Source organism: Pseudomonas sp. P4795 (genome assembly GCF_048822895.1).
GTDB lineage: Bacteria > Pseudomonadota > Gammaproteobacteria > Pseudomonadales > Pseudomonadaceae > Aquipseudomonas.
Map to the genome: position 1 here is coordinate 230,687 of NZ_JBMFBT010000005.1, position 57,671 is coordinate 288,357.

The 57,671-nt window shown below is 59.7% G+C and carries 44 protein-coding genes and 1 pseudogene (1 of these 45 cut by a window edge); 13 read left to right on the plus strand and 32 right to left on the minus strand.

Features of this window, described 5'->3' with window-relative positions:
- A protein-coding gene (locus tag ACOI8A_RS16145) for a LysR family transcriptional regulator (protein ID WP_420646979.1) crosses the window boundary here: on the minus strand, window positions 1–613 show its 5' portion. The gene continues 290 nt to the left of window position 1, outside the view; the window shows 613 of its 903 coding nt (coding positions 1–613); the start codon lies at window positions 611–613; the stop codon falls past the left edge of the window.
- 102 nt (window positions 614–715) lie between these two features.
- Between ACOI8A_RS16145 and ACOI8A_RS16150 the strand changes: the two genes are divergently transcribed.
- The 4 genes from ACOI8A_RS16150 (at window position 716) to ACOI8A_RS16165 (ending at window position 4,090) form a co-directional block, all read left to right on the plus strand.
- Window positions 716–1,048, plus strand: coding sequence for a DMT family transporter (locus ACOI8A_RS16150; RefSeq protein ID WP_150602668.1), 333 nt, complete (start codon window positions 716–718; stop codon window positions 1,046–1,048).
- Between the two features lie 72 nt (window positions 1,049–1,120).
- Complete coding sequence (locus tag ACOI8A_RS16155) at window positions 1,121–2,296, plus strand: NAD(P)/FAD-dependent oxidoreductase (RefSeq protein ID WP_420646978.1); 1,176 nt, start codon at window positions 1,121–1,123, stop codon at window positions 2,294–2,296.
- Window positions 2,293–3,105: an aldo/keto reductase gene (locus ACOI8A_RS16160; protein WP_420651285.1), complete on the plus strand. Its 813-nt coding sequence runs from the start codon at window positions 2,293–2,295 to the stop codon at window positions 3,103–3,105. The genes ACOI8A_RS16155 and ACOI8A_RS16160 overlap by 4 nt, the downstream gene beginning before the upstream one ends.
- A 31-nt stretch (window positions 3,106–3,136) precedes the next feature.
- Window positions 3,137–4,090 carry a metal ABC transporter ATPase gene (locus ACOI8A_RS16165; RefSeq protein ID WP_420646976.1) on the plus strand — a complete coding sequence of 318 codons (954 nt, stop codon included), beginning with the start codon at window positions 3,137–3,139 and terminating at the stop codon, window positions 4,088–4,090.
- A gap of 12 nt (window positions 4,091–4,102) precedes the next feature.
- Here the strand turns inward: ACOI8A_RS16165 and ACOI8A_RS16170 are convergent, their stop codons facing one another.
- The 5 genes from ACOI8A_RS16170 to msbA all read right to left on the minus strand — a co-directional run bounded on the left by ACOI8A_RS16170 (window position 4,103) and on the right by msbA (window position 10,173).
- A complete protein-coding gene (locus ACOI8A_RS16170) occupies window positions 4,103–4,909 on the minus strand; it encodes a hypothetical protein (protein ID WP_420651284.1) in 807 nt (268 codons plus the stop codon).
- A gap of 68 nt (window positions 4,910–4,977) precedes the next feature.
- Window positions 4,978–5,682 carry a hypothetical protein gene (locus tag ACOI8A_RS16175; RefSeq protein WP_420646974.1) on the minus strand — a complete coding sequence of 235 codons (705 nt, stop codon included), beginning with the start codon at window positions 5,680–5,682 and terminating at the stop codon, window positions 4,978–4,980.
- A complete protein-coding gene (locus ACOI8A_RS16180) occupies window positions 5,683–6,657 on the minus strand; it encodes a glycosyltransferase family protein (protein ID WP_420646973.1) in 975 nt (324 codons plus the stop codon).
- Between the two features lie 117 nt (window positions 6,658–6,774).
- On the minus strand, window positions 6,775–8,196 hold the full coding sequence (gene hldE / locus ACOI8A_RS16185) for a bifunctional D-glycero-beta-D-manno-heptose-7-phosphate kinase/D-glycero-beta-D-manno-heptose 1-phosphate adenylyltransferase HldE (protein ID WP_420646972.1): 1,422 nt from the start codon (window positions 8,194–8,196) through the stop codon (window positions 6,775–6,777).
- Window positions 8,197–8,370: 174 nt separating this feature from the next.
- Window positions 8,371–10,173 (minus strand): lipid A export permease/ATP-binding protein MsbA, encoded by a 1,803-nt coding sequence (gene msbA, locus ACOI8A_RS16190; protein WP_420646971.1) that lies wholly within the window; start codon window positions 10,171–10,173, stop codon window positions 8,371–8,373.
- A gap of 155 nt (window positions 10,174–10,328) precedes the next feature.
- Here msbA and ACOI8A_RS16195 point away from each other — a divergent pair, with 155 nt between their 5' ends.
- Window positions 10,329–12,191, plus strand: coding sequence for an O-antigen ligase family protein (locus ACOI8A_RS16195; RefSeq protein ID WP_420646970.1), 1,863 nt, complete (start codon window positions 10,329–10,331; stop codon window positions 12,189–12,191).
- Window positions 12,192–12,209: 18 nt separating this feature from the next.
- Here ACOI8A_RS16195 and ACOI8A_RS16200 read toward each other — a convergent pair whose 3' ends face one another.
- The 17 genes from ACOI8A_RS16200 to ACOI8A_RS16280 form a co-directional block, all read right to left on the minus strand.
- Window positions 12,210–13,094, minus strand: coding sequence for a glycosyltransferase (locus tag ACOI8A_RS16200; protein ID WP_420646969.1), 885 nt, complete (start codon window positions 13,092–13,094; stop codon window positions 12,210–12,212).
- Complete coding sequence (locus tag ACOI8A_RS16205) at window positions 13,091–14,245, minus strand: glycosyltransferase family 4 protein (protein WP_420646968.1); 1,155 nt, start codon at window positions 14,243–14,245, stop codon at window positions 13,091–13,093. The genes ACOI8A_RS16200 and ACOI8A_RS16205 overlap by 4 nt, the downstream gene beginning before the upstream one ends.
- Complete coding sequence (locus tag ACOI8A_RS16210) at window positions 14,242–15,132, minus strand: DUF6625 family protein (protein ID WP_420651283.1); 891 nt, start codon at window positions 15,130–15,132, stop codon at window positions 14,242–14,244. Before ACOI8A_RS16210 ends, ACOI8A_RS16205 begins: the two co-directional genes overlap by 4 nt.
- A 52-nt stretch (window positions 15,133–15,184) precedes the next feature.
- Window positions 15,185–16,615, minus strand: a complete 1,431-nt coding sequence (locus ACOI8A_RS16215; protein ID WP_420646966.1) for a PIG-L deacetylase family protein — start codon at window positions 16,613–16,615, stop codon at window positions 15,185–15,187.
- Window positions 16,616–16,623: 8 nt separating this feature from the next.
- The gene (locus ACOI8A_RS16220; RefSeq protein ID WP_420646965.1) at window positions 16,624–17,520 is read right to left on the minus strand and encodes an antimicrobial resistance protein Mig-14; all 897 of its coding nucleotides are present in this window, start codon (window positions 17,518–17,520) and stop codon (window positions 16,624–16,626) included.
- Window positions 17,520–18,650 (minus strand): glycosyltransferase, encoded by a 1,131-nt coding sequence (locus ACOI8A_RS16225; RefSeq protein WP_420646964.1) that lies wholly within the window; start codon window positions 18,648–18,650, stop codon window positions 17,520–17,522. Before ACOI8A_RS16225 ends, ACOI8A_RS16220 begins: the two co-directional genes overlap by 1 nt.
- Entirely contained in the window at window positions 18,634–20,391 is a 1,758-nt protein-coding gene (locus ACOI8A_RS16230) for a carbamoyltransferase (protein ID WP_420646963.1), read from the minus strand. Before ACOI8A_RS16230 ends, ACOI8A_RS16225 begins: the two co-directional genes overlap by 17 nt.
- Before the next feature lie 172 nt (window positions 20,392–20,563).
- Entirely contained in the window at window positions 20,564–20,899 is a 336-nt protein-coding gene (locus ACOI8A_RS16235; RefSeq protein ID WP_420646962.1) for a YceK/YidQ family lipoprotein, read from the minus strand.
- 158 nt (window positions 20,900–21,057) lie between these two features.
- A complete protein-coding gene (locus ACOI8A_RS16240) occupies window positions 21,058–22,509 on the minus strand; it encodes a lipopolysaccharide kinase InaA family protein (protein WP_420646961.1) in 1,452 nt (483 codons plus the stop codon).
- Entirely contained in the window at window positions 22,509–23,261 is a 753-nt protein-coding gene (locus tag ACOI8A_RS16245) for a lipopolysaccharide kinase InaA family protein (RefSeq protein ID WP_420646960.1), read from the minus strand. Before ACOI8A_RS16245 ends, ACOI8A_RS16240 begins: the two co-directional genes overlap by 1 nt.
- A complete protein-coding gene (locus tag ACOI8A_RS16250; RefSeq protein ID WP_420646959.1) occupies window positions 23,258–23,992 on the minus strand; it encodes a lipopolysaccharide kinase InaA family protein in 735 nt (244 codons plus the stop codon). Before ACOI8A_RS16250 ends, ACOI8A_RS16245 begins: the two co-directional genes overlap by 4 nt.
- Window positions 23,992–24,798, minus strand: coding sequence for a lipopolysaccharide core heptose(I) kinase RfaP (gene rfaP, locus ACOI8A_RS16255; protein ID WP_420646958.1), 807 nt, complete (start codon window positions 24,796–24,798; stop codon window positions 23,992–23,994). Before rfaP ends, ACOI8A_RS16250 begins: the two co-directional genes overlap by 1 nt.
- Window positions 24,799–25,920 (minus strand): glycosyltransferase family 4 protein, encoded by a 1,122-nt coding sequence (locus ACOI8A_RS16260; protein ID WP_420646957.1) that lies wholly within the window; start codon window positions 25,918–25,920, stop codon window positions 24,799–24,801.
- Window positions 25,920–26,981: a lipopolysaccharide heptosyltransferase I gene (gene waaC / locus ACOI8A_RS16265; protein WP_420646956.1), complete on the minus strand. Its 1,062-nt coding sequence runs from the start codon at window positions 26,979–26,981 to the stop codon at window positions 25,920–25,922. Before waaC ends, ACOI8A_RS16260 begins: the two co-directional genes overlap by 1 nt.
- Before the next feature lies 1 nt (window position 26,982).
- Window positions 26,983–28,017, minus strand: coding sequence for a lipopolysaccharide heptosyltransferase II (gene waaF, locus ACOI8A_RS16270; protein WP_420646955.1), 1,035 nt, complete (start codon window positions 28,015–28,017; stop codon window positions 26,983–26,985).
- Between the two features lie 50 nt (window positions 28,018–28,067).
- Entirely contained in the window at window positions 28,068–31,007 is a 2,940-nt protein-coding gene (glnE, locus tag ACOI8A_RS16275) for a bifunctional [glutamate--ammonia ligase]-adenylyl-L-tyrosine phosphorylase/[glutamate--ammonia-ligase] adenylyltransferase (protein WP_420646954.1), read from the minus strand.
- Window positions 31,004–31,129: a hypothetical protein gene (locus tag ACOI8A_RS16280; RefSeq protein ID WP_420646953.1), complete on the minus strand. Its 126-nt coding sequence runs from the start codon at window positions 31,127–31,129 to the stop codon at window positions 31,004–31,006. The genes glnE and ACOI8A_RS16280 overlap by 4 nt, the downstream gene beginning before the upstream one ends.
- Before the next feature lie 262 nt (window positions 31,130–31,391).
- Between ACOI8A_RS16280 and aceE the strand changes: the two genes are divergently transcribed.
- The 5 genes from aceE to msrA all read left to right on the plus strand — a co-directional run bounded on the left by aceE (window position 31,392) and on the right by msrA (window position 41,342).
- Entirely contained in the window at window positions 31,392–34,037 is a 2,646-nt protein-coding gene (gene aceE / locus ACOI8A_RS16285) for a pyruvate dehydrogenase (acetyl-transferring), homodimeric type (RefSeq protein ID WP_420646952.1), read from the plus strand.
- Between the two features lie 11 nt (window positions 34,038–34,048).
- A complete protein-coding gene (aceF, locus tag ACOI8A_RS16290) occupies window positions 34,049–36,010 on the plus strand; it encodes a dihydrolipoyllysine-residue acetyltransferase (RefSeq protein WP_420646951.1) in 1,962 nt (653 codons plus the stop codon).
- A gap of 281 nt (window positions 36,011–36,291) precedes the next feature.
- On the plus strand, window positions 36,292–37,665 hold the full coding sequence (locus ACOI8A_RS16295; RefSeq protein WP_420646950.1) for an alkaline phosphatase D family protein: 1,374 nt from the start codon (window positions 36,292–36,294) through the stop codon (window positions 37,663–37,665).
- 219 nt (window positions 37,666–37,884) lie between these two features.
- Entirely contained in the window at window positions 37,885–40,581 is a 2,697-nt protein-coding gene (locus ACOI8A_RS16300; protein WP_420646949.1) for a putative bifunctional diguanylate cyclase/phosphodiesterase, read from the plus strand.
- Between the two features lie 95 nt (window positions 40,582–40,676).
- Window positions 40,677–41,342, plus strand: a complete 666-nt coding sequence (gene msrA, locus ACOI8A_RS16305; RefSeq protein ID WP_420646948.1) for a peptide-methionine (S)-S-oxide reductase MsrA — start codon at window positions 40,677–40,679, stop codon at window positions 41,340–41,342.
- 125 nt (window positions 41,343–41,467) lie between these two features.
- Here msrA and ACOI8A_RS16310 read toward each other — a convergent pair whose 3' ends face one another.
- Entirely contained in the window at window positions 41,468–42,307 is an 840-nt protein-coding gene (locus ACOI8A_RS16310) for a 23S rRNA (adenine(2030)-N(6))-methyltransferase RlmJ (protein ID WP_420646947.1), read from the minus strand.
- A gap of 390 nt (window positions 42,308–42,697) precedes the next feature.
- Between ACOI8A_RS16310 and ACOI8A_RS16315 the strand changes: the two genes are divergently transcribed.
- Entirely contained in the window at window positions 42,698–43,111 is a 414-nt protein-coding gene (locus ACOI8A_RS16315) for a hypothetical protein (RefSeq protein WP_420646946.1), read from the plus strand.
- A gap of 83 nt (window positions 43,112–43,194) precedes the next feature.
- Here the strand turns inward: ACOI8A_RS16315 and ACOI8A_RS16320 are convergent, their stop codons facing one another.
- The 4 genes from ACOI8A_RS16320 to putP all read right to left on the minus strand — a co-directional run bounded on the left by ACOI8A_RS16320 (window position 43,195) and on the right by putP (window position 48,313).
- A complete protein-coding gene (locus ACOI8A_RS16320) occupies window positions 43,195–43,506 on the minus strand; it encodes a hypothetical protein (protein WP_420646945.1) in 312 nt (103 codons plus the stop codon).
- Between the two features lie 331 nt (window positions 43,507–43,837).
- The gene (locus ACOI8A_RS16325) at window positions 43,838–44,545 is read right to left on the minus strand and encodes a DUF4123 domain-containing protein (protein WP_420646944.1); all 708 of its coding nucleotides are present in this window, start codon (window positions 44,543–44,545) and stop codon (window positions 43,838–43,840) included.
- On the minus strand, window positions 44,535–46,550 hold the full coding sequence (locus ACOI8A_RS16330) for a type VI secretion system tip protein VgrG (protein ID WP_420646943.1): 2,016 nt from the start codon (window positions 46,548–46,550) through the stop codon (window positions 44,535–44,537). Before ACOI8A_RS16330 ends, ACOI8A_RS16325 begins: the two co-directional genes overlap by 11 nt.
- 278 nt (window positions 46,551–46,828) lie before the next feature.
- Complete coding sequence (gene putP / locus ACOI8A_RS16335; protein WP_420646942.1) at window positions 46,829–48,313, minus strand: sodium/proline symporter PutP; 1,485 nt, start codon at window positions 48,311–48,313, stop codon at window positions 46,829–46,831.
- Between the two features lie 457 nt (window positions 48,314–48,770).
- On the opposite strand from putP, the gene putA reads away from it, so the two are divergent.
- Together putA and ACOI8A_RS16345 are read left to right on the plus strand one after the other, a co-directional pair.
- Window positions 48,771–52,724 carry a trifunctional transcriptional regulator/proline dehydrogenase/L-glutamate gamma-semialdehyde dehydrogenase gene (putA, locus tag ACOI8A_RS16340; RefSeq protein WP_420646941.1) on the plus strand — a complete coding sequence of 1,318 codons (3,954 nt, stop codon included), beginning with the start codon at window positions 48,771–48,773 and terminating at the stop codon, window positions 52,722–52,724.
- A gap of 176 nt (window positions 52,725–52,900) precedes the next feature.
- Window positions 52,901–54,703, plus strand: a complete 1,803-nt coding sequence (locus ACOI8A_RS16345) for an acyl-CoA dehydrogenase (RefSeq protein ID WP_420646940.1) — start codon at window positions 52,901–52,903, stop codon at window positions 54,701–54,703.
- 91 nt (window positions 54,704–54,794) lie between these two features.
- Here ACOI8A_RS16345 and ACOI8A_RS16350 read toward each other — a convergent pair whose 3' ends face one another.
- The 4 genes and pseudogenes from ACOI8A_RS16350 to ACOI8A_RS16365 form a co-directional block, all read right to left on the minus strand.
- The gene (locus tag ACOI8A_RS16350; protein WP_420657787.1) at window positions 54,795–55,640 is read right to left on the minus strand and encodes a methyl-accepting chemotaxis protein; all 846 of its coding nucleotides are present in this window, start codon (window positions 55,638–55,640) and stop codon (window positions 54,795–54,797) included.
- Window positions 55,641–55,661: 21 nt separating this feature from the next.
- Window positions 55,662–56,732 (minus strand): annotated as a pseudogene (locus ACOI8A_RS16355) (cache domain-containing protein); the annotation flags it as partial.
- A 99-nt stretch (window positions 56,733–56,831) separates the two neighbouring features.
- Entirely contained in the window at window positions 56,832–57,134 is a 303-nt protein-coding gene (locus ACOI8A_RS16360) for a cell division protein ZapA (RefSeq protein ID WP_420646939.1), read from the minus strand.
- Window positions 57,131–57,361 (minus strand): hypothetical protein, encoded by a 231-nt coding sequence (locus ACOI8A_RS16365; RefSeq protein ID WP_420646938.1) that lies wholly within the window; start codon window positions 57,359–57,361, stop codon window positions 57,131–57,133. Before ACOI8A_RS16365 ends, ACOI8A_RS16360 begins: the two co-directional genes overlap by 4 nt.
- Window positions 57,362–57,671 lie beyond the last annotated feature (310 nt).

Genomic DNA, 57,671 nt, shown 5'->3' on the forward strand with positions numbered 1-57,671 from the left:
TGGTCTGGGTCGACATCAACAGTTGCCGATGTTGCGCCAGTTGCTGGCAATTGACCGCCGATTGCTTGGCCAACGGGTGATTGATGCCGCACACCGTGACCATTTCCACGCTACCCAGCACGCGGCGCTCCAGCGCTTCGGGAATTTGGTCGTGATAGAACAGCAGCCCGAGATCGGCGCGACGCTCGACCAGTTTGCGCGCGACTTCACCCTGCGCAGCGCTGGTCAGTTGCACTTCCAGACTGGGAAACTGCTCGGCCAGCGCGCCGAAACTTTCCACCAGCGCCTGATACGGCATGGCCTCGTCCTGCGCGACGCGCAACTGCGCTTCCTGGCCGCGCAGCATCGCCATCGCCCGGCCATTGAGACGCTCGCACTGGCGCAGCACTTCGCGCGCTTCTTCGAGCAACGCTTCGCCCGCTTCGGTAAGGCTAGGCTGACGCCCGCTGCTACGCTCAAACAGGCTGACACCCAGATCGTCCTCGAGCATGGCAATCGCGCTGCTGATCGCCGACTGCGCTTTGCGTTGCTGACGCGCCACGGCAGAAAACGAACGCTGCTCGGCGACGGCGATGAACACGCGTAACTGATCGAGATTCCATTGCATGCTCATGCGACAACCAATCTTTCAAACAGATAGGTAATGACTTTACCGCATCTGAACAATCTCTAGAATGCCGACCTCAGAAAGCCACGCTTCACACGAGGATTGAACATGAACGCTTACGCCTACCTGGCCATCGCCATCTGCGCCGAAGTAATGGCCACCGTTTCGATGAAAGCGGTCAAAGGCTTCAGCACCCCGCTGCCACTGCTGGTAGTTATCGTCGGCTATGCCATCGCGTTCTGGATGCTGATCCTGGTGGTGCGCACGGTGCCGGTGGGTGTCGCTTACGCGGTGTGGGCCGGGATGGGGATTGTGATGGTCAGCGTCGCGGCGCTGTTCATTTACGGGCAGAAGCTGGATGTGCCGGCGATGTTGGGCATGGGGCTGATCGTGCTTGGCGTGGTCGTCATCCAGCTGTTCTCGAAAACCGCCGGCCATTAAAAGCAGCTTCGGGTTGCAGCTTGCAGCTTGAAGCTTGAAACTTGCGACTTCTTCAAATCCCGAGGTCGCTGCATGCCATCCGTTATTTCCACCGACGTGCTGATTGTCGGCGCTGGTGTCGCCGGCCTCTGGCTGAATGCGCGCCTGCGCCGTCAGGGTTTTTCGACCGTGCTGGTGGAAAGCGCCAGCCTCGGCGGCGGGCAGAGCGTGAAGTCCCAGGGGATCATTCACGGCGGCGCCAAGTACGCGCTGCACGGCGCGTTGACCGGCGCCTCCGAAGCCATCGCCGACATGCCACGCCGCTGGCGTGAAGCGCTGGCCGGCGACGGCGAACTCGATCTGAGCGGCGTGCGCTTGTTGTCCGAAGCGCATTACCTGTGGTCGCCGGGCACGCTGGCCGGCAACCTCACCAGTTTCTTCGCCAGTAAAGCCGTGCGCGGGCGGGTTGATCAGGTCAAGGGCGAGCAACTGCCGCCAGCCCTGCAAGACAAGCGTTTCAAAGGCAAGGTCTACCGACTCGCGGAACTGGTGGTCGACGTGCCGAGCCTGATCGAGCGCCTGGCGGATCTGGCCGGTGACGGTTTACTCGCAGGGCAAAATATCGAACCGTTGCTTGATGGCGGTTTGTTGGTCGGCCTCAGAGTCGACGGCCGCGAAATCCGCGCGCAACGTATCGTCCTCAGCGCCGGCGCTGGTACCGCAGCGCTGCTGGAGGCGCTGGGCTTGACGCACCCGGCCATGCAACGCCGACCGCTGCACATGATCATCGCCAAGGGCCCGAGCCTCAAACCGCTGTACGCGCACTGCCTCGGTGGCGGCACCAAACCGCGCATCACCGTGACCACTCACCCGGCCGCCGATGGCCAGTGGGTCTGGTATCTGGGCGGCGACATCGCCGAGTCCGACGGTGTGGCGCGCACGCCTGCCGAACAGATCACCACCGCGCAAAAAGAGCTCGGCCAGTTGCTGCCGTGGATCGACCTGAGCAGCGTGCAATGGGCAACCTTGCGCGTCGACCGTGCCGAACCGCTGCAAACCGGCCTGACCCGCCCGGACAACGCTTTCCTCGCCGAAGAAGGCCGACTGCTGGTCGGCTGGCCAACCAAACTGGCGCTGGCGCCGGACTTCGCTGATCGAGTCTTCGCGTCCTTGCAACGCGACGGTATCCAGCCGAGCCACCCTGCCCCGCTGCCCGAGCTGCCAAAACCACCAATGGGCGTTCCTGCCTGGGATCAATTGCTGCCATGAGCCTGCCAACCCTGCACGAATTGCATCGTCCACTGGGCAGCACCGGTCTGCTGGTTTCGCCGCTGGGTCTGGGCACGGTCAAGCTCGGCCGCGACCAGGGCGTGAAATACCCCAATGGTTTTCAGATACCCGACGACGACACCGCGCGCATGCTGCTCAGACAGGCGCGCGAACTCGGCATCAACCTGATCGACACTGCGCCGGCTTATGGCCGCAGCGAAGAACGCCTCGGCCCGCTGTTGCGCGATCAGCGTCAGGACTGGGTGATCGTCAGCAAGGTCGGCGAAGAATTTACCGATGGGTTGTCCAGCCACGACTTCAGCGCTGCCCATACACGGATGTCGGTGGAGCGCAGCCTGCAACGTCTTGAAACCGATTTTATCGACCTGGTGCTGGTGCACTCCGACGGCAATGATCTGGCGATTCTCAACGACAGCGAGGTCTACGCGACCCTCGCTGCACTGAAGGCCGAAGGCAAGATCCGTGGCTTCGGTTTCTCCGGGAAAACCGTCGAAGGTGGCTTGAAAGCACTGGAGCAGGGCGATTGCGCGATGGTCACCTACAATCTGAACGAACAGAGCGAGAAGGCAGTCATTGACTATGCTGCTGCCCACGGCAAGGCCATTCTGGTGAAGAAAGCCTTGGCCAGCGGTCACGTTTGTCTGAGCCCCGGTGTCGATCCGGTGCGCGCCAGTTTCGAGTTGTTGTTCCAACAGCCCGGCGTAGCCAGTGCTATTGTCGGCACGATCAATCCGCTGCACCTCGCCCACAACGTTGCGACCGTTGCTCAAGTCCTTCGTGGTCACTGACGCCGCTTCGCGGCCCTAAGCTGGAGCCGACATGCCGCGCACGCTCATCAGAAAGAACCCGAGCAACTTCAAGACCCTGCCACTGTTCGTCGAAGCGACCCCGGAAGGCCTGACCTATCAGAGCGTCGGCATGCCGCTGAATTTTTCCCAGACTTTGCAACGCAGGCGTCCGGTCACGGTGCCGGACGCCGAGCGTTTTGCGCTGGAACTGGCCAACCTCGGCGTTTCGGTACGCCTGACCCTGCATTGGCAGAATCGCGATTACTGGGTGCTGGTGCGCCAGCGCCGACAGGATCGCGGCGACGTGGTATTGAAGCTGATTTCCGGTTACGTGCCGGCGCATGAGCTCAATCTGCCGTTGCACACGGCGATCCAGGAGGTCGCGGAGGAATGCCTGCTGGAAACCCCGGAAGGCTGGCTCGGCGGGCGTTTCAAAGATACCTGGCTGCCAGCGCCCTACGCCACCGCCCTGCACTATCGCGAGGCGTTGCCGTTTCGCCTGACGCCGCTGTCCGGCTCGGCGCGTCCGGTGCGCTGTGCCAATTTGCAATTGATCGAGCGGCCGCGTGCCTATGTGCACTTGCCGACCGCGTCATTGCAGTTGATCTACGACTTGCGGCTGGACGTACCCAAGGAAGCCAAGAACCTCAGTCTGTTCCACGTCGATGAGCGACTGGAGGGCGACCAACTGGTCGCACGGCTTGATCGCAAGCGGCCGGATCTGTATCTGATGCCCTTGCAGGACGGTCAACCGCTGGCCGAGCTGTACACCCTCAAGCGCGACAAGCTCACGCCGGCCAGCACCCGTGGGCTGTATCTGGCCGAGAGCTTCGCCGCTCAGCAAGGCTGGGTGGTGCGCGAGGAGCGCATTCGCTGGAAAGACTGGCTGGTGCAACAAGGTTTCGCCGCGCCCAAAGTCACACGCCCGGGACTCAAGCAACTGAGCATCAAGGCGTTGCGAATGGTGGGGCTGGTCAAGAAGTGACGCGGCTTGACGCTAGCCGTTGCGCAGCTTGTCGAGGCCGGTACGTAACCGGGCAAACAAGTGGAAATAGCGATTCTCGCGCTTGCCCATGCCACGTTTGGGCGAGAACGACTCCTCGGCAAACGCGCCAGTAATGCGCACCCGCGAGGCCTGCGTGGCCATGGCGCAGACCTTGGCGTCAGCCTGTTGCAGCGCGTATTTGAGCAAGCGTTCGGAGTGCAGCTTCCTGCCAGTGGCTTTGCAGAATTCGAATATTTTCTCGACGCGCTTGCCATACGCAACGTAGGTGTCGCGACCGCAAATGGCAAAACGGTCGTTGAGCCCGCCCCACCACTGCCAGTCCGGAATGTAGGCATTCAGCCGCCGGGCTTCCGGCTGCTTGAAGACATACGCCGGAAGCGCTGTATGGAAGAAATTGTCCGGCCGTACGAACACGACGAAATCCGGATTGAACGACTCCATCATGGTGGTCACGGCGTGCAAAGAATTGAGTTGGTAGATCAGGTTGCGTAGCGATGCGTAATCATCCGCCCAGGTATCGCCCTGCGCCTTGACCTGTTCAAAGTCCCAACGCTCCAGCACGCCGTCGGTTGAGGTCAGCGTGCCAGTCATCGACTCGAAGACCTGATAGTTGTCAGCGCTCAGCTCGCCGCGCTCATCGGAGCGGGTGTTCTGAATCTGGTCGATTTTGTACAGGTGATAAAAGCATTTGACGTTGCTGTCCGCAGGCAGTGACGCCAACACCTTCTCTTGAATGGAAGGGAAACAGATCTGCGAATTTCTCGGAATCCCGAAAAAAGCCACCGCAATATTCAACACTGCACAGCACCTTGATCACGTCATTCGGCCGGTTTTCGATGCCTTGCCAGGCGCGAACCGGGGATTGTCTATTTGCGGCGAAACAGCTTCTGCCACCAGCGCCGCGGTTGCAGCGGAACAACGATGACGTCGGACTTCTGCAGCCATTCGCGCTCGTAATCCCAGGCATGTCCGCCCCAGAGTTTGCCGGCCTCGTTGGAAAATCCGAGCGTCATCAACTGAAAGCCATAACCGCTGTGGCTGCGCAGCCAGTCGAACAGCACCAACGTATTGAAACCAGTGGAAGGCCCGACGTAGCGTTTGCCACCTGGCCGGTCGACCGGGTAGTTCCACAGCGGCGGCAACGGAATGCGATCCCAGTACATGGCCACTCGCGGCAACGGACACATCGGTGCAGCACAACCGACCAACAGCGTGAAGCAACGCTCGGCCGCCCGCTCGAAGAGCTGCTGCACATCCGGCGCGTAAGGCAGACCAAAAAAATACGCGTCTGGCGCGTTGAAACCATGCACGAACAGATTGACGCTCTGCTCATTGAGCAAAGGTGCCTTGATACAGTTGTTGAAGCTGACCACTACGTCATCAGCACCGATGTCGAGCGCCTGAAAGTCCGCGAGGGTAATTGCAGGATTGTTGGCGATCAGCACCACACGAGCAGCTCGCTGCAAGCATGCCCGCAATTCTTGCGGCAATGCTTCCAACACCGACTGGTGACCGCCGGGCAGTGCATCCAGCGCCATGTGTTCGGCAGCCTGCGGCGATAGCTCCGTCATCTAGACCGGAACCTTCATGCCGTAACGCCACTTCACCCACAACCGCACGAGCGCGGAAGGCGGCTGCCACGGACGCATTTCGCGCTGGATCTCGCGGGCAAGCGTCTGACCGACGCGGGCGAAAGAGTAGCGGCTTTGCGCGAACGCCTGACCATTGGCGGCGATCCGCTGTGCGAGCTCGGGATCGTCCTGGAGCATTTTGATCTTTTCCACAGCCTCGGCTTCGCTGCGATAGAACACCGTGTTGTGCATGTCTTCAAAACCGAGCAGGCGGTCTTCCTCGCCCTGGCTCCAGGCCAACAGCACGCAACCGCAAGCCATCGCTTCGAAGTTCTTGATCATGAACTCGTTCATGCCGATATCGGCACTGACGAAAATCTTGATGCGATTGAGCGTTTCCAGATACTCGGTACCCGACTTGGTGCGGGTCACCAGCATGCCGGTACGCCGGGAAAGCGCCTCCAGCAACGCCTTGCGCTGGGCGTACTCGGTGCTTTTCAGACTGCCAAGGAAACCGATGGGAATGTCGCGCTCGACGCCGGTATTGCGCAGCATCTGCTCGTCGTAGCCCTTGGAAACGAACACCGTGTCGATGCCTTCAGCCTGCATCCGCTGCGCCACGACCGCCCCGGAAACCACGGCTCGGCAGCTCGGCAGGCGCTTGTACAGACGCGAGTAAACACGCCGGTACTTACTCGCTGGCATGTAGTTCTGGTAGGCATCGTGTTCAAGAAAGACCAGACCGGGGATGCACTTGAGCACCCGCAGTTGCGGGGCCAGGCGTTTGACCCGGGAGAAAATCACCACACGATCGAAGGTCTGATAATCAACCGAAGCAAGAAATGGCCCCAGGTTCATCTGCTGCTGTTTGCTCAAACGGAAGATCAAACATTCGTCACAGTTCTGCTGCGCAATTTCGTAGAGCCGATCCAGAATGACACGCTGTTCGTCCATGACCAGAAGCATGACTTTCATAGTTTATTGACCACGCTACAGAGGCAAGCAGGTGCGCCACCGCCGAAATTGCCTACATGGCGATTCCCGAGGCGAATCTGATTCGCACGCTGCGCGCTGTGGTAAAGATCCATGAGATCAACGACTGCGAATTTTTTCGACGATCGCAGTCGTCGAGCTGTTTGCTACAAGCCCGAGCACCGCAACGGTACCACCATAGGCTGTCACGATATCCGCACCCACTACCTGATCGACGCCATAGTCTCCGCCCTTGACCAATACATCGGGTTTTACTTCGCGCAGCAGATTTTCCGGGGTGCCTTCCGGGAAGCTGATGACCCAGTCCACGGCGCCCAGACCTGCCAGAACGGCCATGCGCCGGTCGACGCTGTTGATCGGTCGGCCAGGCCCTTTCAGGCGGCTGACCGAGGCATCGTCGTTGACCGCGACAATCAATCGATCGCCTTGGGCCCGAGCCTGCTCGAGGTAGGTCACATGACCGGCATGGAGGATGTCGAAACAACCGTTGGTGAACACGATGCGCTCGTTGTGCGCACGGGCATCGGCCACTGCCTGCAGCAGTTGCTCCAGACCCAGCACGCCACGCTCGGAACCTTCTTCGCGCTGAATCGCACGGCGCAGTTCCGGAGCGCTGATCGCCGCCGTACCGAGCTTGCCGACCACGATGCCCGCCGCGAGATTGGCCAAGGCCACCGCATGCGGCAGTTCTTCGCCAGCGGCAATCGCTGCGGCCAGAGTGGAAATCACTGTATCGCCAGCACCGGTCACGTCGAATACTTCACGCGCACGTGCCGGCAAGTGCAGAGCGGGATGATCCGGACGCAGCAAAGTCATGCCGTGTTCGCCACGCGTAACCAGCAGCGCGCCGAGGTCGAGATCGTGCATCAGCGTTGCGCCCTTGCTCACCAGTTCGTGTTCATCGGCGCAACCGCCGACGATCGCCTCGAACTCGCTGAGATTAGGGGTGATCAGGCTGGCACCACGGTAGATCGAGAAGTCCTTGCCCTTCGGATCGGCCAGCACCGGAATGCCTTTGGCGCGGGCAACCTGAATCAGCGCCTGATGGTTTTTCAGCGCGCCTTTACCGTAATCGGACAACACCAACACTTTGATGCCTTCGAGCAGTTCGTCAACCTGTGCACCAAGCGCCAGCGCGTCAGTGGCGAACGGTTCTTCAAAGTCGATACGCAGCAATTGCTGGTGCCGGCTCATGACCCGCAGCTTGACGATGGTCGGCTGGTGCGCAATGCGCTGGAACAACGCGCGCACGCCCGCGCCCTTGAGACTGTTGCTCAGGCTGTCGGCGGCTTCGTCATCGCCGGTCACACCGACCAGCGAGGCCGGCGCACCCAGCGCGGCAATGTTCAAGGCAACGTTGGCGGCACCGCCTGGACGATCTTCGATTTGCTCGACTTTAACGACCGGAACCGGCGCCTCAGGGGAAATCCGTGAGGTTCCACCATGCCAGTAACGGTCGAGCATGACATCGCCGACCACCAAGACAGGGGCTTGATCGAATCGCGGCATGGACAACTTCATGGAGCAACCCACATACAAAATGAACAGGGGCGCGATATTAACACAGGGTGGGCGCAGGCTTGCGTGCTGGCTGCAACAGGATGAAACAGGTGGTTTTTTTGTGCACTTTTTGAGCACGGAGCGTCTTGGAAAGAATCGCCGGGCGCATTGCACGCCCGGTGATTTCGGGTCGGATCAGGCGATATCTGCGGCAGGAGCGTCGAGGCCCATGGCATTTAGCCGCGCGTAATAGCCGTTTTGTGCCAGCAGCTCATCATGCGTACCGCGTTCGACGATCCGGCCCTGATCCATGACCAGAATCAGATCGGCCTTTTCGATGGTCGACAGACGGTGGGCAATCACCAGCGTGGTGCGGCCCTTCATCACTTGATCGAGGGCTGCCTGAATGTGCCGCTCGGATTCAGTGTCGAGGGCCGAGGTGGCCTCGTCGAGAATCAGCAGCGGGGCATTCTTGAGCAGCGCGCGGGCAATCGCCAGACGCTGACGCTGACCACCGGAGAGCAATACACCGTTCTCGCCGACCTGAGTATCCAGGCCTTCCGGTAGTTGCGCGATGAAATCCATGGCGTAGGCATCACGCGCGGCTTTTTCGATGTCTTCGCGCGGTGCACCGGCCAGATCGCCATAGGCGATGTTGTTGGCCACGGTGTCGCTGAACAGCGTGACGTGCTGGGTCACTTGCGAGATGTGGCGGCGCAGGTTGAGCAGCTTGTATTGCTCGACTTCCACACCGTCGATCAGGATCTCGCCCTTGTCGTGGTGGTAGAAACGCGGAATCAGGTTGGCCAGGGTCGATTTACCGCTGCCCGAACGTCCGACCAGCGCGACCATCTGCCCCGGTTCGACCGAGAAGCTGATGTCGTCGAGCACCTGCCGCTCGGTGTCCGGATAGGTGAAGCACAGATTGCGCACCTCGAGACGACCGGTTACCGCATCGCGCTCGACCGTACCGGTGTCGACTTCTGGGGCCACGTCCAGTTGCTCGAAAATGCTTTCCGCCCCGGCCACGCCTTTCTGGATGGTCGAACTGACTTCGGACAACTGGCGGATCGGTTTCGGCAACAGGCCGGCCAATGTGATGTAGGCAACCATGTCACCCGCCGAAGCGTCGCCACGCAGATACAGCACGAGGAACATCAGCACCGCCATGGCGCTGTAGATCACCAGTTGCAGCAGCGGCGTATAGATCGCCCCGGTGCGGGTCATGCGCAGCTGTTTATCGGTGTTGCCCTGGCTGGCGTCGAAGAAGCGCTTCTCTTCATAGACTTCGCCGCCGAAGCTGCGCACCACGCGATACCCCTGAATGGTTTCCGACGCGACGTGGGTCACATCGCCCATGGCCGCCTGGATTTTCTTGCTCTGTTTGCGGAATTTCTTGCTCGCGGTGCGCACCATTATCGCAATCAGCGGCAGGATCGCGACCATCACCAGCGTCAGCTTCCAGTTCATGAACAGCAACGAGGCGAACAGGAAGATCACCGTCATGCCTTCACGAATCACGACCTTGATCGCATCCGTTGCCGCCCCCGTGACCATTGTCACGTTGAAGGTGATACGGGAAATCAGATGACCGGAGTTATGCTTGTCGAAGTAGCGGTTCGGCAGCACCAGCAGGTTGTTGAACAGCTGTACCCGCAAGTCGTGCACCAGACCGAGAGAAACCTTGGCGAGGAAATAGTTGCCCAGATAAGATCCCAGCCCCTGCCACGCGGCGATCAGGATGATCAGCAGCGGAACGGCCTGCAACAGCTGCAGATCACGCAGGTACGGCACGCTCGGGAACAGCACCGCTTCGGGATTGGACAGGCCATCGACAAAGTACTTGAGGATGTAGCCGAGCATCGGCTGCGTCGAAGCGAAAATCAGGAAACCGACGATGCTGATCAGGAACAGACTGATGTACGGCCGGACATAGCCGAGCAGGCGGAAGTAGATTTTCAAGCTCGAAGGGCTTGCAGCGGGACTGGAGTCGGTCATATCACGCGAAAGGTCGAGAAAAAGGACGGTGACTTTAGCACAGCTTCTTCGGGGTTCTGGCAATCGGGCAAAGGCTGTTATTGTTAGACGTCTTTTTCAGCATCAAATAGCCATCATCGAAATGGCCGATCAACTTCAGGATTGAATCTCACAGCATGCAATCTCGCGGCTTCAGCAATACGTCCAATCGAGTTTTCGATTTCATCAGCCTGTGGATTCTGCCCATCGGTTATTTCTTGCTCTTGTGCGCGCTGTTCTTTCTGCCGGGCCGCAGCCTGCATCACAAGCTGTTTTATGGCTTGTTCAGCATCCCGACGCTGATTGCCCTGTGCCTGCGTCCGCGGGCACTGAAAGAGTTGCTGCGCGAACCGATTTTCATCGCGCTACTGACGTTCGCCGCCTGGGCCTTGCTCAGCCTCTGCTGGGGGCCGAGTGACGAGCCGATCAGCGGCAGCTTCAAGGCCCCCTTGCACACCATCATGTTGTTCGCCGGTTGCTATCTGCTGGTGCGCTATTGCAATGACATCCTCGCCCCGCTGCTATTTTCCGCCGCGCTGGTCGCATTGGTCGCGACGGTCTGTTTTATCATTCCGTTCATTTACTACTACACGCCCGGTATGCGTCTGATCGGTGGCGGAGCGTTCGACAATCCGCTGCTCAGTTCGCACCTGTTCGGTTTTTTCTGTGCCTATTGGTTAAGCCTGAGCATGACCTGCAAGCACAGCCGTGTACTGTGGCTGAGCGTACCGGCAATGTTGATCATGTTCGCGGCAGTCATTGGAACCGGCTCCAGAACGCCGCTGGTAGCACTGACCATGGCCGCGCTCTGGCTCGGCTTTATCTGCTGGAATCGTCGCTCTTTGCTGCTATTGGGTACATTGGCCGCCAGCGGCATCGCGGTGATCGCGCTGTTCTCGAAAATGCTCATCGAGCGCGGCGACTCCTATCGCTTCGAAATCTGGCAGATCGCCCTGCAAAAGATTGCCGAACATCCATGGATCGGACATGGCTACAACGCCAGCCTGGCGATTGATCCCGGCGTCGGTTACAGCTTTGAAGAGCCACACAGCTTTGCGCTGGGCGTGCTCTATTACGTGGGCATCCTCGGCCTGCTGCCGTGGTTGTTTTTCCAGGCTTGGGGCTTGCTCAGCAGTTGGCGCCAACGCGTGCAACCGTTGCTGATCATTGCCTCGACCTGGCTGGTGTTCGGCATCGGCGCCGGTCTGACCGAGGGCGGCGGGATCATTTCGCGGCCCAAGGAGCACTGGTTTCTGCTGTGGATTCCACTGGCGCTGATCGCAGCGCTGAGCATCAATCAGCGCGCACGACGCTTGCTGGCGATGCCGGTACAAAAGCTCGCGCCGGCCGACCTGCAACAACTGAGCAGCAATGCCCAGGTGATCGAAGAAGACGGCCTCGGCCCCAAAGTGCTGCGTCTGGTTGACGGCAGTTTCCTCAAACTGTTCCGCCGCCGCCGCTGGTACACGTCGGGCAGTTTCAACCCGTATTCCGAGCGTTTTGCCGTTAACAGCGAGCAGCTGCGGACCATGGGCATTCCGACGCCACAGGTGTTGAATCTGTATCGCCTCGAGGACGGCAGCAGCGCGGTCCATTACCAGCCACTGCCGGGCCACACGTTGCGCCAGGTTCTGCAAAGCATCACAGCACCAGCGGTGCGCGGCGCGCTGGTGGAACGCTTCGGCAAATTCATGGCGCAGTTGCATGAGCAAGGCGTGTATTTCCGCTCGCTGCATCTGGGCAATGTGCTGGTTCTGGAGGATGGTGAGTTCGGTCTGATTGATCTGGCCGACCTGCGGGTCTACCCGTCCCCCCTGAGCCTTTCGCTGCGCCAACGAAATCTGCGCCACATGCAACGCTACACCGTGGACAAACGCTGGCTGTTCGAAGAACACCTTGATGCGTTGCTTGAAGGGTATGCCGTAACGGCGTCGAAATCAGCGGTGGATAACTTGCGCAGGCAAGTCCTGGCTGGCAGCACTCCAGCCCCCGTCAACTGATCGCGAGCGGGGTTAGCCTCAGTCCTTTTCCAGTGGTGAAAAGTACAGGCGCCCCAATCCACGCCAGGTCTTCTTGTTCCACGCGCGAAACGGAATCTGCGCCAGCAGCTCACGCGCCATTGCGCGGTCGCGGTTGGCGAGTTTGAGGAACATCGAACTGAGAAACTTGTAGCGCACTTCGTCGTACAGCGGATGATCGCTGAACAACGCGTAGGTGCGCAGAATGTTGTCAGTCATGAAACGGTGATTCTTGTAGGAGTTGGAGGCGTGCTTGCGATAGCGCGCCATCACCACGCTCAAGCCATCAATGAAATACCCGGCGCGAGTGACCTTCAATTCGATCAGCAAGTCCTCCAGGCGAATCGTCGGATCAAAACCGCCGACCTTTTCCAGCGCTTCACGACGGATCATCAGCGTCGGCGCCGGCGGATAGGGTTTGCGCTCGAGAAACATGTCGTCGAAATCGATGCGGCGGAACGGCACGTCACGGCGCTGACGCTTCTCCGGATACAAGTTGCCTTCGGCGTCAATCAGCTCGATGTTACCGGCACAAATGCCCACCTCAGGCTTGCCGTCCATATGCGCGACCTGGATGGCGATACGGTCGGGGTACATGATGTCGTCCGAACCGAAGGGTACGATCAGGCTGCCTTTGGCACGTGCGATTGCACCGTTGAGCGTGTTGGTCAGGCCCTGATTCTCTTGCACTCGAAAATCGAATCCGTGCAGCGCCTGCAAAGCCGTGATGCGCTCGACGCTGTCGTCCTGCGAACCATCGTCGACCACCAGCAACTCGATGTTTTTGTAGCTCTGGTTGATGACGCTGAGGATGCTTTCTTCGATGTAGGGGCCGTGGTTGTACGACGCAATAATGACCGTGACGATGGGTTGTGTGTCGCTCATGGGCGTTCCTTGCGAGCTTGATCGAGGCCGGAGTCAATCAGGTCCAGGTACTCCTGACGGAACACTTCTATGTCGTGCTGTTCCTGCAGATAGCGGTAGGCTTGAGCGCCCTTGGCCTTGAGCTCTTCATCCGAGAGCGCCAGATATGTGTCCAGCGCTGCGACCAGGCTCGATACGTCTTTGGGCGTAATCGCCAGACCGCCAGCGCCTTCGATCAACGGCACCATTGCCGGCACATTCGAAGCGATCACCGGCAAGTGCCCGCTCATGCCTTCAAGCAATGCCAACCCCAGGCCTTCAGCCAGCGACGGCATGGTCCAGATATCGAATGCGCGCACGTATTGCAGGGCGTTTTCCTTGAAGCCCAGCAAGTGCGCACGTCCCACCAGACCAAGCTGCTCGATCTCGGCCGCCAGCGGCGCCTGCAGGCGCCCGGCACCGATTATCGCCAACTGCGTGTCGGGGTATTTGTCTTTAAGTGCGGCGAAAGCCTGCAACAGATAGGTATGACCTTTGACCGACACCAATCGCCCCAGCGCGCCGATCAGACGCACATTCGGATCGATGCCGAGCAACTCGCGAGCGCGCTCACGGCTGTGCTGCAAACCTTCGGCCTGCTCGATATCAATGGCGTTGGTGATGGCCCAGGTGTTGGCGTCGGTGAAACCGCACTTGCAGTCCAGCAGGTACTGCTTGACCGCCGGCGAGACGCCGACGAAACGCCAGTGCCGATCAATCAGACGCTGGGTCTGACGGCGCCGGTAGAAGCGGTCGTATTCGCCAAAGCCGTGGGAGATGCCGATGCACAGCGGCACTTTCAGCCAGCGATTGAGCGTGAGCATCATGTTCACCGGTTTGAAGCGGTTGCAGATAATTACGTCGAATTTTTCCTGACGACAGAACTTGTACAGCGCCCACATCGCGCGCAAGCGCAGGCCCTTGAGCGACTTGTCGGAAAACTCGAAATACACCGAACGGTCGGCCCGGCTGACAGCCTCGCCTGGCCCTGGTTTGCCGCGCAGAAACGCTGCGGTTACCTCAAAGCGATCAGCCGGCAGGGCTTTGACAATCTGCTCCGCGAGGTCGGCGAAATCATGGGCTTTGACGTTGTAGTCTGGCTGCAGCTGCAGAACCTTTGACCGTTGACTCATAAATCTCCCCGGTGAAAACCCGTTGCATCAATGATCCAGGCGGGATCGGCAGCAATGCGCCTGATCTCGGCCGGATCGGGTTGAGGTAACCGTGACCATTCGTTGCGCTTCCAGCAGACGAAATGGAAATACGGAAACCGGCGATCGCCATCGCGATCGCGATCGTTGCTCAAATTGCCATTGCGCCAAAACCAGCGGCGCGGAAAATCATCGGTGCCATCGTGCCACTTGATGCAGCCCCCGGGTGTACTGAATGCCTCAGTGAACTCGCTGCGGCGACGCCACGGATTGAACTTGCCCACCAGAGTGAACAGCGGCTCGGGAAAATTCTTGCGCCAGAGAAAAATTCGACTGAATGCTCCTTCATCCAGCGCATGGTGCTCTTGATCGGTAAACCGCAGTCGCCAATTCTTTATCTTCATGAACAGCTCACGCTTGCGCGCCGTATTGCGCATCAGGCACAGATGCCCGGCAACCCGTCGTTCATGGGTCGAAAACAGGTCATATCCGGCCAGTCGATCGGGCGTGAAGTAACTTCGCAGGTCACCGTATACGAGGTCAATATCGCCGAATGCCCAAAAGTCATAGCCTTGCAGTCGATCGGCATGGATGTGGCCAAGCGCAGGCTTGATGTCGCACAGCTTGTAAGCCGCCCGAGGGGCGAAATCGATCCCCAGCCGTTTTGACACCAACCCGCAGTAATCGTCGAACGTCATGGCCTCGACCGTGACGTTGGGCGGCAGATTCGGCGGTGTACCGCAGTCACTGAACAGCAGCCAATCAATGTCGGCATTGTGCCGGCAACTTTCAAGGAAGAACGGCATCCAGAATGGCCACTGGCCAAAATACGGAATCAGAAACAGAATCCGAGGGTATGGATTGATCACAGTAAATCACCGGCGCTATCAAACACACGTCAATGCTAAGCCGCGAATGGCTTCAATTCTGCTTCACAGGTGTTTCACCATGCTTCAAAAGCCAGAACAACTCATGGCGTCTGACGGCTTTTCTGAAGAATTCGTTCTCGCCGTACACCGACGGTGCCCTGCAAGCTAGAAAACGCTGGAATAACCGGCGCAAGCGGCGCTTGAAAGGTGCCGGCGGTTGCAGGTCATGCATCATGCCCAGCGCCATGGCTTTATCGCGTTGCTGCTCGATTGATAACGGCAAACACAACGGCTGCATCGCTACCGATGCGTCAAACGCCGGTGGCAGTGCGATGCCTTGGCCGGAATCACCTATCGGCCAGCGGTCGTTGTCGTGCAAATGATTGGCGTAACCCAGCAGCGTTGGCTGCCAGTCGAGACCGCTGAGGGCTTCGAGCACAGCTTGTTGGGCACAGATATGGTCCGGGTGCGGATCGAGCGTCGGATGAGGCAGCACGATCACACTCGGGCGCGCCCGGATCAGCACTTCGCGCAAGTCGGCCAGCAGATTGTTCCAGGTCGGTGCGCCGTCGGCATCGCCGGGCAAGGTGAACGGATTGAGTTGGCGAAACAGCCGAGTGTCGTTCAAATCCGCTTCGCGCGAACCAACAGGCTGGCTTGGTGCAGCTTGCATCGCCGCCAGTTGCAGGCAGAAATAGCCAAGCTGTACGCAGTTCTCCGGCGGCACACCGGCCCAGCGCGGCACCGCAAGGCTGTCCCAGGCACGCAGCCGGCCCTTGAGCCGTGCCGCCTCGACCTGGTTCAGGCCGAGCTTTTGGTAGTGCTCGGCTTCGATCTCGCCGGCCGTCAGGGTGACGATCCAGGCGTCATCGGCCTGGCTGTACAAACCGTAAGCGGCGAGCTCGGCATCGTCGGCGTGGGGGGCGATGACCATGACTCGCTGACGGCGGTAGTCCGGCTGTTCCAGCGCCCACAGGACGGGTTCGCCAGAGACTCGGCAATAGCGCCCGCGCAGGCGCAGCTGACCTTGCGACAAGGCCTGCGCCTGACCGCTGAGGTTCAGATAACGCAAACCGTTAACGCCTCGCTCGAAGGTCTGCACGTCGGAATTGGTTCCGCCGATCAACTCGACGCGCGGATCGAGAAAACGTCCGAGCCAAGAGCTTTTCACCCGTACGGAGAGAATCAGCGTGGCATCGTCGACCAGCATCACGCCCTCGTCCAGGCGCAATTGCTCACCGCTCAAATGCACTTTCGGCTGCGGGGTATAGGGAGGAAAGCTGTATTGGTAATCGTCTTTAGGCGAATAGAACAAATGGTCGGCAAACCAGGCTTCATGGGCGATCCAGCCGACGACTGCCAGCACCAGCGGCAACCACCAGACGACCACAACGCCGAAGGCAATCAACCCGACCAGCGCAATCAACAGACCGATACGCTTGTTGCGACGGTGACGCTTGAGCAGTTGCTGTTTGCGGCTCATGGGCTGACTCATACGGTGAACACCGGCACAGGATTGCACCAGCGATCCTTGTATTCACGGTCGGCGCGACCAAAGGAAAAACGCAGCGGCTTGTTCAGCGCGCGGGCATGTTCCCAGGCGCTTTGCGTGTTGAGGAAACTCAGTACGCTGCCGGGGCTGAACTCACGGGTTTCGGGATCGACGCCGCCATTGATGTACTCGACGCTGATCCACTCGGGGGCTTCGACGCGATACACCAATTGGATCGCAATCGGCGCATCGTTGAGGAAAATCACCGAACCGATCAACAGTTCGCGCAACAGCTCGATGACTTCAGCCATGCGCGCCGCGCCAGTGGCAGGAAAGCCCCAACGACGCTGAAACAGATCGCAGTAGATCGCTGCCAGTTCACTGCTGGAAAACTCGCTGACCGGTCGCACCACACCGCCGGCCTCTTCCAGCAGACGCAATTCGCGGCGCTGGTTGTAGCGAAACTTCTTCGACAGTTCTTCGGGAGTTCGGGCCATCGCCAGTTGTTCGGTCTGCGGTTTGAGACCGCTGAAACGAGTTTCGTTGAGTTGCGACAGGTAGCGCCCGCGATGACGCAGCGGTGCCTGAGCGTCAGCGGCGGCAGGCAGGATCAGCTCGGCGTTACCGAGATCAAACAGGCCCTTTTTGCCATTGCGCTTGAGCACATCCTTGGACAGTGCCAGATCGCGGCCCCAGGTCGGGATCGCGGCTTGCATTTCGCCCTGCTGCTCCCAGGCCAGATAACGCACCGGAATGCCGGCCAGATCCGCCAGACGCTCAACCACCATAGGATGGGTCGCGACGCTGCCGCCAAAACGCTGCCAGGCCTGCGCATAAGTTGAGGCGTCGACGAGCGACCAGCCACGTTCACGCCAGCCTTGAAATCGGTTGAGCATCAGCCCCTCGGTGCCAGATCGGTAACTTGTGGCAAATGCCAGAAGATTTCGCGCACCGCGCGGTCGGAAAAGCGCTCACGCAGGCGGTCGAGCATCATTTCGGCACACTGCCGACGTTGATGATCGTCCATCGCGGCCAGATGTTGTAGCCCCTGAGCCAAGCGTTCGGCATCGCCGACCGGGAACAGAATGCCCACGCCTTCGGCCACTTCCCTGGCCCCGGAGCACGCCGTGGCGAGCAACGGCACACCGGCGGCCATGGCCTCCAGCAGCACCATGCCGAACGGTTCGTGATCGGAGCTCAGAGCGAATACATCGAAGGCGCGGAAGTAGATGCGCGCTTCCGGTACCTGACCGAGAAACAGCACCCGGTCACCGATACCCAACTCGCGAGCCAGCTCTTTGAGGTCCTGCTCCAGACGTCCGATGCCGAGGATCACCAGTTGGCTATTGGCTGGCAAACCGGGCAATGCCGCGGCGAAACCGTGCAGCAACGTGGTCTGATCCTTGTCCGGATGCAGGCGACCGACGTTGCCGACAATCCATGCATCGGATGCCAGACCGAGAGTTTCGCGGGCTTCGCGAACTGACACCTGACGGGTCTGCAGCGCTAGCACATCGATGCGGTTGTACAGGGTCTGAATACGTTCCGCCGGCCACTTCGGCAAGCAGCGACGCATGTTGTCGCGCACCGAATCGGACACGCCAAGCAGACTTAGACGCTTGCGAAAGAACTGCGCAAACAGTCGGCGCGTGCCGCGTTTGTAATCGTCAAACGCGTGATGCACGCCAATCACCGGCAGCGAGGTGCCGAGCAAGGCGATGTAGGTCGGCTTGAAGCGATGGGCGATGCAGAAACTGAAATTGCGTGAAGCGGCGATCTTGCGCAGATCGCCAATGGCGCCCAGCTTCAGGCCACGAATGGCCTTGGAGCTGTATTCCATGAATAACACTTCATCGGAAGCGCAGGCCGCGGCCACCTCGCTATCAGCCGCCCCGGTCAGGAAGACCGTGGTGACCCGATAGCCGGTGCCGACAAACAGGCTGGCATACTGCCGCGCGCAGTCCAGGAACGGCCCGTCATAGCCGTGGCAGAACTGCAACACATGGCGTTCAGCCGAGCGTGTCATAAGCGTTTGCGCCCTCTTTGACCACCAGGATGTCTTCCATGATCAGATACTGTAGATCGGAACCGAAGAACATGTTCAGCGCATCGGTCGGTGAGCAGATCATCGGCTCGCCACGGCGGTTGAGCGAGGTGTTCAGCGACACGCCGTTACCGGTCAGCACTTCGAGCGCTTTCATCATGTCGTAGTAGCGCGGATTGTATTCGCGCTTGAGCACCTGAGCCCGGGACGTACCGTCTTCGTGGACGACTTCCGGCACGCGGGTCTTCCACTCTTCAGCCACTTCGAAAGTGAAGGTCATGAACGGCGCCGGGTGATCGATCTTGATCATCTGCGGAGCGACGGTGTCGAGCATCGACGGGCAGAAAGGCCTCCAGCGCTCACGGAACTTGATCTGGTGGTTGATGCGGTCAGCCACACCGATTGCGCTCGGGCAACCAATGATCGAGCGACCGCCCAAGGCACGCGGACCAAACTCCATGCGGCCCTGGAACCAGGCTACCGGGTTACCGTCGACCATGATCTTGGCGATGTTTTCCGGCATGTTGTCGAGCTTGCGCCAGGCCGGCTTGCTCGCATGACGGGCGCAGGCAGCGATCACGTCTTCGTTGCTGTACGACGGGCCGAGGTAGACGTGTTCCATCTTCTCGACCGGTACTCCGCGAGCGTGCGACACGTAAGCTGCCGCGCCAACCGCAGTGCCGGCATCGCCGGACGCCGGTTGCACGAACAGTTCTTTTACGTCGTCACGCGCGATGATTTTCTGGTTGAGCTTGACGTTCAACGCACAGCCGCCAGCGTAGGCCAGCTTGCCGGTTTCCTTGAGCACGTCGCCCAGGTAGTGGTCGATCATCTGCAGCGAAATTTTTTCGAACAGCGCTTGAATGCTCGCCGCGTAGTGGATGTACGGCTCGTCGGCGATGTCGCCTTCGCGCTTCGGTCCCAGCCACTCGATCAGCTTCGGCGAGAAGTAATAGCCTTTGCCCTTCTCTTTGTAACGACGCAGGCCGATGACGTTGGCGTAGTCGGTGTTGATCACCAGCTCGCCGTTTTCGAACGAGGCCAGACGCGAAAAGTCGTATTTGCTGGCGTCGCCGTACGGCGCCATGCCCATGACCTTGAACTCGCCATCGAGCATATCGAAACCGAGGAACTCGGTGATTGCGCCGTAGAGGCCGCCGAGGGAGTCCGGATCAAAGAATTCCTTGATCTTGTGGATCTTGCCATTCTCGCCGTAACCGAAGAAGGTCGTGGCGTATTCGCCCTTGCCGTCGATACCGAGAATCGCGGTTTTCTCTTTGAAACCCGAGCAGTGATAGGCGCTGGAAGCGTGAGCCAAGTGGTGTTCAACTGGCTCGATCTTGATTTTTTTCGGATCGAAGCCCAGTTGCTCAAGGCAGAAGACGATCTTGTTGCGATAGCGCTTGTAGCGACGGTTGCCCATCAGGATCGCATCGAGGGCGCGATCCGGGGCGTACCAGTAACGCTTGGCGTACTGCCAGCGCGCCTTGCCAAACAGGCTGATCGGGGCGAAAGGAATCGCCACCACGTCAACGTCGGAAGGCTTGATGCCGGCTTGTTCCAGGCAGAACTTTGCCGATTCGTAGGGCATGCGGTTCTTTGCATGTTTATCGCGTACGAAGCGCTCTTCCTCAGCCGCCGCGACCAGCTTGCCGTCGATGTACAAGGCTGCGGAAGGATCATGGCTAAGGGCGCCGGACAGGCCAAGAATCGTCAATGCCACAGGGGTCTAGCCTCTTTAGTCTGCATTCAGGCGCAAGGCGCCTCGAAAATTAATGTGCCCTCGCACCGGGCGAGTGACAGCTAAAGGGCGGGATTATAGCGTAAACGTGGCTGGAATAATCCTGTGCGAATTGACCCAGGCTCTTCAACCCGGTGAACCCCGTCCTGGCGGGCTATCTGCGACCCACGCGCCAGTAAATGCTGATGCTCCCATCCACCGTCTGGCGATAGATCGTGTACGGCAGGCACGCCGTGTCGAGTACCCCGGACAGGGTCAGGTCAAGCAGGACGACGGGCACCAGAATGCCCGTGGGATCGGGAGGCGCATGCAACAGACAGAAGCCGTGGGCCAGACCGCTGTAAACGCGTGGAATGGATTGGCAGTAGGTTTTTTGTTTTCTCAGACTTCGCGTAGCGCCTTCATCATCCTGCAACACCGTGACGGCGGTGCCGCAGCCGGATAAAGCCCAGGAAAAAGCGCCGATGGTTACAGCCGTTTTTATGCTCAAGATTTGCCCTCCACAAACGTTGGGGCAAATTAGCATCGGGCCTGAAGGAGGGGCAGTTCATGGGTTCTGTAGAGGCTGTAGGACAAGTCACAAGGATTTGTCGCCACATGCCCCATCAGAATTTTTTGCGGAATGGCCCTACAGGCATGCGAGATAAATCACGCAGCGCCCGACACATCCTTGGGCAAACGCTGATCAATCAGTTGATACAACGCGCTGCTCTCCGGCCAGTTACGCATGAACCGCGCGCGATCCTTCGCATAGGCCGGGGCAAAGCTGCCCACGGAGCCGTGCTGGCACATCGAATCCAGATCGATAAGCGCCCAGCGATCCTCGTGCCAGAACAGGTTGTGGCCCTTGAAATCGCCATGGCTGATGCGCTCGGCAATCAGCCGCGCGAACAAGTTATCCAGCGCGAGTAATTCATTTTCCGGCGCATCGCCGTTTTCCACGTACGGCGCAAACCGCTCGATGATGTCCGGCCCCGGCAGATATTCCGTCACCAGGTAAGCCTTGCAGCGCAGCCAGAAAAACCGCGTCTCCAGCACCGCCAGCGGTTTCGGCGTGGCGATCCCGAGGAAGGCCAGGCGATTGCCTTCACGCCACGAATGCCAGGCGCGGCTCGGACGCCAGAAACGTTTGAGCCAATGGGCGAACCCCTTGATGTTGTAACGCTTGATCACCAGCGCGCGACCGGCCACTTCGACCTTTCCGACGCTCGCCGCGCCGCCGGTCTTGTACAGATGGCCCTGATCGAGCAAGGCATCGGCCTGCTCGAGCACCGGCAGCATCGCCGCTTCTTCCTCGCGGCGAATCGCGCGCAATCCGAACGCGCCGCGCTGGACACTGAACAGCGTGCATTCACGCCCGACCTTGATCAGATAGTCGCGCAAACGCCAGGCGCGGACTTTGTCGATCTGCTTCTGCAAGGCTTCCAGCGGCAATGCATGCTCGGCGTTGCTCAGCAGGTAATGCACGAGCAGTTCTTCGGTGAACGGTTCCAGCGCCTTGGGCAACTGGGCGAAAAACACCCCGAGGTTTTCCAGCACTTTCTGACGCGACAACGGTTGGCCCGCGCTTTCGGCGCAGATGCCGGCGCCGTCGATCAAGTACAACTGACCGCCGTGGCGCAGCAAGTTATCCAGATGCAGATCTTCCTGCCACAACCCTTTGCCGTGCAGTTGAGCAATAGCGCCAAGGGCTTCGGCCAATACGGCTGTTTGCTCATCTGCCAGCACCGGCAATGCTTCGACTTGCTGCCAGGCATCACCCAGACTTTCCGCGTTTTCGAGGAATTCGAACAGCAGCCAGCCGCCCTCACCGTCCTTCAAACCATCGGCCAATAGCAGCGGCGTGGTCAGGCCCTGCGCGGCCAGCAGTTTCACGCCTTGCAGTTCACGCTGAAAATGCCGCGCAGCTTTGCTGCCCACCAGCAATTTGGCCAGCACCGGACGCCCGCGCCACACGCCGGCACCGACGTAACGCTGGCCCGGCAATACTCGCAGCAGGCTGAGCAACTGCAAATCCGCCGTGCCCGCCGCATCCGCCAACGAGACAGTCAATGGCAGACTCGGCGTGCGCCCGGCATTTTTCAGGTCGGACAGCTGCATCAGCGCGCCCTCTTGTAGCTGCGCCGCGCGGTCAGCCGCGTGATCCAGCTGTCGACCAGCGAACTGTCGGTCGATTGCTCAAGATATACCGCGAGCAATTCGCGCTGTTGCGCCTCGCTCCACTGCGGTGCACGCCGCAGTAGCGGTTCAAGATCCTTGACCCGGTCACGCTGACCGAACAGCAATGGCCGGGTTTTCTCCAGATCGATCAGCTGCGCTCGATAGCCCGCGCCATCGACCTGCAAGAAAATGTGCTTGGGATAAAAACAGCCATGCACCTGACGCACACCGTGCAGATACCGCGCCAGTTGACCGCAGGCCGTGAGAATCGCCGATTGCTGCGCAGCGCTCAGACTCGACCAGCGCTGCAACAGCGAATCAAGATCGTCCCAGCCATCGAGGGCACGGGTCAGCAGGATCGCGCGGACTTCGCCTTCGACTTTGCGCTGACCGAAGAACACCGCTTGCAACGCTGGAATCCCGAGCTTTTTGTAGCGACTGATGTTGCGAAATTCCCGGGCAAAGGTCGGCTCGCCGAACGGCGCATGCAAGGTGCGGGTCAGATAATTGCTCTGGCGCTTGAGGTAATAGGCGTGACCTTCAACCTCGAGGCGAAACACGCTGCTCCAGCCTCCGCCGGCGGTGTTCGGCTCATCCACCGCTTCGAGCTGTTTGGCCCAGAGTGCGTCGAAGGAACCGAGGCCGTGGCGCTCAAGCAGCGCCCGGTCTTCAGCGGCGAGAAAATCAGTCATTCGCGTCCCTCGAAAAATCTCACAACGTGACGAATGCGTTTCTTGTCGGCGGCATTCAGTCGGTCACGCTGGCGATATTGCAGGTAAAAGCGCAGGCGCTGGGTACTCGACAGGTGATATTTGGCCACCTTGTCGAGGCAGGCCAGATCCTTGGTGATCCGGTACTTGAGCCAGAACCCGCGCCAGAAATCGCCGTTCGGGCAGTCGATCAGAAACAGCTGTGCCTGATCGTCGATCAGCAAATTGCGCCATTTCAGATCGTTGTGGGTGAAGCGATGGTCATGCATCACGCGGGTATACGCGGCCAACTGGCGGCTGACACCATCGACCCAGGCCCGATCCTTGAGTTTTGGATCATTGCGATCAGCCAGCGCCGACAGGTCTTCGGTACGCGGCAATTCGCGGGTGATCATCGCCCCACGGTCATACGCCATGCCGTTGCGTTCCAGGCCCCAAGCCACAACCTCGGCTGTGGGAATGCCCCATTTGGCGAAACGCTTGAGGTTCTGCCACTCCATCTTCACCCGAGGTTTGCCCAGATAACGGCGCAAGCCTTTGCCGGCACCGACGTAGCGCTTGACGTAATAATTGACGCCATTGCGCTGCACGCGAATCACCTCGGACAGCGGATCCCAGGTCAGGCGCTCGCCCTGCAACGCGAACACCGCTTCAAGGCTGCCAAAATCTTCTGCGAGGTCGCTGTACTCAGGCTCTAAAGTCCAACCGGCCATCAGAGCGCATCCCCGTAACGCTGTTTGCGCGCATAAAGCTTGTTGGCCTTGCCTTCGAGCCAGCTCAGCAGCGCTGCTTCTTCCGCCAGAATCTGGCGCAGCGGTTGCTGGAAATAGCCTTTTAGGAAACGCAGTTTGTCGCGGTGAGTCAGGCCAATGTCCAGCGCGGAAAAGTACAGCGCGGCCAGATCCTTGTTGCGCCAGCGCTGTGTGATCTTCGTGCGGGTCTGGGCACGGTGCAGGTCGATCACCGAAAGCTTGAAGTCTTCAGCCGTCACCGGTTTGTCGGTGTGCAGCAGGAAATGGCAGATGTAGCAGTCGCGGTGGTTGACCCCGGCGCGGTGCATCATGCCGGTCATGCGTGCGACTTCGGCGATCAGTGCGCGCTTGAGTTTCGGCTGCGGCGGCTGCTTGATCCAGTCGATGCTGAAGTCTTCGAGGCTGACGGTCGGCGCCAGCTCTTCGGTGACGATGAACGAATGCTGATCCGCCGGGTTGCTGCCCTTCTCGCCGTATGCGACGGCGGTCATGGTCGGCACGCCGACTTCCTGCAAACGCTGGATCGCCTTCCACTCCTGGCCCGCGCCGAGCACCGGCAGCTTGGCGGTCAGCAGATTTTTGAAGATTTCGCCCCAGCCGATACCCCTGTGGATCTTGACGAAAAATCCGTTGCCGTCGACTTCCGTGCGCAAAGTCCGCCGAGCTTCCAGCTCGCGGTATACCTCGCCCTGCAAGCCCTCGACTTCCGCGAACGGATCGCGGCCAGCCCAAAGGCTTTTGAACGGTTCAGCCAGCATCAACTTCATTTAAGCGTGCTCCGCCAGAATCACATCGGCCGCGTGCTGCGGCATGCTGTAGAGGTCGGCCCTTTCGGCAAAGGCCAGACCGTTGCGGCTCCAGGCCGCCCGTGCAGCGTCGTCGTGCAGCATTTCAGTCAGAAATTGCGTCAACTGCGCCTGATCGAACGGTTCGTCCAGCACTCGCCCGGCGTCGGCCTCGGCGATGTAATGGGCGTAACCGCAGACCGCGCTGACCAGCACCGGCAACCCGGCGACCAGCGCTTCGAGCAGCACCGTACCGGTGTTTTCGTTGTACGCCGGGTGGATCAACAGATCGGCGCCGAGCAGGAAACGCGGGATATCGCTGCGCCCTTTGAGGAACGTCACGTTATCGCCGAGCCCCAGCGTGGCACTCTGCATCTGGAACAATTTGGGGTCATCCTGGCCGATTACAAACAGCCGGGTGCGTTTCTTCAATTCGGCTGGCAGCGCGGCCAGTGCTTTGAGGCTGCGATCAACGCCTTTGGTCTTGAACCCGGAGCCGATCTGCACCAACAGCAATTCGTCGTCTTTCAGATTGAATTCGGCGCGGAACCCGGCACGAATCTCGTCGGCATCCGCTGGACGGCGACGATCCTGAGCGATGCCCGGCGGCAGCAAATGGAAGCGTTCCAGCGGCGTGTCGTAATGCTTGATGAACAGCGGCTGCTGCACTTCGGAAATCATCAGCACTTCGGTCTTCGCGTCTTTGGCGAACACCGCGCGCTCGTACTCGGCGAAATGCCGGTAGCGGCCCCAGCGACGGTACAGCGAGTTGCGCAGGTTCTGCGCCTTGTCTTCGAAGCAGCCGTCGGCGGCGTAATACACGTCCAACCCCGGCATCTTGTTGAAGCCGATCAGACGATCCACCGGACGCTTGGCCAGATCAGCCTCCATCCACGCGCTGAGTTTTTCGTTACGGCGGTGATTGAAGAACGCCTTGACCGGCGCCACCAGCACTTCGAAACCGGGCGGCACGTCGCCTTCCCAGATCAGCGTGTAGACGCGAATCTTGTGGCCGCGCTTTTGGCATTCGAGGGCGATGCGCATGAAATCGCGCTGCAGACCACCGAACGGGAAATATTTGTACAGGACAAAAGCCAATTGCATCAGCGCAGCTCCTCAGCCATTAACAACGTGCTCAGACGGCTGGCGACACGCTCGGGATTCAGACGCGTGAAGCACAGAGGCCACTCGCGTTTCAGGTCAAACTGACGGGCATCCTGCGCGGTCGGTTGATACGTACATTTCTTTTGCAGGCACGGCGCGCACGGGAAGTCACTGCCGAGATGAATCTGCAGCTTGCCATAGGCGCCGGTCAGGCCCGGATTGGTCGGGCCGAACAGGGAAATCGTCGGCACATCCAGCGCAGCGGCCAAGTGGCCCAGACCGGTGTCCACCGCCACGCAAGCCTGCGCGCCGGCCAAGACTTTGCCGACCCCGGCCAGATTGAGTTTCGGCAGCACTTCGGCGTGTTTGAAACCGGCAGCGATGCGCTCGGCGCGGGCCTTCTCCAGCGGATTGCCCCACGGCAACTTGATGCCGACGCCGAGGTAGCCGACGCGTTCGGTCAGCTCGCGCCAGTAGGCTTCCGGCCAGTGTTTGGTGTCCCACGTGGTGCCGTGCAGGAACACCACGTAGGCGCTCTTGCGTGGCAACTCGACCAGAGGTTCGACGTTGAGGCCGTAGTCGCCCAAGCCTTTCGGCAAGTCATAGCCTAAAGCGATGGCGAACAACTGACGCACACGTTCAACCGCGTGCTGACCACGCGCCACTGCCAGTTTGCGGTCGTAGAACCGCGCAGCGATTGGTTCGCGCGCCGAGCCTTTATCCAGACCGGCCACCGGGGCTTTGACGTAGCGCGTCAGCCAGGCGCTTTTCAGCAGGCCCTGGGCGTCGATTACCAAGTCATATTTCTGCGCGCGTACCGCTTGCTTGAAGCGCTTCCACTCGCCGCTGGTGATGGTTTTCCAGATGTTCTTGCGCCAGCGGCGGATCGCCACCGGAATCACTTTGCCCACGGCCGGGTGCCAGGTCGGAATCTCGGCGAAGCCTTCTTCCACCACCCAGTCGAACTTGATTCCGGGAATGGCCCGGGCGGCGTCGGTCAGCGCCGGCAACGCGTGAATCACGTCGCCCAGCGATGAAGTCTTGATCAGCAATATGCGCAAACTATTGAACCTCGACCACAGAGCCCTGCAAACGCTGCAAGGCTTCGTTGACCGCGTCCGGCATCAGCTGGCGCAGGCAGTTGTAATGGCCGAAACGGCAAGTGCGCTCGAAGCACGGGCTGCAATCGAGGCCCAGGCGCACGATCTCGACATGCTCGGCCAGCGGCGGGGTGAAGCCCGGCGAAGTCGAACCGTAGACCGCCACCAATGGACGATTCAGCGCAGCGGCAACGTGCATCAGCCCGGAGTCGTTGGAGACTACCGCGTCGGCGCAGGACAGCAGATCAATCGCCTCGGCCAGCGAAGTGTCGCCGCTGAGGTTGACCGATTCTTCACGCAAGCCAGGAATCAGCCGCGCGCGGATTTCTTCACCAACCGAGTGATCGTTCTTCGAACCGAACAGCCACACCTGCCAGCCTTCGCGAATGCGTGCTTCGGCAACCTTGGCGTAATGCTCGGACGGCCAGCGCTTGGAAATACCAAACTCGGCGCCGGGACACAGGGCCAATACCGGGCGATCAAGGCTGAGGCCAAACTTGGCCAGCGCGGCCTCGCGGCTGACCGGATCGATTTGCAGGCTTGGACGCGGATAGGGTTTCGGCAGCTCGGCTTTCGGTTCATAAGCCAGCGCCATGAAGCGCTCGATCATCAGCGGATAGCGCTCTTTATCGAGCGTGCGCACGTCATTCAGCAAGCCGTAACGGAATTCGCCGCGCCAGCCGGTGCGTTTGGGGATACCGGCGAAGAACGGCACCAGCGCCGATTTCAGCGAGTTCGGCAACAGAATCGCCTGGTCATACTGGCCGCGCAGGGACTTGCCGATGCGTCGACGCGTCGCCAGTTCCAGCGCGCCGTGGCCGAGCGGGAAGCTCAAGGCCTTGCGCACTTCAGGCATGCGCTCGAGGATCGGCCGGCTCCACTCGGGGGCCAGTACGTCGATCTCGCACTGCGGGTGGCGTTGCTTGAGACACTGAAACAGTGTCTGCGCCATCACCATGTCACCGACCCAACTGGGCCCAACGATCAGAATATTCATGTGGTTTCCAAAAACGAACCGGGGAGGCCAATGCCTCCCCGCCGCGAAAATCAGCTTAGCCCCAGCTCACGCCAGATTCGCATTACCTGGCGCCGTTCGTCCGCGAACTGGTCGCCCGGTATTACCCCGGGATCCTTCTGCAAGGCCTGTCGGTGCGCGGCGGAGCGGTAGGCTTTGTAGGCCTCGCGCAACAGACTGGCATCTTCGGCAGGCATCAGCCCTTCGTGTTCCAGCTCTTCCAGAATGCGGATATTGTCGCTCCAGCGCAGTAACGCCGGGTGGGTCTGCGACCACGCCAGGGCCGCGTATTGCACCATAAATTCAATATCGACGATACCTCCGGCGTCCTGCTTGAGATCGAACGGCGCCGTGGCCTCGAAGGCGTTCGCCGCCGTACCGGCAGCGGTGCTCTTGCTACCGAGGTTGCCGCGCATCTTCGCGCGCATCTCGCTGACCTCCTGTTGCAGCTTGGCCAGATCGCGCGCCTTGCCCAACACTTGCGCGCGAACCTTCTCGAACGCCTGGCCAACATCCTGACTGCCGACCAGCACCCGCGCCCGCACCAGCGCCTGATGTTCCCAGGTCCAGGCTTCGTTTTCCTGATAGCGCGCAAACGCGCCGAGCGAACTCACCAGCAACCCGGATGCCCCGGACGGGCGCAGACGCATATCAACTTCATACAGCTGACCGGAGTTGGTCTGTGCCGTCAGCAAGTGAATGATCCGCTGGCCGAGACGAGTGAAGAACTGCGCGCCATCGATGGGTTTGGCCCCGTCGGTTTCCGCTTGCGGATCGCCGTCGTGGATGAACACCAGATCCAGATCCGAACCATGCCCCAATTCCAGACCACCGACTTTGCCGTAACCGACAATGATGAAGCCCGGATCGCACAAGGTGCCGTCGGTGCGCAGCGGCGTGCCGTACTTGGCCACGGTCTGACGCCAGGCCAGGGCCAGCACTTGCTCGAGGATCGCTTCGGCGAGCCAGGTCAGGTAATCGCTGACTTTCATCAACGGCAGGCTGCCGGCGATTTCCGAAGCGGCGACGCGCAAACGGTGCGCCAGTTTGAAATGGCGTAGCGCCTCCATCTGTTGTTCGAGATCGTCTTCCGGGATACGCGTCAGGCGTTCGCGCAACTCGGCGGCCAGTTCCGGCGCCAATGGCGGTTTGAACAAACGCCCTTCGTTGAGCAATTCATCGAGCAGCAGCGGGAAACGAGTGATCTGTTCGGCAATCCACGGACTGGCCGCGCACAGCGTGAGCAATCGACGCAATGCGCCGGGGTTTTCGGTGAGCAACACCAAATAAGCTGAACGTCGGGCCACCGCTTCCACCAACGGCAGCACGCGCTCCAGCACCAGATCCGGATTGTCGTGCTCCACGGCTTGAGCCAGCAGACGTGGAATAAAAGCATCAAGCCGCTCCCGGCCCAGACGCTGCATCGCGCGCAATTGCGGACTGCCACGCAAACTCGCCAGCGCTTTCAACGCCTTGCTCGCATCAACGAAACCGCCCTCCTCCAGTTGTCGGCAAGCGGCTTCTTCGTCCTGCGCTTCTTCCCACAGCGGCAGCCATTCGCCGCCGACCACCACTTCGCTTTCGGTGCCCTCTTCTTCGTCGGGATCAGCGATCACCTGAGCGAAATGCCAAGCCACGCGGCCGCGCCAGAACATCAGTTTTTCGTGGAACGCATCCCAGCTGTCGAAGCCGAGCATGAAAGCGATACGCGCCTGATCCTGCGCGCCGTCCGGCAGCATTTGCGTCTGCCGGTCGGCAATCGCCTGGATCGCGTGTTCGGTGTAACGCAGAAACTCGTAACCTTCGCGCAACTCGCTGACCACCGCCGGCGGCAGATAACCCTGCCCCTCCAGCGTGCTCAATACCTTTAATAGAGGCCGCTGTTGCAGACTCAGATCGCGTCCGCCGTGGATCAACTGGAACGCTTGGGCGATGAATTCAACTTCACGAATGCCGCCAGAACCCAGCTTGATGTTGTCGGCCATGCCTTTGCGCCGCACTTCCTGCTGGATCAATTGCTTCATGGTGCGCAGTGCTTCGATAGCCGAGAAGTCCAGATAGCGCCGATAAACGAACGGTCGCAGCATCTCTTGCAACTGCGCACCGGCGACTTGATCACCGGCCACCACCCGCGACTTGATCATCGCGTAGCGTTCCCAGTCGCGCCCTTGATCCTGGTAATACTGCTCCAGCGCGTTGAAGCTCAACACCAGCGCACCGGAAGACCCGTACGGCCGCAGGCGCATGTCGACGCGGAATACAAAGCCGTCGACGGTGATCGGATCGAGGGCCTTGATCAGACGCTGGCCGAGACGGATGAAAAACTCCTGATTATCCAGCGCACGTTTGACGCCGACAGTTTCGCCGCCCTCGGGGTAGGCGAAGATCAGGTCGATATCCGAAGACAGATTCAGCTCGACCGCGCCGAGCTTGCCCATGCCGAGGATGACCATTTGCTGTGGCTCGCCGCTGCGGCGGCCGGTCGGCGTGCCGAATTGCTGGCAATGGCGGCTGTACAGCCATTGATAGGCTTGATCGATGCTGGCGTCGGCCATGTCCGAGAGATCACGACAGGTCTGCACCAGATCGGCCTGACGGGTCAGGTCGCGCCAGATGATCCGCACCTGATGCCGGGCGCGTTGACGACGCAGAACGCGGCCGAGTTCGTCTTCGGTCTGCGCGGCACTCACCGCCGCTGCGATCTGCGCGCACAGTTCACCGGGCGCGAACGGCCGGTCGAGTTCGCCGGACTGCACCAGCGCGAGCAACATCAAAGGGTCACGAACACTCTGTTCAATCACGAAATCGCTCGCAGCGGTGACACGCTCGAATTGCGCCCAGCGCTCAGGCGTCCACAATGCGAAGCCATGATCGTCGTCCAGCGCGGCAACCGCCGTGTGGAACGACTGCGCAGATCGGCTGACCAATGGCAGGAGAATGGCGGGCAGTTCGGCAAGCACGGGCAGGGTCATGGTCTATCCTTGATCGGCGTGTAAATGGCCGCTTGTAGTGAATGATGAAAACCCGCTACGCGATGGACTGTCGAACAAAAGTTAGAAATAGCTGATTTTTCTTCTTCTTTGGCAGCGAGCATCAAACTTTCACCTTTTTCGGATGGCAAACGACCAACCTTAACGATTATTCTCACAACGCAGCTGGAGGCCATAAGCCTTTCATCTGTAGTTTTACTACTCGTCTATACATGCGAAAGGCTGAAATGCCGGAAGATTTGTAGTAAAACTACACGCCGCCGGAACAACCTGTCGGCAATCCAAGAATTTTAAATCGTCTGCCCACAAGGCCAGTCGCAAACTCAGGCAACCGATTCTGGAAGCCTTTCCGCCCTGGAGCAAGCCATGCAAGACCTCGATCCCGTCGAAACCCAGGAATGGCTGGACGCCCTGGAATCGGTTCTCGATAAAGAAGGCGAAGACCGCGCTCATTATCTGATGACCCGTATGGGTGAGCTAGCAACCCGCAGCGGTTCGCAACTCCCGTACGCCATCACCACGCCTTATCGCAACACGATCCCCGTTACCCACGAAGCACGCATGCCTGGCGACCTGTTCATGGAACGCCGCATTCGCTCGTTGGTGCGCTGGAACGCGATGGCCATGGTAATGCGCACGAACCTGAAAGATTCTGACCTGGGCGGTCACATCTCCAGCTTCGCTTCCAGTGCGACCCTGTATGACATCGGCTTCAACTACTTCTTCCAGGCCCCGACCGAAGAACACGGCGGCGACCTGATCTACTTCCAGGGCCACACCTCGCCAGGCGTTTACGCCCGTGCATTCATGGAAGGCCGCATCACCGAAGACCAGATGAACAACTTCCGTCAGGAAGTCGATGGCAACGGTCTGTCGTCCTACCCGCACCCATGGCTGATGCCTGATTTCTGGCAGTTCCCGACCGTTTCGATGGGTCTGGGCCCGATCCAGGCGATCTACCAGGCACGCTTCATGAAGTACCTCGAAGCCCGTGGTTTCATCCCTGAAGGCAAGCAGAAAGTCTGGTGCTTCCTCGGTGATGGCGAGTGCGACGAGCCGGAATCGCTGGGTGCAATCTCCCTGGCCGGCCGCGAGAAGCTCGACAACCTGATCTTCGTCATCAACTGCAACCTGCAGCGCCTCGACGGCCCGGTTCGCGGCAACGGCAAGATCATCCAGGAACTCGAAGGCGTGTTCCGTGGTGCTCAATGGAACGTGACCAAGGTCATCTGGGGCCGTTTCTGGGACCCTCTGCTGGCCAAAGACGTCGACGGCATCCTGCAACGTCGCATGGACGAAGTCATCGACGGCGAGTACCAGAACTACAAAGCCAAAGACGGCGCGTTCGTCCGTGAACATTTCTTCAACACGCCAGAACTCAAGGCGATGGTTGCTGATCTGTCCGACGACGAGATCTGGAAACTCAACCGTGGCGGCCACGATCCGTACAAGGTCTACGCGGCGTACCACGAAGCGGTCAACCACAAAGAACAACCGACTGTCATCCTGGCCAAGACCATCAAGGGTTATGGCACCGGTGCCGGCGAAGCGAAAAACACTGCGCACAACACCAAGAAAGTCGATGTCGACAGCCTGAAGTTGTTCCGTGATCGTTTCGACATCCCGGTCAAGGATGAGGAGCTGGAAAACCTGCCGTTCTTCAAGCCGGAAGTTGGCAGCGCAGAAGCTCGCTATCTGAGCGAGCGCCGCACGGCCCTCGGCGGTTTCGTGCCACAGCGCCGCGCCAAGAGCTTCAACATCCCGACGCCGCCACTGGATACCCTCAAGGCTATCCTCGACGGTTCGGGCGACCGTGAAATTTCCACCACCATGGCTTTCGTGCGGATCCTCGCGCAACTGGTCAAGGACAAGGAAATCGGCCAGCGCATCGTACCGATCATCCCGGACGAAGCCCGTACCTTCGGTATGGAAGGCATGTTCCGTCAGTTGGGCATCTACTCCTCCGTCGGCCAGCTCTACGAGCCAGTCGATAAAGACCAGGTGATGTTCTACAAGGAAGACAAGAAGGGCCAGATTCTCGAAGAAGGCATCAACGAAGCGGGCGCCATGAGCTCCTTCATCGCTGCCGGTACTTCGTACTCCAGCCACAACCAGCCGATGCTGCCGTTCTACATCTTCTACTCGATGTTCGGCTTCCAGCGTATCGGCGATCTGGCATGGGCCGCTGGCGACAGCCGTACCCGTGGCTTCCTGATCGGCGGCACCGCTGGCCGTACCACCCTGAACGGTGAAGGCCTGCAACACGAAGACGGTCACAGCCACATGCTGGCCGCGACCATCCCGAACTGCCGCACCTATGATCCGACCTACGGCTACGAGCTGGCGGTGATCATTCAGGACGGCATGAAGAAGATGACCGAAGAGCAACAGGACGTCTTCTACTACATCACCGTGATGAACGAGTCGTACCAGCAGCCTGCCATGCCGGCCGGTGCCGAAGAAGGCATCAAGAAAGGCATGTATCTGCTGGAAGAAGACACCCGCGAAGCTGCGCACCACGTGCAACTGATGGGCTCCGGCACCATCCTGCGTGAAGTGCGTGAAGCCGCGAAGATCCTGCGTGAAGAGTTCAACATCGGTGCCGACGTATGGAGCGTTACCAGCTTCAACGAACTGCGTCGCGACGGCCTCGCCGTTGAGCGCAGCAACCGTCTGCATCCGGGCCAGAAGCCGCAGCTGAGCTACGTCGAAGAGTGCCTGAACGGCCGTAAAGGTCCGGTCATCGCCTCCACCGACTACATGAAACTGTTCGCCGAGCAGATTCGTCAGTGGGTACCGTCCAAGGAATTCAAAGTCCTCGGCACCGACGGCTACGGCCGCAGCGACAGCCGCAAGAAACTGCGTCATTTCTTCGAAGTTGACCGTCATTTCGTGGTGTTGGCAGCCCTGGAAGCACTGGCTGACCGTGGTGATATCGAACCTAAGGTGGTGGCTGAAGCCATCGTCAAGTTCGGCATCGACCCGGAAAAACGCAACCCACTGGACTGCTGAGGAGAACCCCTGTGAGCGAACTCATTCGCGTACCTGACATCGGCAGCGGTGAAGGTGAAGTAATCGAATTGTTTGTGAAGGTCGGCGACCGTATCGAAGCCGACCAGAGCATCCTGACCCTGGAATCGGACAAGGCCAGCATGGAAGTGCCGGCCCCGAAGGCCGGTATCGTCAAGAGCCTGAAAGTGAAGCTGGGCGATCGCCTGAAAGAAGGCGACGAACTGCTTGAGCTGGAAGTCGAGGGCGCCGCTGAAGCGGCTCCTGCGGCAGCCGCTCCGGCTGCCAAGGCGGAAGCCGCTCCGGCTGCTGCACCTGCACCGGCCGCGCCTGCTGCTGCACCGGCTGCCGCTTCGGTACAGCAAGTGCACGTGCCGGACATCGGTTCGGCGGGCAAGGCACAGATCATCGAGATTCAGGTCAAGGTCGGCGACACCGTCGAAGCTGATCAATCGCTGATCACTCTTGAATCCGACAAGGCCAGCATGGAAATTCCATCGCCAGCCGCTGGCGTGATCAAGGCCATCAGCGTCAAGCTCAACGACGAAGTCGGCACTGGCGACCTGATTCTGGATCTGGAAGTGGCGGGTGCTGCGGTGCCTGCTGCGGCCGCTCCGGCTCAGGCTGCTGCTCCGGCCGCTGCTGCTGCTGCGCCGGCTCAAGCTGCCGCGCCTGCTGCACCGGTTGCCGACAGCGTGCAGGACATCCACGTTCCGGACATCGGTTCGGCCGGCAAAGCCAAGATAATCGAAGTTCTGGTCAAGGCTGGCGACAGCGTGACAGCCGATCAGTCGCTGATCACCCTGGAATCCGACAAGGCCAGCATGGAAATTCCATCGCCTGCCGCCGGCGTGGTGGAAAGCATTTCCGTCAAGCTGGATGACGAAGTCGGCACTGGCGACCTGATTCTGAAACTGAAAGTCAAAGGCGCCGCTCCGGCTGCTGCTCCGGCACCTGCCGCGGCTGCACCGAGCGCACCTGCGCCAGCCGCTGCTGCTCCTGCTGCCGCCGCACCTGCGGCTTCCGCTGCGGTTGCTGCTCCTGCCAAGCCAGGCGCCAAAGTTCACGCCGGCCCAGCCGTGCGTCAACTGGCGCGTGAGTTCGGTGTCGAGCTGAACGCTGTCGGCGCAAGCGGTCCACACGGTCGCATCTTGAAAGAAGACGTGCAGGCGTACGTCAAAGCCATGATGCAGAAGGCCAAGGAAGCACCGGCCGCTGCTGCTGGCGCAACCGGTGGCGCGGGCATCCCGCCGATTCCGGTCGTCGACTTCAGCCGTTTCGGCGAAATCGAAGAAGTGCCGATGACTCGTCTGATGCAGATCGGCGCGTCGAGTCTGCACCGCAGCTGGCTGAACATTCCGCACGTAACGCAGTTCGATTCGGCTGATATCACCGAGCTGGAAGCGTTCCGTATCGCGCAGAAAGCCGTTGCAGAGAAGGCTGGCGTCAAGCTGACCATCCTGCCACTGCTGCTCAAGTCCTGCGCGCATATGCTCAAGGAACTGCCGGACTTCAACAGCTCGCTGGCGCCAAGCGGCAAAGCGATCATCCGCAAGAAATACGTGAACATCGGCTTCGCCGTCGACACGCCGGATGGCCTGCTGGTACCGGTGATCAAGAACGTCGATCAGAAAAGCCTGCTGCAACTGGCTGCCGAAGCGGCTGCGTTGGCTGCCAAGGCCCGCGACAAGAAGCTCACCGCTGACGACATGCAAGGCGCCTGCTTCACCATTTCCAGCCTCGGCCACATTGGCGGCACCGGCTTCACGCCGATCGTCAACGCGCCGGAAGTGGCGATCCTCGGTGTTTCCAAGGCAACCATCCAGCCAGTCTGGGACGGCAAAGCCTTCCAGCCGAAACTGATGCTGCCGCTGTCGCTGTCCTACGATCACCGAGTGATCAACGGCGCCGCTGCCGCACGCTTCACCCAGCGTCTGAGCAGCCTGCTGGCGGACATCCGCACGATCCTGCTGTAAGCCGATCGGCCCTCCGGCAACGGAGGGCCAATCGCGTTCCACGTTTTCGAGCGCCACACGCTCGTACCTCAACCCCGTCAGTTTGGCGGGGCTTTTTTTGCCTGAAATAAACGTAGATCGAATTTTTCCCACAAGTTTTGCTGAATTCGGCCACAGCCCAAGTCCACTTCGCGTCGATATTTTTTATGCGCGCACAACTAACCTTGGCGCAACTAAGTTACCGCCGACAATAGTTGGGAAACTGTAACTTTTAACTTATATCAATTCGAATGGATTCGAACATGCTCAAGCCCACCGTCGGCCCGATTATTGGCCACACCACAACTAATCAATCGCGAATTTTTATACGCGGTGAGTTTCAATTAAATACCGCAGTGTTCGGTGGAATTCGTTACCGGGTATCCGGAGCGCAACAGTGGCTGAAAGCCCCGTTCGCAAAACTTGAGTTACTGCGCGACATGTCAGCCGTTATCCTGCTCGACAAATTAACCGCCGACACCGACTACGAATACCAGGCAGGCTGGTTTAGCCCGATGAGTCCGACCCACACTGTGGACAGCGTGATGGAGCTGCCGCTGCAATGGCCTCGCGAAGTTTATCGTCTGCGCACCCGCGCCGCTGCGATCACGCAACCGCGCGCTTATATCCTCGGCTCGTGTCGCTACCTGCGTCTGACGGCGGGAATCCCGTCACTGCCGCACTTGGGCGACCGTATTTTTTCATCCATCGGCCAGTTGATCGAAGGCGCGCAGCCACCAGTCAGCGCGATCATGATGACCGGCGACCAGATCTACGTAGACGATCTGAACCTGATTGCGCCGGATCGGGAATATAACGAAATTCTTAAGAAGTACCGCGCAGCGTTCTCCCAACCCAATGTTCAACGCTTGATGTCCGGCACGCCTACTTACATGATTCTCGATGATCATGAGATAGAAGATAACTGGCCGGTCAATGCCCACAAGTCCGACGCTTCGTTGTTCCGTAACGCAATGACGGCTTATGAGATATATCAAGCCAGTCACAGTCCGGCCTGCGCGGTTACTTCCAACGGACAAGTTGACCAGGTATTAAAAAACTATTGGTATCAGTTCAGCGATGGAGATATCGAATGGTTTGTCACTGACAGTCGCACCCGGCGCAACTTGGCGCAAGATGACCGCCGGATTCTCGACGAAGAACAGGAGCAAGCGCTGTGCCAATGGCTGATCGAAAGCCCGGCACGGGTCAAGTTTGTAGTCACCAGTGTGATGTTTTATCCGGATCGCAAACTCCACGGCGATGACGCGTGGAAGAGCTTTCCCGCGCAACGCTTGCGCCTGCTCGAAGTGATTCGCACCCATCGACTGAAGAACGTAGTGTTCATCTCCGGCGATGTGCATGGCTCACTGACCTCGCGCCTGACCCACAGCGCAGACCAGGACTTCGAAGTCCATACCATCGTTTCCTCGCCGCTGCACAACAGCAAGTTGCTGCCCTACGCCAAAGCCTCGACATTTATCCTCGATCAGCCTTTGGCGCTAACGGCCGACGGTGACTATCGGCATGAGCTGACCAGCGCAGTGGTGAGTCAGGACAATTTTGCCCACATGCTGGTCGATGCCGGGCAGATCCGCGTGAACTACCATGATCGCGATGGAAAACAGCTGCAATGAATCAAGATAGATCTGCGCTGAATCGTGCGAGATCGAAGCATGTTTCGCTGATTTCAGCCAACCGCTGGAGAAAACCCGAACGCAGCCGACACATTCTTATAGCACTTGGCCTTCATCACTCTTGTCAGTCAGTGCCGCAATGATGCAACCTTGCCGCAGGCAAGAGTAATGAGGGCGAGAGCCCGGCGCGTTCAGCATATATCCAAGCGAGTTCCCTCAATGAAGAGCCAGCCCGATGCCGCCAGCCGTATGGTGGCCGAGGTAGTGACGCAGTTGCCCGTGCCCTCGCGGCTCGGCATGCTGCGTTTCGAGCGCTTGAATGAGGCGAGCTGGGCGATGCTGTTTCTCGACCCCAACTGCGAGCGTCAGTTTGGTCAGCCGGCGGTTGAGCTATGCGCTCTGGTCGGTTCGCCCTACGCGAGTCTGATGGAGCCGGAAGCGCGTTATCAATTGCACGACGCCATCCAGCAGCAACTCGCCGCCAGCCCGCATTACATGGCGCGCTACACCCTGCACACCCCGGCCGGCGCACTGAATGTGCTGGAACTGGGCGAAGCCTACAAACAACACAATCGTCATTTGCTGCGCGGCTACCTGATGGTGGTCGATGCGGTGTTCGATGCTGCACCAGCGCCACCCTCGCTGGATCTGGAAACGCAGAATTCGCGCCTGCAAATCGCCCTCGAACTCAACCAGCGCGCCCAGCAGGAACAGTTGCAACATCTGGAGCGCGTGCGCGCGCAACAGGATCTGATCCTGCTCTTGGCCCGTCAGCGCTACAGCAGCCACAACTCGCTGCAAGAAGCCGCCGAACTGATCACCCGCTGCGCCTGCGACATCTACGAAATCGACTGCGCCAGCCTGTGGAATCTTGAAGATCAGCGCCTGATTCCGATCTCGGCCTATCATCGCGCCACGCAGGAATACATTCTGCCGGACGTGATCGACGTCAGCGGCTTCCCCGACTACCTGGACGCACTGCACAGCAGCCGCGCCATCGACGCCCACAATGCGATGCGCGACCCGCGTACCCGCGAGATGGCCGAAGCCCTGCGCCCGCGCGACGTCAACGCCATGCTCGATGCGAGCATCCGCGTCGACGGCCAAGTGGTCGGTGTGCTGTGCCTGGAACAAACCGGCGCCACTCGCGCCTGGCAGTCCGACGAAATCGCCTTCGCCGGCGAGCTGGCCGACCAGTTCGCGCAAGTCATCAACAACCACAACCGCCGCACCGCCACCAGCGCCCTGCACCTGTTCCAGCGTGCGGTCGAGCAAAGCGCCAACGCGTTTTTGCTGGTCAACTGCGACGGCGTGGTCGAGTACGTCAACCCAAGCTTCACCGCGATCACTCAATACACCACAGACGAAGTCCACGGCCAGCGCCTGTCGGAGCTGCCGGCACTGGAAAACCTCAGCGAATTGCTGTTCGACGCGCCCTCGGCGCTGGCCAAGAGCAACAGTTGGCAGGGCGAATTCAAGAGCCGCCGCAAGAATCTCGAACCGTACTGGGGCCAGCTGTCGATCTCCAAGGTCTACGGCGATAACCGCGAGCTGACTCATTACATCGGCATCTACGAAGACATCACCCACACCAAGCTCGCGCAGCAGCGTATCGAGCGTCTGGCCTATACCGACAACCTGACCAACCTCGGCAATCGCCCGGCGTTCATCCGCAATCTGGACGAACGCTTCGCCCGCGACAGCGATTCGCCGATCAGCCTGCTGCTGGTGGACATCGATAATTTCAAGCGGATCAACGACAGCCTCGGCCATCAGACTGGCGACAAATTGCTGATCAGTCTGGCGCGGCGTCTGCGCAACAGCCTCAGCCCGAGCGGCAGTCTGGCGCGCTTCGCCAGTAACGAATTTGCCGTGCTGCTGGACGACACCGACCTTGTGACGGGTCAGCAGATTGCCAATCAATTGCTGGCGACCCTCGACAAACCGATGTTCGTCGACAACCAGTTGATCAGCGTCACCGGCTCGGTCGGCCTGGCGTGTGCGCCGCTGCACGGGCGCGACCCGCAAACGTTGATGCGCAACGCCGGTCTGGCCCTGCACAAGGCCAAGGCCAACGGCAAACATCAGGTGCAAGTGTTCACCGAAGCACTGAACGCCGAGGCCAGCTACAAGCTGTTCGTCGAGAACAACCTGCGCCGCGCCCTGACCCAGAACGAGCTGGATGTGTTCTATCAGCCGAAGCTGTGTTTGCGCAGCGGCCGCCTATTGGGCATGGAAGCGCTGTTGCGCTGGAACCACCCGGAGCGCGGCATGATTCGCCCGGATCAGTTCATCAGCGTCGCCGAAGAAACCGGTCTGATCATCCCGATCGGCAAGTGGATCGCGCGTCAGGCGTGCCGCATGAGCAAAGCGCTGACTGCGGCCGGGCTGGGCAATCTGCAAGTGGCGATCAACCTGTCGCCCAAGCAGTTCTCCGATCCGGATCTGGTCGCCTCTATCGCCAATATCCTCAAGGAAGAAGCGCTGCCGGCCAATCTGCTCGAGCTGGAGCTGACCGAAGGCCTGCTGCTGGAAGCCACCGAAGACACGCACTTGCAGCTCGACCAGCTCAAACGTCTCGGTCTGACCCTGGCGATGGACGACTTCGGCACTGGTTACTCGTCGCTCAGCTATCTGAAAAAATTCCCGATCGACATCATCAAGATCGATCGCAGCTTCATCCACGAAATCCCGGACAACCAGGACGACATGGAAATCACCTCCGCCGTGATCGCCATGGCCCACAACCTGAAACTCAAGGTTGTGGCCGAAGGCATCGAGACCGCCGAACAGTTGGCATTCCTGCGCCGTCACCGTTGCGACGTCGGCCAGGGCTACCTGTTCGACCGGCCGATCCCCGGCGCCGAGTTGATCCAGGCGCTCAAGCGCTACCCGCGCGGCCCGCTCTGCCTCTGAATTTGCGCTCCACATTTGAATAGTGCGAAATCGGGCATCATTCGGCACACTGGCGGTCTGATTTTTTACATTCAACCTGACTGAGAGGACTGATCATGGTTCTGCGCTCGGAAATTCTGGTGAACAAAAACGTGCTCCCGACTAAAGATCAAGCTCTGCCTGGCCGCGAAACTGCGATGACCCTGCCGGAAAATCATTTCGTTTTCACAGACACGCCGCTGCTCGGCCCGTTCTTTCAAGACGTGGATTTTGCGATTTTCGGTCTGGGTTGTTTCTGGGGCGCCGAACGCCGCTTCTGGCAGCGCGAAGGCGTGGTCAGCACCGTGGTCGGTTACGCCGGCGGCTTCACACCGAACCCGACTTACGAAGAAGTCTGCTCGGGCCTGACCGGTCATGCTGAAGTGGTGCTGGTGGTGTTCGACAAGGACAAGCTCAGCTACGAAGAGCTGTTGGCGATGTTCTGGGAACTGCACAACCCGACGCAGGGCATGCGTCAGGGCAATGACATCGGCACCCAGTACCGTTCGGTGATCTACGCGACCTCGCCGCAGCAACTGGACGCGGCTTTGAAGAGCAAAGAAACCTACCAGGCTGAACTGAGCAAGGCTGGCCTGGGTGAAATCAGCACCGAGATCGAGCAGGCGCCGACCGTGTATTTCGCCGAGACATATCACCAGCAGTATCTGGCGAAAAATCCGGAAGGTTACTGCGGGATTGGCGGCACGGGCGTGTGCATGCCACCGAGCCTAGCGGGGAACTAAGCCCTGAAAGCATCGCGGGCAAGCCCGCTCCCACAGGGTCTAGCGCTGATTTCGGAATCTCGCATGACCTGTGGGAGCGGGCTTGCCCGCGATGGCGTCTGATCAGACACCGCTAAATCTGTTGATCAACTCTCAGCAATCAACCAATCCATCTGCCAACCGCCCTGCGTCTGCCCAAGCTTCTTCGACAACCACGGCAGCAGCTCACGCAATTCCTCCTCCAGCCCCCACGGCGGATTGGCAATCGCCATTCCTGAACCGTTCAGACTGTTCGGCGTATCCAGCGGATGCACCAACAGCTCGACCCGCAACAGTTTCGGCGCGCCAGTGCCGGCCAGATCCTGATAAAAACGTCGCAGCGCGCGCTGATCCTTCACCGGATACCAGATCGCCGCCACGGTTTGACGCATCCGCCCGATCGCCTCTTTCATCGACGCGGCACAACGCTGCATTTCATCGAGCTGCTCGAACGGCGGATCGATCAACATCACCGCGCGCTTTTCCTGCACCGGCAACATCGCCCGCGCGACATGCCAGCCCTCGCCCAACTGCACTTTGACCCGACGATCGCCGGCCATGTTGTCCTTGAGCAGCACGCCGTCTTCCGGATGCTTCTCGTTGAGCATCACCCGATCCTGCGGCCGCGTCAGACGCCGCGCCAGCTCCGGCGAACCCGGGTAATAGCGCAACTGACCATCCGGATTCATCTCGTGCAGCACCCGCATGTAATCAGCGGTCAGCGTCGGCAGATCCGGTTGATCCCACAAGCGCGCGATGCCTTCCAGGTACTCGCCGGTCCGATTGGCCTGATCGCCCTGCAAGTCATACAGACCGATACCGGCGTGGCTGTCGAGATAGGCAAACGGCTGCTCCTTGCGCGCCATCAGGGCGAACAGGCGGGTCAGAGTCAGGTGTTTGAACACATCGGCGTGATTGCCGGCATGGAAGGCGTGACGATAATTCATGATTGCTCCTGCGCAGGGCGGGAAGTTTACCTTTTACCGGGCGGCAAGTCAGGGGTTGCGGGCTGAGTGGCCAGTCTTGCTACGCATACATCCTCGAGGAGCCCCTCACCCTAACCCTCTCCCAAAGGGAGAGGGGACTGATCGAGTTGATCTCCCAGCTTACATCGACCTGAAAAATCACCGCGACCTCAGGCCAAGCCAAGCCAAGCCAAGCCCAGCCCCCTGCGACCCCAGGCTTGGCCAAGCCAAGTTCACCATCGAAGCCGCAGGTCGGCGTAGATCTCCCAAACACCTCGGTCGGTCCCCTCTACCTCTGGGAGAGGGCTAGGGTGAGGGCCACGATCGAAAGCCTTACACTGGCCGAACAATCCAGACAGGAAGTCAAAAAACATGCACCGCCTGATCATTCCCTTAGCGTGCCTACTCACATCAGCCCAAACCCACGCCAACGAAAACCACACCGAACAAGCCCGCCAAACCCTGAAAAACTACGGCTTGAGCCAATGCATCCTGGCGCCCTTCCCCGAACCATCCGAACTGAAAAAAGACATCAGCCTGTCCGCCGGAGCCTATTCCTTCATGGGCAAAGGCATGCACACAGTCCTGCAGAATGAAGACACGCTGCAAGACCTGCACGATCCCTACGAACAAACCAGGGCTTACGTCCTCGCAGCCTACGAACAGACGCACTCGGCCAGCAAATACTCAAATCAGAAAGTCGTCTTCCACGCATGCCTTGAGGTCTACAACTCCAAAGCCTTCGACAGCTTCATCAAGACCCAAGACCCTTACATCTCCGAATAACCATCGAACTGTAGGAGCTGCCGCAGGCTGCGATCTTTTGATCTTGTGGCTAAAGCAATCCCCCCAGCCACAATGGTTACTGATCAGCCCCGTAAGCGCTTGCCAATCACATCCAGCACATCACACCCATCACGCAACGGAATCACGCAGAGCAGGGCGAAGTCGCTGAGGATGACGGAGTCGCACTCGACCGAGCCACGCATGCACATGTTTTCCAACACCTGAATTACGGCGCGGATGCGGTAGTTGGCGGCGTCCATCAGGATGTCGAGCGGGACGTGGGTGTCGACGAACAAAGCGGGCATGTCGCTGCAATTGTCGGTCATGGCCATGAAGCGATTGTTCGGATGGGGGATGATTTTTTCGTAGGGTGGATCGGGGTGCAAATTCGTCATTTTGTTATCTCCATGATTGTGAATGTGAACCGCCAACGCACCTTCCTACAGGTTTGGGTGGCAGCCGTGCGCAAGAGTAGGAACCGAGCAATCATGGACCTCGGTCACGCCGAAGCGTGTCCTGCGCACAGCCGCCGCGAACGATCTTACGGACTTGAATCAAGTGCCGCAAAATGCCAACGAACTGTGACGCCATGAAAGCGAGGGTTCCTACACCCTGTCACCACTCTCGCAGTGACAGCCAAAAGACTATCCCTCCCACCCCGCGCCCACCAGTTCACGCAAACCGCCGCAACTCGCAGGAAACTTCCGACGGCTTCGCCCGGAAATTTCACTCTGACTCGTCTCGCAAGTAGTCCAGCAACGCCGAATCCGACGATTCGTCCGACGCCGAAACAGCAAAAAACCTGACAACTTTGCTGCGTAAAACGTTGCCGGAAAACGCCTCGAACAATGCCGGATGCTCCTCGCTCAACCACTGCAAGACATTAGCTACCCGCGCCTCCCCGTCGAACTCCGTCAACAGCTTTTCCGGCACCTGCCACCAAGGAAATACCCGCCCCGACACCTGGGCCCTGCCACCAATCTCCAGCGCATGGCCATTGATCAAACCGCGTTCGATGACCGGCAATAACTTGCCCGCATCCACCTCGTCAGACTGCAGGATCGGCAGCAAAAACCGCCCATCCCAAAACCGGAAAAACACCCGTTTGCCGCCCGGCATCAACACCTGAGTCAAACTGCGCAAGTGCTCAACCACCACTTCAAGACTGGCCGACGAAACCGCCAGCCAACCCCAATCGCGAGACTCAGTGGTCGCCACCCAATCCAGAAACTCACTGTCAGTGTCGACAATTCCCACATAGGGCATGACCGCATCCCACTCGCTGTAAATCGTGTCCGCCCAGATCGGCTTCGGCATCTGCGCTGCCATTGGCCACGCCTTCAGCGGATTCGCTCCACTGGCACTGCTGAATATCGCAAACAATTGCTCCGACGGTTTCAGCGGATCGTTTTTCAACCATTGATCAGGCTGCACAGACACCTTCCTTGCAACGCTCACACTCTTCACAAAACGGCGCATCGCCTTTCAGGCTCATGATTTGCGCGGCAGTCAGCATCGCGGCCGGCGCAGCCAGCAGTTTTTCCGGCACACCCGGCACCGTTGGCGCGGCACTCGTTGCCACCATCGGCGCGCCGCCCACCATAATCGGCACGCTGCTGAAAATCCCGCCGGGGCCGATGTTGATCCACTGGCCGCCCGCTTGAATCGTCGCGCTGGCGCCGCCATCGATCACTACCTGCTGCCCGGCGCTTACGTGGAATTGCGCACTGGCGCTGAGCGCCTGACTGTTCACGCGGATGTGCCGGTCGCCGGTCACAGTGAGATGGTCGTCCTGCTTCACCTCGGTCTGACGCTGACCGTGGGTGATGCGTTGTTCGTCGGCTTTCAATTCATGTTTGGCGAGGCCGGTGACGACGATGCTGCGCTGGTTGTCGATCTGCACTTGTTGATCATTCAACACATGCTGCGTCCAGTTGCGCTGGGCGCGCAGGTAGATTTCTTCGGCGCCCTTGCGATCTTCGATGCGCAATTCGTTGTAACCGCCGCCGCCGGGACTGCTCTGGCTACGGAAAATACTGCGGGTTTTGTCGGCTGGCAGATCCAGCGGCACCGGGGTTGCGGCGTTTGGCAGGCAACCCATGACCAGCGGTTTGTCGGCGTCGGCATCGATGAAGCCGACCAGCACTTCCATGCCGACCCGTGGAATCAGCACGCTGCCGTAGCGGTCGTGCGCCCAACCGGTGGCGACACGTAACCAGCAACTGGAATGTTCGTTGAGTTCGCCGTCGCGATCCCATGCCAGCTGCACTTTGACTCGGCCGTACTCGTCGCAGTGGATTTCACTGTCTTTCGGGCCGGTGACCACGGCCGGTTGATAGCCGAGCATGCGCGGTTTTTCCGGGCCGAGTGGCGGGCGGAAGAACACGGCCCACGGCGTGGCGAGAAAGGTATTACGGTAACCACGGAATTCTTCCCCGTCGCTGGTGACCGATTCCTCGAGCACTTGCGGCTGTCGGCCACGATGCTCGATGGCAGTCAGCAGCCACAGGTCGTTCAAATCCTGACGCGGATGCTCGGTCAGTTGCAGGAAATGTCCGCTGACCAAGGCGCATTGATCGCTGCGACCCTCGGCCTGACGGTAGTCGGCGACATGTCGCTCAAGGCTGCGCTGGGCCAGTTGTTTGCCGGACTCGCGCTCGGTGAATTGGCCGGGGAAGTGATAATCCTCGAGCACAGGGCGCTGCTCGCCATCGACCCGAGCTTCCATTAGCAAGCGCGGCTTTACGAAGTTGTAGTCACGCCGGGTGACCACGCTAATACGGGTCTCGACCCGAACCGTGAAGCGCTTGATCGCCGGCGCCGCCGCAGCCATGCCGCTGCCCGGCAGATACATCGTCGGCTCGGCCAGACGCGGGAATACAGTTTGATCATCGCCGAACACCAGCAGGTGAGCATCGGCGCTGTGCTGAAAATGGAAGTGAATCCCGACCTCGGCACACAGGCGCTGAATGAACGCCAGATCGCTCTCGGCGTACTGCACGCAATACTCGCGCGCCGGGTAGTCGCTGCCGAGGCGAAACTCGAAGGCGTCACGCAGGATCGCGTGATCCTTGAGAATCTGCGCCACGATCTGCGGCACGCTCTGGTGCTGAAAAATCCGCTGATTGATGCGGTGCTCCAGATAGGCCAGACGCGGAACCAGGCTGACGTGGTAGCGGGTCAGACGTTTGCCGGAATCGCCCTGTCCGACTTGATAAATCTGACCATGGATACCAGAACCATCCTGGTCGAAACTCAGAAACGCCTGACAATGCAGCAGGCTTTCCAGATCGAGGTCCGGCCGCTCGCTGACCAGTTCAAGGTCGAAACGAAAAGGTTGGCTGATGGCTTCCTTGCCCGTGAACTCAAGGACTTTGAGGTCAAACTGAGCACCTTCGACGGTCAACGTGAAACGCGGTTGATTGGCAGGCGCGAACATCCGATGTCTCTCTGCAGAATGAAGGCGGGCGATTCTGCATGAGGGGCAAGGGGTGCAGGTTAGGTGACTGAAAAATCAGATTTGCCCTACTAAAAACTTCGAATTGTCCTGCGTGAATCAGCGCAATCAACTACAGACACGTCCGTCAGAAATATCGCAGATCCATGTGGGAGCTTCAGCGTTGATCAGAAATCGTACACAATAAAAAACGGCCCGCCTCCAGTAGGAGACGGGCCGTTTTCTTGTCAGTAAAAGCCTTGAGCGTTAGCTCAGCGCAATCACTTGTTCAGGTTGTAATCTTTTTCCGCCGCGTCGAAGCGCTGCACCATGCCGGCAGTCGGCTGGCCCAGTTTGCTGACGAAGTAGATCGCCAGGCTGGCGAAGATGAAGCCCGGGATGATTTCGTACAGGCCCAGCAGTTCGAAGTGCTTCCAGACCACAACGGTGATCGCGCCGACCAGGATGCCGGCCAGTGCGCCGTCGCGGGTCATTTTTTTCCAGATGACCGAGATCAACACGACCGGGCCGAACGCCGCGCCGAAACCAGCCCACGCGTAGCTGACCAGACCGAGGACACGGTTTTCCGGGTTGGACGCCAATGCGATAGCGATCAGTGCTACCAGCAGCACCATGGCGCGACCGACCCAGACCAACTCGACCTGGGAGGCGGTTTTACGCAGGAAGGTCTTATAGAAGTCTTCAGTCAGGGCGCTCGAGCACACCAGCAATTGGCAGCTCAGGGTGCTCATGACCGCAGCCAGAATGGCCGACAGCAAGACACCGGCAATCCATGGGTTGAACAGGAGCTTGGCCAGTTCGATGAACACGCGCTCAGGGTTTTCGGTCACCGGACCTGCAACTTCCGGGTGCGCCGAGAAGTAAGCGATACCGAAAAAGCCGACAGCCACGGTGCCAGCCAGGCACAGGATCATCCAGGTCATGGAGATGCGACGTGCCTTGGCAATCGATTTCACCGAATCAGCGGCCATGAAACGCGCCAGGATATGCGGTTGACCGAAGTAGCCCAGACCCCAGCCCATCAGCGAAACGATGCCGATGAAGGTAGTGCCTTTGAGCATGTCGAAGTTGCTTGGGTCCTGTGCTTCGATCGCCAGGAACGTGGTGTCGACGCCGCCGGTAGCCAGCAGGACGATGATCGGCGTCAGAATCAGCGCGAAAATCATCAGAGTGGCTTGTACGGTGTCGGTCCAGCTCACAGCCAGGAAACCGCCGATAAAGGTGTAAGCAATCGTCGCCGCAGCACCGGCCCACAGCGCAGTCTCGTAGGACATGCCGAAAGTGCTTTCGAACAGACGGGCGCCAGCCACGATGCCGGAAGCGCAGTAAATGGTGAAGAACACCAGAATTACCACCGCCGAAATGATCCGCAGCAGACCGCTTTTATCTTCGAAACGGCTGGCGAAGTAGTCCGGCAGGGTCAATGCGTCGCCGTTGTGCTCGGTCTGCACACGCAGACGGCCGGCAACGAACAGCCAGTTGAGGTAGGCACCGACGACCAGACCGATGGCGATCCAGCTTTCGGACAGACCGGACATATAGATGGCGCCCGGCAGGCCCATCAGCAACCAGCCACTCATGTCGGAGGCGCCGGCAGACAGCGCGGTAACGACGCTGCCCAGGCTGCGACCGCCCAGAATATAGTCAGAAAGGTTGTTGGTGGAGCGATAGGCCATCAAGCCGATCAGCACCATTGCTGCGATGTAGATCACGAATGTGATCAGTGTTGGATTGCTTACGCTCATTGAGTTACGCCCTGGCATTGTTTTTATGTAGCGGCGGTGGTGAACCGCTCGCAAACGACGACGTTTGACAGACGATCCGGGATACCGCGCGTTTAAGACTGATGTTTCCCCAGGAAAGCCATCAGCCGGTGCGAGAGGGATAGCCCGGTTGCACCTTGGGCGCGAATGCTATGCAACAAATGAAATGAGGTGCAACCACTTTCACGAGAATAAGTTGCACCTAGTCGGAAATATCTGACAAAGGTCGTTTTTTGCTCCCTTTTAGCGCAGTCATGGCGCTTTGCTAGAAGCAAAAGCACCAAGCAGGGGCGGCACTTTCGTACCAGAAATTAATTCCTGACGAGCTGCAGAACTTTCCGACAAAAAAGGGTTGCACCCGGTTGCACCTCTTTCGGCGCACGGCTAATCTTGCCGCCAGCTGCTGCCACGCAACTGTGGCACCTATGAGGATAAAAATATGGCTACCACCACCCTTGGGGTCAAACTTGACGACCCGACCCGCGAGCGCCTGAAGGCTGCCGCGACCTCGATTGATCGCACGCCGCACTGGCTGATCAAACAGGCAATTTTCAATTACCTGGAAAAACTCGAGGGTGGTGCAACCCTGACCGAGCTGAACGGTTTGACCGCCAAGGACGCCGACGAAGCGGGCGAAGTGCACAACGATCACGCGCACCAGTGCTTCCTCGAATTCGCTGAAAGCATCCTGCCGCAGTCGGTACTGCGTGCCTCGATCACTGCCGCTTACCGTCGCCCGGAGCCGGAAGTCGTGCCGATGCTGATCGAGCAGGCGCGTCTGCCTGCAGCGATGGCTGAAGCCACCAACAAACTCGCAGCCTCCATCGCAGAAAAACTGCGTAACCAGAAAAGTGCCGGCGGTCGTGCAGGCATTGTTCAGGGCCTGTTGCAGGAATTTTCCCTGTCTTCCCAGGAAGGCGTGGCGCTGATGTGCCTCGCCGAAGCGCTGTTGCGCATCCCGGACAAGGGCACCCGCGATGCACTGATCCGCGACAAGATCAGCACCGGCAACTGGCATCCGCACCTGGGCAACAGCCCTTCGCTGTTCGTCAACGCTGCCACTTGGGGCTTGTTGCTGACCGGAAAACTGGTCGCCACCCATAACGAAGCCGGCCTGACTTCGTCGCTGAGCCGCATCATCGGCAAGAGCGGCGAGCCGATGATCCGCAAGGGCGTCGACATGGCCATGCGCCTGATGGGCGAGCAGTTCGTCACCGGCGAAACCATCGCCGAAGCACTGGCCAACGCGAGCAAGTTCGAAGCCAAGGGCTTCCGCTATTCCTATGACATGCTCGGTGAAGCGGCGCTGACCGAACACGACGCGCAGAAGTACCTCGCTTCGTACGAACAAGCCATTCACTCGATCGGCAAAGCCTCCCACGGTCGTGGGATTTATGAAGGCCCGGGCATTTCGATCAAGCTGTCCGCACTGCACCCGCGCTACAGCCGCGCCCAGTACGAACGCGTGATGGACGAGTTGTACCCGCGCCTGCTGTCGCTGACCTTGCTGGCCAAGCAATACGACATCGGCCTGAACATCGACGCCGAAGAAGCCGACCGTCTCGAACTGTCGCTGGATCTGCTCGAGCGCCTGTGCTTCGAACCGCAACTGACTGGCTGGAACGGCATCGGTTTCGTGATTCAGGCTTACCAGAAGCGTTGCCCGTACGTGATCGACTACGTGATCGATCTGGCGCGTCGCAGCCGTCATCGCCTGATGATCCGCCTGGTGAAAGGCGCGTACTGGGACAGCGAAATCAAGCGCGCCCAGGTCGAAGGTCTGGAAGGCTATCCGGTCTACACCCGCAAGGTGTACACCGACGTTTCCTACATCGCTTGCGCACGCAAACTGCTGTCAGTGCCGGAAGTCATTTACCCGCAATTCGCTACGCACAACGCCCACACCCTGTCGGCGATTTACCACATTGCCGGTCAGAACTATTACCCCGGTCAGTACGAATTCCAGTGCCTGCACGGCATGGGCGAACCGCTCTACGAGCAGGTTGTAGGCAAAGTTTCCGAAGGCAAGCTGAACCGTCCGTGCCGCGTGTACGCTCCGGTCGGCACCCACGAAACCCTGCTGGCGTATCTCGTACGCCGCTTGCTGGAAAACGGTGCCAACACTTCGTTCGTCAACCGTATCGCCGACCAGTCGATTTCAATTCAGGAATTGGTAGCCGATCCGGTTGCTCAGATCGAGCAGATGGCGACCGTGGAAGGTGGCTTCGGCCTGCCGCACCCGCGTATCCCGCTGCCGCGTGACCTGTACGGTGCCGAGCGCGCCAACTCCAGCGGCATCGACATGGCCAACGAACATCGTCTGGCATCCTTGTCCTGCGCCCTGCTGGCGACCGCGCACAACAACTGGAAAGCCGCGCCGATGCTTGGCTGCGTTTCCAGCAATGAAGCCGCTGCCCCGGTATTGAACCCGTCCGATCTGCGCGACGTGGTGGGTCATGTACAGGAAGCGACCGTCGAAGACGTCGACAACGCGATTCAATGTGCGCTGAACGCGGCACCGATCTGGCAGGCCACTCCGCCAGCCGAGCGCGCGGCGATTCTGGAACGCGCTGCTGATCTGATGGAAGGCGAGATCCAGCCGCTGATGGGCCTGCTGGCGCGTGAAGCTGGCAAGACTTTCGCCAACGCCATCGCCGAAGTCCGCGAAGCCGTCGACTTCCTGCGTTACTACGCAGTGCAGGCGCGCAACGATTTCAGCAACGACGCCCACCGCCCACTGGGTCCGGTGGTGTGCATCAGCCCGTGGAACTTCCCGCTGGCAATTTTCAGCGGTCAAGTCGCCGCCGCACTGGCCGCCGGTAACCCGGTACTGGCCAAACCGGCCGAACAGACTCCGCTGGTCGCTGCGCAAGCCGTGCGTTTGCTGCTCGAAGCCGGGATTCCCGAAGGCGTGCTGCAACTGCTGCCGGGTCGCGGTGAAACCGTCGGCGCCGGTCTGGTGGGTGATGAGCGCGTCAAAGGCGTGATGTTCACCGGCTCCACCGAAGTTGCGCGTTTGCTGCAACGCAACATCGCCGGTCGCCTCGACAACCAGGGTCGTCCGATTCCGCTGATCGCCGAAACCGGTGGCCAGAACGCGATGATCGTCGACTCCTCGGCACTGACCGAGCAAGTTGTGATCGACGTGGTTTCGTCGGCCTTCGACAGCGCCGGTCAACGTTGCTCGGCGCTGCGGGTTCTATGCCTGCAGGAAGATTCCGCTGATCGCGTCATCGAAATGCTTAAGGGCGCGATGGCTGAATCGCGCCTCGGTAACCCGGAGCGTCTGAACGTGGACATCGGCCCGGTGATCGACGCCGAAGCCAAGGCGGGCATCGAGAAGCACATCCAGGGCATGCGCGACAAAGGTCGCACCGTGTACCAGATGGCCATCGCCGACAGCGAAGAAGTCAAACGTGGCACCTTCGTCATGCCAACGTTGATCGAACTGGAAAGCTTCGACGAATTGCAGCGCGAAATCTTCGGCCCGGTGCTGCACGTGGTGCGCTACAAGCGTAAAGAAATCGACCAGTTGATCGCGCAGATCAACGCGTCCGGTTACGGCCTGACCCTCGGCGTGCACACACGTATCGACGAGACCATCGCCAAGGTCATCGACAACGTCAACGCCGGTAACGTCTACGTTAACCGCAACATTGTCGGCGCCGTGGTCGGCGTGCAGCCGTTCGGCGGCGAAGGCTTGTCCGGCACCGGTCCGAAGGCCGGTGGCCCGCTGTACTTGTTCCGCCTGCTGTCGACGCGTCCTACCGATGCCATCGAACAATCCTTCGCTCGCGGTGATGCTGCCGTGGCACCGGACGTACGTCTGCGTGACGCCATGAGCAAGCCGCTGACCGCACTGAAAGCCTGGGCCGACAGCAACAAGTTTGCCGACCTGAGCACCCTGTGTGTGCAGTACGCTGCGCAATCGCAGAGCGGTATCACCCGCGTACTGGCCGGCCCGACCGGCGAGAAGAACAGCTACGCAATCCTGCCGCGCGAGCACGTGCTGTGCCTGGCGGACGTTGAAGGTGATCTGCTGACGCAGCTGGCTGCGGTATTGGCCGTAGGCGGTTCGGCGGTATGGCCGGAGTCCGACATCAGCAAGGCATTGTTCGCACGCCTGCCGAAGGAGATTCAGGCACGGATCAAACTGGTATCCGACTGGAACAAGGACGAAGTGGTGTTTGATGCGGTCCTGCATCATGGCCATTCCGACCAGTTGCGTGCGGTTTGCCAGCAGGTTGCCAAGCGTGCCGGTGCGATTGTCGGGGTTCAGGGCTTGTCCCAGGGCGAGACCAACATTGCGCTGGAGCGTCTGGTGATTGAACGTGCGTTGAGCGTGAACACTGCTGCGGCGGGTGGTAATGCCAGTCTGATGACGATCGGTTAATCAAAAGCAAGATCAAAAGATCGCAGCCTGCGGCAGCTCCTACAGGGAATCGTGTTTCTGTGTAGGAGCTGCCGCAGGCTGCGATCTTTTGCTTCTGCATCACGCAAATCTATCTTCCTGTTCACTCGACATATCCCCGCCTAGACTCGGCCCATTCCAAAAAAAGGTAGGCCGCCATGTCCGAGACGCTGCTCAGTTCCCGCAATCTGGCTTTCGAGCTGTACGAAGTCCTCGATGCCGAGGGTCTGACCCGGCGTGAGCGGTTTGCCGAGCACAACCGCGAGACCTTCGACGCGGCCATCGGCACGGCGCGTAACATCGCCGAAAAGTACTTCGCACCGCACAACCGCAAGGGCGACGAGAACGAGCCGCGCTACGAAAACGGTCAGGCGATTCTGATTCCTGAAGTCAAACCGGCGGTGGATGCCTTCCTTGAGGCCGGATTCCTCAACGCCGCGCGAAGTTTCGACGCGGGCGGCATGCAACTTCCTACGCTTCTCTCCCAAGCCTGCTTTGCGCATTTCCAATCGGCCAACGCAGCATCGACTTCGTACCCGTTCCTGACCATGGGCGCGGCCAACCTGATCGAAAGCTTCGGCACCGATGAGCAGAAGCAGCGCTTCCTGCAACCGATGATCGACGGCCGCTTCTTCGGCACCATGGCCCTGACCGAACCACACGCAGGTTCGTCGCTGTCGGATATTCGTACACGCGCCGAGCCTGCGTCTGACGGTACCTATCGCCTCAAGGGCAACAAGATCTTCATTTCCGGTGGCGATCACCCGCTCTCGGAAAACATCGTGCACATGGTGCTGGCCAAACTGCCGGACGCCCCGGCCGGGGTGAAAGGGATTTCGCTGTTCATCGTGCCGAAGTTTCTGGTCAACGATGACGGTAGCCTCGGCAAGCGCAACGATGTGCTGCTGGCCGGTCTGTTCCACAAGATGGGCTGGCGCGGGACCACTTCGACAGCGCTGAACTTCGGCGATAACGGCGAGTGTGTCGGCTATCTGGTGGGCAAGCCGCATCAGGGCCTGAGTTACATGTTCCAGATGATGAACGAGGCGCGCATTGGCGTCGGCATGGGCGCAGTGATGCTCGGTTATGCCGGTTACCTGTACTCGCTGGAATACGCCCGCGAACGTCCGCAAGGTCGCGTGCCGGACAGCAAAGACCCAAGCACCGCGCCAGTGCCGATCATTCAGCACGCGGATGTCAGACGCATGCTGCTGACGCAAAAATCCTACGTCGAAGGGGCGTTTGACCTCGGCCTGTACGCGGCGCGGTTATTCGATGACACCACGACGCTCGAGACCGAAACCGAGCGCAAACAGGCGCATGAGTTGCTGGACTTGCTGACCCCGATCGTCAAATCCTGGCCATCGGAGTTCTGCCTGAAGGCCAACGAACTGGCGATCCAGATTCTCGGCGGCCACGGCTATACCCGCGAATACCCGGTGGAGCAGTATTACCGCGACAACCGTTTGAACCCGATCCACGAAGGCACCCACGGCATTCAGTCGCTGGACTTGCTCGGGCGCAAACTGGCGCAGAACGGTGGTGCGGGGCTGAAGCAGTTGATCCGCTTGATCGCCACCACCGCCGAGCGCGCCGTGGCATACGAATCCTTAACCGCATTGCGCGAGCCGCTGGAGAAGCTGGTGGCGCGTTTGCAGACCGTGACCATCGGCCTGCTGACTGATCTGGCACAGGGCAAGGTCAACAGCGGCCTGGCGAATTCGGCGTTGTACCTGAAAGTGTTCGGGCACACGGTGATTGGCTGGCGCTGGCTGGAGCAGGCGATTCGGGCGGAGGAAGGGTTGGCTCGGGGGAATGTGGCGGATGCTGATTTCTATAAGGGCAAGTTGCAGGCGGCGCGGTATTTTCTGACGTGGGAAGTGCCGGGTTGTCATCATGAGCTGGCGTTGTTGGAAGCGCGGGATGATGTTTGCCTGAGCATGCAGGACTCGTGGTTCTGACGCCGAAAAGCAGAAGCTCGCAGCCTTCGGCAGCTCCTACAGGGTACGCATTCCAATGTAGGAGCTGCCGAAGGCTGCGATCTCTTGACCTTCAACCCAACTTGAACCCACCCATCTGCCGCGCCAGATCATCCGCCAGCCGCTGCAACATCTGACAATCCTCGCGACATGCCCGAACCTCCCCCGCCGTCGCCCGCGCCAGATCGGAAATCCCCTGCACGTTGCGGTTGATCTCTTCGGTCACCGCCGACTGCTCTTCCGTCGCCGTCGCCACCTGATGATTCATGTCGCTGATGCGTTCAACCTGCCCGGTAATCGCCGTCAACGACGCCCCGGTGCGCTGACTCGATTCGACGCCAGTACCCGTCGCAGCCTGCCCGGTGCGCATCGACGAAACCGCATTTTCCGCGCCCTGCTTGAGGCTGCCGATCATCTGCTGAATCTCGTCAGTCGAGGCCTGCGTGCGGCGCGCCAAGGTGCGCACTTCATCCGCCACCACGGCAAAACCACGACCCATGTCCCCGGCCCGCGCTGCTTCAATTGCTGCGTTCAACGCCAGCAGATTGGTCTGCTCGGAGATTCCGCGGATCACCGCCAGCACCTGATCGATCGAAGCCACCTGATGCGCCAACTCACCCACCGCACCCGCCGCCAGGCCGATCTCATCCGACATGCTTTCAATATGCCGAATCGAGCCGCCCACCACTTCGCGCGCCTGCATCGCTTCATCGCGAGCAGTTTGTGACGCCAGCGCCGCGTTGCCGGCGTTCTGGGCGATTTCCTGCACGGTCAGGCCCATCTCGTGAACGGCGGTGGCGACCATGTCGGTCATTTCCTGTTGGCGACCTGAGCGCTCGGCGGTGTTATCCACAACCTTGGCCACTTGCACGACGGCGGTGCGCAAGCGTTCGCTGGTCGCCAGCACTTCGGCGATCATCCCGCGTTGGCTGTCGAGGAAGCGGTTGAAGCCTCGCGCAAGATCACCGAGTTCATCGGCGCGGCTGGAATCTAACCGGTGAGTCAAATCTCCCCCACCGCTACCGATTGCTACCAGCGCGGCTGTTACCTGACGAATCGGTCGCACCAATCCCTGAGCCAACCAGACCACCAGTGCCAGACACACCAGTGCCACCACCAGGCCAATCCCGCTGCTCATCCACATCGCTCGCCGGGCTTCGGCGTAGATCTGCGACTGCGGCACTTCGGCCACCAGCGTCCAGCCCAGATCGCGCAATGGCAGGCTGAACGCGAGAAATTCCTCGCCGTCGCGGTGGAATCTGCTGTTGGCGGAATTTTTGTGGCCCATCAGTGCTTGCGCCGCATCCGGGCCCAACTGCTCGCTCAAGGTGCGTTTGCCACTGAACTGCGCTTCAGGATGGACCTGGATCAAACCGTCGGAACGCACGAGATAGACCTTGCCGCGCTCGCCGAAGCTGAAGTTGTGAATCAGCTCCGACAGCTCTTTCATACTCAGGCCAAGTCCGGCCACACCGACCACTTTGCCGGCCTGTTCGACCTTCAGATCGATGAACAACGCGAGCTCGCCAGTGGCCCCGTCGTTGTCGATATTCAGGGTGCGCGGCTGATTGCTGTCGAGAAAGGAATAGAACCAGGCGTCGGCCGGGTTGGATCGGCTGAGGGTGCGATCCAGGCCTTTTTCGGTGAAGTAATGATTGGAGTCAGTGCCGACGATCAGCGCAGTGAAAGCTTTGTGTTCGGCGCGGATGCCTTCCAGATACTGCACGAAGCCCGCCGTTTTGCCGGCGTCTTCACCTGCGGCCAACCAGTCACGCACCATGCTGTTGCTGGCAATGTCCTTGGCGGCAGTGAGGGGTTGAACGAGGATTCGTTCGATATCATTGCGCGTCGCTTCGATGCTCGACGGCAGGGCTTGATCGACCAGATAGCTCTGGGCGAGGCGGTTGACCACCAGGGTATAAATGCCAACCACGATCAGAATGCTCACCAGCAGCGCGGTGCCCATGCTGAGGATCAACTGCCACTGAATACTGCGACGCCAGAACTGCATGGAGCACCCCCAAAGAATAAGAGGCTGAAACACTGCAACAGCCGTGCCGATTGTATACAACCCGATCGACAATCTTACTCTTTGGTTGTGCGCAACCCATCAACCCTGATTGATGGTCTTGGCGATGGTCTCGACCGTGGCGCTGACTTGCTCTTGGTAACGCTCGAGTTCCAGCTGATGCTGCTTCTTCATTTCGATCTGCTGCGAGCACAGATTCATCGCCGCCAGCACCAACAGCCGATCACCGATCAGTGTCGGGTATTTGCGTTTGGTGTCGGCCAATGCAGCCTTGAGCATCAATGCGGCGTCCAGCAGGGTCTGTTCTTCCCCGGCCGGTGCCTTGATCGAATAGTCCTCCCCGAGAATCGAGACGACTTTTACCCCTGCTGTGCCGTGGTTCATGCGCTGACCGGACCGGCGTTGACGCGATCAACCAGGGCTTGAATGCGCGCGGCGGTGGCGCCGTGTTTTTCTTCCTGTTCCATCAGGTTCAGTTGCAGGCTCTCGTTTTCATCCTTGGCCTGGGCCAGTTCCGTGGACAGGGTCTGGTTGGTTTGCGTAAGGGTCTGGTTCTGTTGCACCAGGTCGCTGACGAGCTGTTCCAATTGGCTGAGGGATGCTTCCAACATGATGAATTCCAAGCAATTTCAAAGGGCGCGTACGATAAAGAAAAGTCGCCGTGGACGCTAGGGATAAACCGGCGCAAAGCCTTGATTTTCCTGACGACGGACCGTTCTTGCGAGTGTTAAAGACTGTGATCTGCCGATCTGGTTCCTGCACTTCGTCGATCCGGCCCGGATGCGACAAAAACGCGCACGGACTAAAGAGTTCGTTTTCAAGACCGATAAGTCATCCATCAGCAGTATTTGCCCGCATGGATGCGGCCCTCTTCGGTATCCGCCCCATGTCCCTTCGCAATATGAATATCGCGCCCCGCGC

Coding starts and splice junctions, on each gene's coding strand:
- ACOI8A_RS16310 (WP_420646947.1), bottom strand. CDS start 42,307: ATGAATTATCGTCACGCCTTCCATGCCGGCAATCACGCCGATGTGTTC.
- ACOI8A_RS16240 (WP_420646961.1), bottom strand. CDS start 22,509: ATGCAGCTGTCCGACCTGAAAAATGCCGGGCGCACGCCGAGTCTGCCA.
- ACOI8A_RS16260 (WP_420646957.1), bottom strand. CDS start 25,920: ATGCAATTGGCTTTTGTCCTGTACAAATATTTCCCGTTCGGTGGTCTG.
- waaF (WP_420646955.1), bottom strand. CDS start 28,017: ATGAATATTCTGATCGTTGGGCCCAGTTGGGTCGGTGACATGGTGATG.
- ACOI8A_RS16205 (WP_420646968.1), bottom strand. CDS start 14,245: ATGAGTCAACGGTCAAAGGTTCTGCAGCTGCAGCCAGACTACAACGTC.
- ACOI8A_RS16345 (WP_420646940.1), top strand. CDS start 52,901: ATGTCCGAGACGCTGCTCAGTTCCCGCAATCTGGCTTTCGAGCTGTAC.
- ACOI8A_RS16250 (WP_420646959.1), bottom strand. CDS start 23,992: ATGGCCGGTTGGACTTTAGAGCCTGAGTACAGCGACCTCGCAGAAGAT.
- glnE (WP_420646954.1), bottom strand. CDS start 31,007: ATGACCCTGCCCGTGCTTGCCGAACTGCCCGCCATTCTCCTGCCATTG.
- ACOI8A_RS16300 (WP_420646949.1), top strand. CDS start 37,885: ATGAAGAGCCAGCCCGATGCCGCCAGCCGTATGGTGGCCGAGGTAGTG.
- ACOI8A_RS16175 (WP_420646974.1), bottom strand. CDS start 5,682: ATGACGGAGCTATCGCCGCAGGCTGCCGAACACATGGCGCTGGATGCA.
- ACOI8A_RS16195 (WP_420646970.1), top strand. CDS start 10,329: ATGCAATCTCGCGGCTTCAGCAATACGTCCAATCGAGTTTTCGATTTC.
- ACOI8A_RS16315 (WP_420646946.1), top strand. CDS start 42,698: ATGCACCGCCTGATCATTCCCTTAGCGTGCCTACTCACATCAGCCCAA.
- ACOI8A_RS16215 (WP_420646966.1), bottom strand. CDS start 16,615: ATGAGCCGCAAACAGCAACTGCTCAAGCGTCACCGTCGCAACAAGCGT.
- ACOI8A_RS16155 (WP_420646978.1), top strand. CDS start 1,121: ATGCCATCCGTTATTTCCACCGACGTGCTGATTGTCGGCGCTGGTGTC.
- ACOI8A_RS16320 (WP_420646945.1), bottom strand. CDS start 43,506: ATGACGAATTTGCACCCCGATCCACCCTACGAAAAAATCATCCCCCAT.
- ACOI8A_RS16150 (WP_150602668.1), top strand. CDS start 716: ATGAACGCTTACGCCTACCTGGCCATCGCCATCTGCGCCGAAGTAATG.
- putA (WP_420646941.1), top strand. CDS start 48,771: ATGGCTACCACCACCCTTGGGGTCAAACTTGACGACCCGACCCGCGAG.
- ACOI8A_RS16165 (WP_420646976.1), top strand. CDS start 3,137: ATGCCGCGCACGCTCATCAGAAAGAACCCGAGCAACTTCAAGACCCTG.
- ACOI8A_RS16200 (WP_420646969.1), bottom strand. CDS start 13,094: ATGAGCGACACACAACCCATCGTCACGGTCATTATTGCGTCGTACAAC.
- aceE (WP_420646952.1), top strand. CDS start 31,392: ATGCAAGACCTCGATCCCGTCGAAACCCAGGAATGGCTGGACGCCCTG.
- ACOI8A_RS16180 (WP_420646973.1), bottom strand. CDS start 6,657: ATGAAAGTCATGCTTCTGGTCATGGACGAACAGCGTGTCATTCTGGAT.
- ACOI8A_RS16330 (WP_420646943.1), bottom strand. CDS start 46,550: ATGTTCGCGCCTGCCAATCAACCGCGTTTCACGTTGACCGTCGAAGGT.
- rfaP (WP_420646958.1), bottom strand. CDS start 24,798: ATGAAGTTGATGCTGGCTGAACCGTTCAAAAGCCTTTGGGCTGGCCGC.
- ACOI8A_RS16220 (WP_420646965.1), bottom strand. CDS start 17,520: ATGCTCAACCGATTTCAAGGCTGGCGTGAACGTGGCTGGTCGCTCGTC.
- hldE (WP_420646972.1), bottom strand. CDS start 8,196: ATGAAGTTGTCCATGCCGCGATTCGATCAAGCCCCTGTCTTGGTGGTC.
- ACOI8A_RS16360 (WP_420646939.1), bottom strand. CDS start 57,134: ATGAACCACGGCACAGCAGGGGTAAAAGTCGTCTCGATTCTCGGGGAG.
- putP (WP_420646942.1), bottom strand. CDS start 48,313: ATGAGCGTAAGCAATCCAACACTGATCACATTCGTGATCTACATCGCA.
- ACOI8A_RS16350 (WP_420657787.1), bottom strand. CDS start 55,640: ATGATCGCCGAAGTGCTGGCGACCAGCGAACGCTTGCGCACCGCCGTC.
- ACOI8A_RS16160 (WP_420651285.1), top strand. CDS start 2,293: ATGAGCCTGCCAACCCTGCACGAATTGCATCGTCCACTGGGCAGCACC.
- ACOI8A_RS16295 (WP_420646950.1), top strand. CDS start 36,292: ATGCTCAAGCCCACCGTCGGCCCGATTATTGGCCACACCACAACTAAT.
- ACOI8A_RS16225 (WP_420646964.1), bottom strand. CDS start 18,650: ATGACACGCTCGGCTGAACGCCATGTGTTGCAGTTCTGCCACGGCTAT.
- ACOI8A_RS16245 (WP_420646960.1), bottom strand. CDS start 23,261: ATGACTGATTTTCTCGCCGCTGAAGACCGGGCGCTGCTTGAGCGCCAC.
- msbA (WP_420646971.1), bottom strand. CDS start 10,173: ATGACCGACTCCAGTCCCGCTGCAAGCCCTTCGAGCTTGAAAATCTAC.
- msrA (WP_420646948.1), top strand. CDS start 40,677: ATGGTTCTGCGCTCGGAAATTCTGGTGAACAAAAACGTGCTCCCGACT.
- ACOI8A_RS16280 (WP_420646953.1), bottom strand. CDS start 31,129: ATGCTCGCTGCCAAAGAAGAAGAAAAATCAGCTATTTCTAACTTTTGT.
- ACOI8A_RS16365 (WP_420646938.1), bottom strand. CDS start 57,361: ATGTTGGAAGCATCCCTCAGCCAATTGGAACAGCTCGTCAGCGACCTG.